Origin of the sequence: Flexivirga meconopsidis (assembly GCF_026162425.1) — a bacterium.
Lineage (GTDB): Bacteria > Actinomycetota > Actinomycetes > Actinomycetales > Dermatophilaceae > Flexivirga > Flexivirga meconopsidis.
Genome location: NZ_JAOBQJ010000002.1, coordinates 115,104 through 169,937, shown reverse-complemented (window position 1 = coordinate 169,937; position 54,834 = coordinate 115,104). Strand labels below are relative to the sequence as shown.

The window sequence follows — 54,834 nt, the reverse complement described above, 5'->3', positions numbered from 1 at the left end:
GGATCTGCCGGATCAGCAGACCGCCCTTGACGTCCATCGAGATCTTGACGGTGGAGGCGAACGCCTCGCTCATTTGCACGCCCTGCAACGGCACATAGGAGCCGTTGTAGGTCGTCTCGCCCATCGACGGGACGAACCAGAAGGTCAGGAAGGTGCCGGTGATGAGCAGGACGACGAGGGAGTACATCGCCATCTCGCCGAACATGAACGACCAGTGGTCGGGGAAGACCTTCTTGAGCAGGAAGCGCACGCCCTTGGCTGCGCCGGTGCGCTCGTCGACCCAGTTGGCCACCGCGCCGACCGGTCCGCCGTTGCCCGCGGGTGCTTCCTTCTTGTCGTCGGCGCGCAACGCGTCAGCGGTGCTGCGTGCGGTTGTCGTGTCGCTCATCGGTCACGCTCCCAGAAGCTCGGACCGACCGGCTCTTCGAAGCCGTGCGGTGCGTAGAGGTAGCCGGCGTCGTCGACCTTGATCTCCAACTGCGGCAGCGGCCGCTTGGCCGGACCGAAGACGACCTTGCAGTCCTCGGTCAGGTCGAAGGTCGACTGATGGCATGGGCACAGCAGGTGGTGCGTGGTCTGTTCGTACAGGCCGACCGGGCAACCGACGTGAGTGCAGATCTTGGAGAACGCGACCACGCCGTTGAGACCCCAGTTGCGCTCGCGGGCGCTCTTGATCTTGTCCTCCTCGAGGGAGATCAGGATCACCGACGCCTTGACCTTCTGGTTGAGCGGGTCGGCGGTGTCGTTGATGCCCTCGGGCAACACGTGGAAGACCGAGCCGAGCGTCACGTCGGACAGGCGGATCGCGGTGCCCTCGGGGTCGCGCATCAGACGACGGGGGCGGGTGACCGGCTTGCCGTCCTTCATCTCGGGCTTGCCGTCCGGGCCGAGCACGGGGACCTCGCTGTCCCACAGCGTCGTCTTCAAGTCGTCGGCCACATCCTTGGCGGGGCCGAGGCCGCCAACCAGCTGCAGGCCGAGTGGCAGCGCGAACAAACCGAGCGCGCCACCGAGGGTGTACTTGATCAACGGGCGACGCTTGAACTGCGAGGACTCCACGCCGTCCATGACGACCTTGACCGCGCCGTCGCGTGCCTCGTCGTCCGAACGCTGCACATGGCGTTCCTCGACGACCTCGGTGTCGGACATCAGGGTCTTGGCCCAGTGAATGGCGCCGAGGCCGATGCCGAGCAATGACACCGCCAGGGTCACCCCGAGGGCGGCGTGCAAGGCACCCACCTTGCCGGAGATCGGCAGGGTCACCGAGGTCTTTTCGCCGATCGTGAAATAGGCCACGATGAACAGCACGGTGGCGATCATCGACAGGGTGAACAACCCGGCCACCTGCCGCTCGCTGCGGCGGGCTGCCTTCTCGTCACTGTCGCCGAGACGGTGGACGTGCGGCGCCAGACCAGGGTTGCTGAAGCGGGCCGGCAGCGACTGCTCGTCGTCGCGGGTGGCGACGACTCCGCCGGACTCCTCGTTGGCCACTGCGCCCTCCTGCGGGGAGTGTTCGTTGCTCATCAGGCGGCCTTCTTACCGAGCCACACCGCGATGACGATGAGCATGCCGATGCCGATCGTCCACGCGAACAGGCCCTCGGGCACCGGGCCGAGGCTGCCGAGAGTCCAGCCACCGGGGCTGGTCTCGGTCTTGACGTTCATCAGGAAGGAGATGATGTCCTTCTTGTCCTGCGGCGACAGGTTGGAGTTGTTGAACACCGGCATCGACTGCGGACCGGTCTCCATCGCCTCGTAGATCTGCTGGCCGCTGACGTCCATCAGGTTGGGCGCGAACTTGCCGCGCGTCAACGCACCGCCGGAGCCGGCGAAGTTGTGGCACATCGCGCAGTTGACGCGGAACAACTCGCCACCCTTGGCGATGTCTCCGCCGCCGCTGGTCAGGTCCTTGGACGGGATGCCCGGACCGGGGCCGAGTGAGGCGACGTATGCCGCCAGCTGCGAGATCTCCTCGTTGCTGAACTGCACCGGGCCGCGCTGGGCCTGGATGCCGGGGTTGGCCAGCGGCATACGGCCGGTGCTGACCTGGAAGTCGACGGCTGCGGCGCCGACGCCGACCAGGGACGGGCCACCGTCACCGCCGGCCGCGTCCAGCCCGTGACAGGAGGCGCAGTTGGACTGGAACAGCTTCTGGCCGGCAGCGACCGTCTTGCTGTTGTCAGGCGCCGCGTCGGCGTTCTTGGGAGCCAGTGCGGCGTACAGGCCACCGGTGATGACCAGACCCAGCAGCAGGACCAGCAGGATCGCTGCGGGGTGCCGGCGGCGGGCGGCGAGGGAACTCACGAAGTCGTCCTGTCGTCGTCGGAGGGATGGAAGATGGGCATGGCGCTCGGACCGATCACTTCAGCAGGTAGATGGTCGCGAACAGGGCGATCCAGACGACGTCGACGAAGTGCCAGTAATAGGACACGACGATCGAGCCGGTGATCTGGTGATGGGTGAACTTCTTGGCGGTGAACGTGCGGCCGATGATCATCAGGAAGGCCAGCAGACCGCCGGTGACGTGCAGCGCGTGGAAGCCGGTGGTCAGGTAGAACATCGAGCCGTACGCGTCGGAGTCGAGCGAGATGCCCTCGCCGAACATGTTGGAGTACTCGAAGACCTGGCCGGACACGAAGACTGCGCCGAAGAGGTAGGCCAGCACGTACCACTCGCGCATGCCCCAGCTGCCGACCTGCCACAGCTTGCCGTCCCGGGACGGCTTGCCCTGCTCAGCCTTGAACACACCGAACTGGCACCAGATCGACGAGATCACCAGGATCACCGTGTTGGCGAACGCGAAACCGACCTCAAGGTGGCCGGTCCGCTCGTTCCACAGATCGCCGGCGACGGACCGGATCGTGAAGTACATCGCGAACAGTCCCGCGAAGAACATCAACTCGCTGGCCAGCCACACCATGGTGCCGACGGCGGTCATGTTCGGTCGGGTCACGGGGCCGTGACCGGCCGGGATGCTGGAGTTGCTCGAGTGAGCTGTCGTTGCGGTCGCCACGGGCGCCATTATGGCCCCATTGGGGCGCGCGGGCACGCGCGACCCCCCGAGAAATGACCGCAGCGCCGCTCGGCTACCCGCTGGTTCGCGGGATGCTGCGGATCGGTGCGGTGCTTCTCGGTGATCTGAACGACCGGTTGCCGCAAATGGTGCCCGCCTGCGACGCACCGACCCGCGCCGCTTCGCCCCCGCACCTGGTCCGTTCCGGACCCGAGGCGGCCAGTAGCATCGAAACCATGAGCGCTTCCTCCGCAGTCGTGCCGGCCGGCGACAGCACCGACACCGGATACCAGTTGACCGTCCTGCTCTACAGCGACGACATCGCAACTCGTGACGCGGTGCGGCTGGGTGTTGGTCGGCGTCCCGCCAAGGACGTCGAGATCGTCAGCTGGCGCGAGTGCGCCACCCCGGCCGCCGTGGTCGACGCGGTGGACAACGAGAAGTACGACCTGCTGGTGCTCGACGGGGAGGCAGGCAAGCTCGGTGGCCTCGGCCTGTCGAAGCAGCTGAAGAACGAGATTTTCGACTGCCCGCCGATCCTCGTGCTCACCGGACGCCCGGCGGACGGCTGGCTCGCGGCCTGGTCGCAGTGCGACGCCGCGGTGCCGCATCCCATTGACCCGCTGACGATCGGGGCGGCCATCGCCGACCTCGCGCGTCGCGGCCCCGTGGCCTGAGCAGCGGCCTGATGGCCGCCGAAACGACGTGGCCGGGCCTGCTCGGCGCGTTGCTGGACGGGCACGATCTGAGCGCCGAGGAGACGTCCTGGGCAATGGACCGGATCATGTCCGGTGAGGCGACGGCGTCACAAATGGCCGGGTTGTTGGTGGCACTGCGAGCCAAAGGCGAGACGGCCGACGAGTTGCGCGGCCTGGCCGACGAGATGATCCGTCATGCGGTGCCGATCGAGGTGCCCGGCCGCACACTCGACATCGTCGGCACGGGAGGGGACGGCGCGCACACCGTCAACATCTCCACGATGTCCGCGATCGTTGCGGCCGGTGCCGGAGCAACCGTCGTCAAGCACGGCAACCGCGCCGCGTCCTCCAAGTCCGGCGCCGCCGACGTACTCGAGGCGCTTGGTGTGCGGCTGGACCTCGATCCGCGGCAGGTCGCCGACGTCGCAGGCACCGCCGGCATCACCTTCTGTTTCGCCCAGACCTTCCATCCGTCCTTCCGGCACACCGCACCAACCCGCAGCGAACTCGGCATCCGCACCGCGTTCAACGTGCTCGGACCACTCACCAACCCGGCATCGCCTCGTTACGCGTCAGTCGGTGCGGCCGATCCACGCATCGCGCCGCTGATGGCCGATGTGTTCGCCGAGCGCGACAAGTCCGCGGTCGTGTCCCGCGGGGACGACGGTTTGGACGAGGTCACGGTCACCACGACCTCGACGATCTACTGGGTGAGCGAGGGCACGGTCAGTAAGCACGTGATCGACCCGGTCGCGCACGGCATCGAGCTGGCACCGATCACCGCGTTGCGGGGCGGGGACGCCGCGCACAACGCGGCCGTCGTGCACGCGCTGCTGTCCGGGCGATCAGATGCCGTCCGTGATGCCGTCGTGCTCAACGCCGGACTTGCGCTCGCGGCCGTCGACGCAGGGGAGCAGCCGGGGAGATTGGGTCGACATGCGGGCGTCGACGACGCCCTCGATGCCGGTATGGCGAAAGCCCGCGAGTCGATCGACTCCGGCGCAGCCCGGGCGGCACTCGACCGCTGGGTGTCAGCGACCGCCGAACGCGCCTGAGCCGGAACGTTTTTCGGCTCAGGCGCCACGCGGATCAGTCGTCGAGGCCGATCGCGAATGCGGCGCCGAGGTCCTGGCTGGAGTAGGTGCGGAACGCGATGTGCGTCTGCGAGTCGCGCACGCCGTCGACCTTATTGAGCCGATCGGCGATGACATCGGCGAAGTCCTCGTGTTTGGCGACCTTGGCCACCGCGATCAGGTCGACGTCACCGGTGACGCTGTAGACCTCGGCGATGCCGTCGATCTCGCTGATGGCCTGCGCGACCTCGGGGATGCGGTGGACGTCGGCCTTGATCATCACGATCGCGGAAATCATGCTCGGAGCCTAATGCGGCGGCCGGGCGACTGCTCGATCGGCCGTGGTCAACCGGCGCGGCGGCGCAGCGCGGTGGACTCTTCGAAGCCGGTCACCTCGCGTGCAGCCGCGAGCATCGGCTCGAGCGCGTCGCGGGCACCGCCGGCGCCGCCGACCGGGCAGGTCCAACTCCCGTCGATCTCGACGATGCGCACGCCGGGCTGCTCCAGCCAGCGCAGGACCTTCTCGGTCTCCTCCGGGTGCGCGGCTGGCGCCGGGGCCGATGGGCGGGCCACGTGCTCCGCGCTCTCGCGCAGCGCTTCAATGTAGCTGCGTGGGTCGGCCCCGGGCGGGCTCACGGTGGCGCCGGCGAACCGGCCGTAGCGCACGCAGGTGAACTCCCAGCCCCCGGCCGGGGTCGGAGCCGCGGCCACCAGCTCCGGGCTGACCGCGAGCGGGTTGATGCGCTGCGCTCGCGCCGCCGCGCGGACCAGCGCGAGCATCCGGTCGCGCACCACCGCGGCGTCCTCGAAGCGCTCGCCGGCGGCGAGGCTCTGTAGCCGCCGGTCCAGTGCTTCGAGCACGACGTGGCCGTCACCGGCCAGCACGTCGGCCGCGGTGCGCGCGAGTCGGGCGTAGTCATCGACCGACTGCGAACCAGTGCACGGAGCACCGCAGCGGCCCATCTCGGCCAGCACACAGGCGGCACCGGTGCCCTTGCGCGACAGCTTCGTGGTGCACTGCCGCAGCGGGAGCACCTCGTGCACGGCGGCGACCGCCTGCTCGGCGACCGCGCGGGAGCCGAACGGGCCGGCGTAGGTCGCGCCGTCGTCGCGCACCTCGCGCACGACCGACAACCGCGGGAATGCCTCGACGGTGAGTTTGAGCCACATCGCCCGCTCCGGGTGCCGGGACCGCTTGTTGTAGCGCGGCTTGTGCTCGGCGATCAGCCGCAGCTCGCGCACCTGCGCCTCGAGCGTGGTGTGGCACACGATCGGCGTGACCGACGTTGCCAACCGGACCATTTCGGCCATCCGGCTGCGCTGCTCGCTGGCCGTGAAGTAGCTGCGGACCCGCCGCTTGATGTCGATGGAGGTGCCGATGTAGAGCGGCCGGCCGTGCTCGTCCTTGAAGACGTAGACACCCGGCGCCGACGGCAGCGACTCGGCGAGGAAGCGCTTGCGGCGCTGCTCGGGGTGGACGCGCCCGGTGTAGGAGCGCAACTCCTCGAGTGTGCGGACGCCGAGATTGCCGACCCGCTCGATCAGTCCGTGCAGCACGTCGACCGTGGCGCGTGCGTCGTGCAGGGCGCGGTGATCGGGGGTGGTCGTCGCACCGAAGAGGCGCGCGAGGGAGGAGAGCTTGTGGTTGGGTGCCTCGTCGCGGGTGACCAGCTGCCGGGCCAGGTGCACCGTGTCGAGCACCTGATTGCCAGGCCAATCGAGTTGCAAACGCTCGCAATTGACCTTCAGAAAGGTGATGTCGAAGCCGGCGTTGTGCGCGACCAGGACGGAGTCGCCGATGAACTCCAGAAACGCCGGCAGCGCGCTGTCGATGCGCGGTGAGCGGGCCACCATCTGGTCGGTGATCCCGGTGAGCACCGAGATGAATGCCGGGATCGGCTCGCCGGGATTGACCAAGGTCTGGAACTCGCCGAGCACCGCACCGGCGCGCACTTTGACCGCGCCGATCTCGGTGATGCGGCAGTCTGTCGCGCTGCCGCCGGTGGTCTCCAGGTCGAGCACGACGAACGTGACGTCGGCGAGGGAGGTGCCGAGATCGTCGAAGGTCGCCTGGATCGGCGCGGCCGGGTTCATGTCAAAAGACGTTAAGCGCCGGGTCTGACAACGCCGGTATGGCGCGCCGGTCAGCCGGTGACAAGGAGCACCGCGATAACGAGCATCGTCATACCGATGAGGACGTCGATGAGCTGCCACGTGCGCGGTCGGCGTATGACGTCGGAGAGCAGTCGCGCGCCGTAGCCGAGGGCGGTGAACCAGAGCACGCTGCCGAGCGATGCGCCGGCCGCGAACCACCAACGCCCTTGTGAGCCATGCTGATTGGCCACATTGCCGAGCATCAGCACGGTGTCAAGGTAGACGTGCGGGTTGAGGAAGGTCAGCGTCAGCGTGGTGGTCACCACCGACGTGCGGTGAGCCGGAGTCGAGGCTCGCAAGCCCTGCGGATGACGGGCGGCGAGCAGCGACCGCACCCCGAACCACACCAGGTATGCCGCGCCGAGCCACTTGAAGACGGTGAGCGCGGCCGGGTGGTCGCGCACGACCGCACCGAAACCCGCCACCCCGGCCAGGATCAGCGCGAGATCGGCGAAGGCACAGATCGCCACGACCACGCCGACGTGCTCGCGTGCGAGCCCCTGGCGCAGCACGAACGCGTTCTGCGCGCCGATGGCGACGATGAGGGACAGACCGGTCAGCAGGCCGGTGAGCAGTGTGAGGAACATCGACAGCGAAGGTAGGCCCGTCCAGGCTCTGAAAGCCAGCGAAGGTTTCTACGGGAACATTAGAATTTCTTCATGAATGACGAACAGCTCGGTGCGTTGGTCGCGGTGGTCGACGAGGGCACGTTCGAGGCCGCCGCCGGGCGACTGCAGATCACGCCGTCGGCGGTGAGTCAACGCATCAAGGCACTGGAACGTCGGGTGGGTTTGGTTGTGGTGCAACGTAGTTCGCCATGCAGGCCCACCGCGGCAGGTGACGTGCTGGTGCGGCTGGGCCGGCAGCGAGCGGCGCTCGACGCCGACGCGATGGACGCGCTCGGCCACGCTCCCGGTGTCGAGCGGTTGCCGGTCGCGGTGAACGCCGACTCCCTCGCGACGTGGTTTCCCGCGGTGTTCGGGACTGCCGCAGGCTGGTCTGACGTCGCGCTGTCGTTCCGGGTCGAAGGGCAGGACCACACGGGCGGCTTGTTGCGGTCCGGCGAGGTCGTGGCGGCGGTGACTGCCGATCCGGTTGCGGTGCAAGGATGTTCGGTAACCCGGCTGGGTGCGATGCGATATCTGCCGGTGGCGACCCCGGCGTTGCGGGAGGCGCACCGCAAGGGCAATGGCGTGGATTGGGCAGCTCTGCCGACGGTGCAGTTCAACGACCGGGACGACCTGCAGGCCGCCGTGCTGCGCCGGCACGGTGTCGAGGAGTCGGTCGCGACCCATCAGGTCCCGTCCTCGGAGGCGTTCGTGCAGGCGGTCACCGCCGGACTCGGCTGGGGCATGCTGCCGGTCGCCCAGGCCCGTGAGGCACTGGCCGCCGGCACTCTGGTGCGGCTGTCCAGCACCGACCAGGTCGACGTGCAGCTGCACTGGCAGTCGTGGCGGTTGCGCACAGCCCGTCTGGACCGGTTGTCCGCAGCCGTGGCCGAAGCTGCTCGGGTGCTGTGGAAGCGCTGAAAAGGAGGTTGTCGTACCTCACACCTAGCGTCGTCGGTGAAGGGCAAACCAGCCGCCCCACTGACCGAGACGATGGAGGTGACAGACATGCAGATCGACTGCGAAAGCTGTCCAGTGCGTGACCGACAGTGCGCGGAGTGCATGGTGACCGCGCTGCTCCAGCTCGCGCCGCTCGAGCAGCGACTCGATGACGACGAGCGCCATGCCGTTGACACCCTTGCCGCGGCAGGCCTGATCTCCGCGCAGGAAGCGACGTCGGCAACGGCCCGGATCGAACCGTGGGATCCGCTGCGGTCAACTGGGTGAGCTACGGTCCACCGAGTGATCGGTCGAAGCCTGCAGTGCGTTGTCGGAGTGTTACTCGCAGCATCGACCGTCTCGGCGTGTTCGTCGGCGGCCGTGCCTGACCCGGCAACCAGCGCGTCCAACCGCAGCGTCCAGGCTGCCGGGGTGCTGGTGACCGGCACCGGCCCGAACGACCGGTTGCAGACCGTGTCGCGCGACGCCACCAGGGCCATCGGCCAGGTCCGTGCCCTGTGGGGGACGAACGTGCTGCGTGGCACGGTGCGCATCGAGGTCCCCGCCGATGACAACGGCTTCCGATCGCTCGGCGGCGCGAACCGTCGCAACGGACCCGAGAGCGCACAGGTTGCGGCCACCACGACGCCGGACGGCCGTGTTGTGCTCAGTCCGCAAGTGTTCGACGACCTGACCGCCGAGGGCGTCGTGGTGGTGCTTGCTCATGAGCTCACCCATGTCGCACTCGGGCAGGCAACGCTGACCGGGGTGCCACGCTGGGTGATCGAAGGCTCCGCCGAGCTGACCGCCTTCAAACCGACCGGCTTGAGTCTGGCGCAGGCCGCGCCCAAGCTCGCCGGTCAGGTGCGCGCGGGACAGGTGCCGGCCGCGCCGCCCGCCGATCCCGATTTCGCCGAGAGCGCCGACGCGGCATACCAGGGTGCCTATGCGTGGAGCCGCTTCCTGCATGAGCGCTACGGCAGCGCGAAGTTCACCCGGTTCGTGCGTGCCGCCGACGCGCGACGACACGACGCCTTCTTCCAGGCATTCGGTGTCGAACCCAGCGAGCTCGGCGTCGACTACCAGCAGTTCCTCCGCGACGCGGTCGGCCCAGCCGATCCTTCCAGCGCTTCGTCGTCCGGCCGGTAGGGTCACCGTCATGGCTGACAGCACCCAATCCTCGGTGGTGATCAAGGCGAGCCCGGCGCAGGTGCTCGACGTGATCGCCGACTTCGACGCCTACCCGGAGTGGACCGGCCAGATCAAGAGCGCCGAGGTGCTCAGTGAGGATGCCGACGGCTGGCCCGAACAAGTGCAACTGACCCTCGACGCCGGGGTGATCAAGGACACCTACACCCTCGACTACACCTGGGACGTCGTCGAAGACGGCACCGGCGTGGTGTCGTGGACCCTCGTGAAGTCGACGATCCTCAAAGAGCTGGACGGGGTCTACCGGCTGGTCGCCGACGGCGCCGGCACCCGCGTCACCTACGAACTCACCGTCGACGTCAGCATTCCGGTGATCGGGATGCTGCGCCGCAAGGCGGAGAAAACGATCATCGACACCGCGCTCAAGGGACTGAAGAAGCGCGTCGAGGGCTGATGAGTCCCAGCGTTCAGCTGGTCTGCGGGCCCGGTGGTGCCGGGGCGTCGACGGTCGCGGCCCGCCTCGCCGCGGCGGTGGCCGATGCCGGGCGCCCGGTCACCCTCCTCGCCCTCGACCCGTATGACGGGGCGACCGCCCACCTCGACGACCCGCGAGTGCGCACGGTCGCAGCAGACCTCGACCTGCCCGCGGACGGTGGCATGCCGGACTTGTTGTCGGCCCTCGGCTTGCCCGGTGATCTGCTCGACGACTTCCGCGCCACCAGCACAGCGGCGCAGCTGCGGCTGCTCTGGTCGGTGCCGACCGAGGCGGGAGGAGAGCACGTGGTCGTCGTGGACGCAGGTCATGCCGGGCCGGAGCTGGCGCGGCTGGTGCGCACCCTGCCGCGCACGCTGCGCAGACTGACGCCACTGGGCGGAGGACTGCTGCGCAGCAGGCGCCCACTCGTCGCAGCCGCCATCGGCGATCGCTGGCCGGGCGCCGCGATCACCGACGCCCTCGGCCAGGCTGCCGACCGGGCCGCTGCCGTGCGGCGGTCGCTCTGCGGGCCCACCGGTGGCGCGGTGATTGTCGGAGACGTCGACGACCCGAAGACCACCCGGCACGCCGTCGGCGTCGCGCTCAGCGGGGTCCGAGTCCGGCACACTGCGGTGGGCAGCGGCGCGCCCGACGTGGCGGCGCTGCTCGCGCCGGGGGAGCAGGTCATCGACATACAGGCGCGCGGTGATGGTTACCTGTGGCGGATGCCGTTGCCGTTGAACGACTTTCGCCAGTTGCGGCTGCGACTGGTCGACGATGCTCTGGAGCTCTCGGCGCTCGGTCACCGGACGGTCGTCGACCTGCCGACGGCACTGCGGCGATGCCACCCGTCCGGAGCCCAGTTGCGAGACGGCATGCTTGAGGTCGCATTCGACCCTTCGAGGCAGCAAGGAGCAGGCTCGTGAGATCCGGGGAACCGCCCCGTCCCGAAGACGGTGCCTCGTCGGTCGCCGACGAAGCGGCCCGACTGGCCGAGACGTTCGCCGCGTGGGCGCGGACCACGGGTGGCCGTAGCGGTGACCGGACGGCCGAGCCGCCTGCGGCCGACCCCGAGCCGACCCGACCGGCCGGGTGCGGCTGCGCGGCGGGCGGCGTCGAGACCGTCTGTCGAGTGTGCCCGGTGTGCCGGCTGGCCGGCCTGGTCGATGCGATCCAGCCGGAGCTGATCGACAAGGTCGCCGACCTGCTCGGCATGGTGGCGAGCAGCCTGCACGAGGTGGCGGCCGACCGCCGAGGGGCGCCGGGCCGCACCGACGACGCGGGGGAGGCATCTCCCGCCGACGTCACGCCGCCGGTGGGCGGCATCGAGATACCCGTGACGGACGGGGAGGACGACTAGATGGGCAAGTGGGGCATCGGGGTCGACATCGGCGGCACCAAGATCGCCGGCGGCGTCGTCGACGCGGCCGGCCGCATCGTGCGGCGCGCGCGACGCGACACTCCCGCGCACAGTCCGGACCAGATCGCCGCGGTCACCTCCGAGGTGATCCTTGAGCTCGCCCGCGCCGAAGACAGCGACCCGGCCGGCGTCGGCGTGGCGTGTGCTGGCTACATCGACAAGGTCGGGTCGACGGTGCTCTTCGCGCCCAACCTGGCGTGGCGTGACGAGCCGCTCAAGGCCCGGCTGTCCGCGGTCGTCCAGTTGCCCGTACTCATCGAGAACGACGCCAACGCAGCGGCCTACGGCGAATTCGTGCAAGGTGGCGGCCGCGACGTCGATGACATGATCATGCTGACGATCGGCACCGGGGTCGGTGGCGGGATCATCAGTGATGGCAACCTGATTCGCGGCGCCTATGGCATCGGCGGGGAGGTCGGCCACCTGCGCGTCGTGCCCGAGGGCATCCGATGCGGCTGCGGCAACCGCGGCTGTTTCGAGGCATATGCCAGCGGCACTGCGCTGGTGCGCGAGGCGCGTGATCTGGTGCGGTCCGGCAGCCCCCATGCCGGTCGGCTCGCCGAACTCTGCGGTGGCGACGCCGACCAGCTGAAGGGCAAACACGTCACGCAGGCCGCCGTTGCAGGGGACCCGGCGGCTGTCGAACTGCTCGCCGACCTCGGCCGCTGGATCGGTGAGGCAGCGGCGTCACTGGCGGCGCTGATGGACCCGCAGTTGTTCGTCATCGGCGGCGGGGTCGCCGACGCCGACGACCTGTTGCTCGACCCGATCCGGGTCGGCTACGAGCGGCAACTCACCGGACGCGGGCACCGGCCGGAGGCGACCTTCGTGCGTGCCGAGCTCGGCAACGATGCGGGCGTGATCGGCGCGGCCATGCTGGCGATGGAGCTCGAGGAGTGAACACTGCTGCGATGCACGACGCATCCGACTCACCGCTCGCCATCGGCATCGACATCGGCGGCACCAAAGTGGCCGGCGCGCTGGTCGACGCGGCGGGCCGGGTGACCACCCGGGTACGACGCGACACCCCGCACCGCTCGACCGAGCCGCGCGTGGTCGAAGACCTGATCGTCGAAGTCGTGCAGGAGGTGCAGGCCGCGGCCGACCGCGAGGTCGCGGCGGTCGGCATCGGAGCCGCGGGCTTCGTGGCCGCCGACCGGGCGACGGTCGTCTTCGCACCGCATCTGTCCTGGCGGCACGAGCCGCTGCAGGAGGCACTCAGTCGCCGCATCGAGGTGCCGGTCTTCGTCGACAACGATGCCAACGCCGCCTGCTGGGCGGAGTGGCGGTTCGGCAGCGTGCAGGGCGAATCCCATGTGGTGATGGTCAATCTCGGCACGGGCATCGGCGGAGCGATCCTGACCGAAGGCCGCATCGAACGCGGGCGCTTCGGGATCGCCGGCGAGTTCGGGCACATGCAGGTGATGCCCGGCGGGCACCGCTGCGAGTGCGGCAACCGGGGCTGTTGGGAGCAGTACGCCAGTGGCAATGCGCTGGTGCGAGAGGCGCGTTCGCTGCTGGCCGCCGGGTCGCCGCTCGCCCATGACCTGGCTGCCACCGTCGGGGGCGACCCGCAACGGCTCACCGGCCCGATGATCACCGAGGCCGCCCGCGCCGGTGACCCGACCGCCGAGGAGCTGCTGGCCGAGATCGGCACCTGGCTGGGCACTGGTCTGGCCAACCTCGCCGACGCCTTCGACCCGGGCGCCTTCGTCATCGGCGGAGGCGTCAGCGCCGCCGGCAGCATGTTGCTCGACCCGGCGCGGGACTCCTTCCGGCGACACCTCGCCGGCCGTGGCTACCGGCCGGAGGCGCAGATCGTGCAGGCGAGCCTCGGCAACGAGGCCGGCTTCATCGGTGCCGCCGATCTGGCCCGCACCGCCGTACACACCCAAGGAGAGGTATGACGCAGCAACCGCGCACGCCAGGCCGCGGCCAACACCAGGTGCGAGTGGCGTCATACAACGTGCGCGCGTGGAAGGACGACCGCGCGGCGTTGCACGAGGTGATCCGCGCGATCGACGCGGATATCCTTCTGCTGCAAGAGGTTCCGCGGCATCCGCTGTCGGGTCACCGGTTGGCCGGTTTCGCCGACGAGCTCGCACTCACCTGGTTCGGCGGGCGCCGCTACCGGATGAGCACGACCTTGATGACCAAGCTGCGGCTGGACGTGCTCGACGCCCACCACGGCAAGCTGACCGTGCGTCGCGGCGAGGAGCCGCGCGGCTACGGCATCGCCACGGTCCGGCTGCCGGGGCATCGGCCGCTGTGTGCGGTGAGCGTGCATCTGTCGTTGAAGAGCGCGAGGCGGCTGCCACAGGTCGAGGAGATCTTCGCCGAGCTCGGCGCCCCGACGCCGCCGACGGTGCTCGGCGGCGACCTCAACGAGGAACCGACCGGTGCGGTCTGGAAGTACCTCGGTGACAAGCTGCGGCTGGTCAGTCCGGACCGGCCGACCTTCTCCGCGCAACAGCCGGTCAAGCGGATCGACGGGATCTTCGCCTCGGCCGGTTTGCCCGCAACGGCACCCGATCTCGGGCTGGACCCGGCCTTGCTCGCGCGCGCGACCGACCACTTGCCGGTGGTGGTGGACCTGGATCTCAGCGCGCTCGCGGAGCCGGCGACGGGCGGCCGGACCGCCGGTTAGAGGACGGCTCCGTCGTCGTCCTCGTCGAGGTCGTCGCGGTTCTTGGGCTCACGCATGATCAGCTGCACGACGCCGGCGATGAACAGCGCACAGGCCAGCACCCACCACAGCGACTGCGCGTAGCGGTCGAACGCGAACAGGTAGAGCAGCCACGCCGGCCCGCCGACCAGGCAGCCGACCATCGTCCAGAAACCCAGGTCGTCGCCACTCGGCAGCGGCCGCGGCGGATCGGGCTCGAAACTGCCGTCGTCCTCGATGAACGACACGGTGTCATTCGTCGGCATCCGCCACTGCTGCGGCAGATCGGCGAGCGGCGACGCCTCCGGCGGGGCGTCGGGAGCGGTGTCGGCCGACTGCTGCGGCGTGGCCTCCGGCTCCTCCCAGACGGTGTGGTCCGGCTCGAACTGCGCGATGATCTCGGCAAACCGACGGTCGTAGTCGGTCTGCTCGTCAGGCTCGTCACGCCGCTCGAAGCTCATGACGCTCCGGTGACCCGTCTGATGAACTTCACCGTCTCATCCTCGATCAGCGGAGCATCGTTGTCGAGGGTCGCGACGTGATAGCTGTTGGTGAGCAGGAGTTCGGTCTTGTCGGTGCTCGAGGCGCGAGCCATGAACAGCTCCGAACACTCCGGCGGCACGATGTGGTCTTCTGGGGAGTGCATCAGCAGCACGGGTTGGGTGACCTGTGGCAGGTCCCGGGTGACCTGCGCCCACATCTGGCGCTGCGACTGCAACGCCTTCAACGGGGTGCGCTCGTAGGCGAGCTCCTGCACGCCCGGCTTCTTGATGTCGCCGCCGAGCGCCGCGATCGAGGGCACCACGTGTTGCAGCAGCGGAAGCGCCTTGAGCCGCAGGTCCTTCATCTCGAACGCCGGGTTGATCAGCACCAGGCCGTCGACACCGCGGCCGTGCGTCTCGGCGACCAGCGTCGCCAGCGTGCCGCCCATCGACATGCCGACCGCCACCACGTGCTGAGTGCGCGCGGCGAGTTCGCGGTATGCCGCGTCGACCGCCTGCCACCAGTCCTGCCAGGTGGTGCGGTTCAGGTCCTGCCAGGTGGTGCCGTGCCCGGGCAGTCGCGGGAGCCGGACGGTGAACCCCTCGTCGGCGCACCGCTTCGCGATCGGCCGCATGCTCTGCGGGGAGCCGGTGAACCCGTGGCAGACCAGGACGCCGACATCGTTACCGTCGTGACTGAAGGGCTCTGCTCCCGGCAGGACCTGCATCGTCATACATCCTCTGGGGCGTGATCGGTGAGGGGACGGCAGCATCCTCGCACGTCGCCCGCGACCGGGTCTTGCCTGTCGTATGGTTCACCCGGCAGGAGAATCGGCGAGGAGGCACGGTGTTCTACTGGTTGCTCAAATGGGTGCTGTTGGGGCCGCTGCTCCGGGGCATCTTCCGCCCTACCGTGGAGGGCGCCCAGAACGTCCCCGAGGAGGGCCCGGCGATCCTGGCGAGCAACCACCTGTCGATCGCCGACTGGCTGTTCATGCCGCTGGTGATTCCGCGCCGGGTCACGTTCGTGGCCAAGGCCGAGTACTTCACCACCCCCGGTGTGAAGGGACGCCTGCAGAAGTGGTTCTTCTCCGGCGCCGGGCAGGTGCCGATCGACCGGTCGAGCGGGAGCGCCGCGGCCGGGGCGCTCGCGACCGGCATGCGGATCCTTGGTGAGGGCGACCTTTTCGGTATTTACCCCGAGGGCACCCGCTCGCCGGACGGCCGGCTCTACAAGGGCAAGACCGGCATCGCGCGGGTCGCGCTCGAGGCGGGCGTGCCCGTCATACCGGTCGGAGTCATCGGCACCGACGTGATCGCCCCCCAGGGCAAGCTCTTCGGCCGGATCGTGCGCCCGCACGTGCGATTCGGCAAGCCGATGGACTTCTCCCGCTACGAGGGTATGGAGGACGACCGCTTCGTCCTGCGGTCGATCACCGACGAGGTGATGTACGAAATCATGCTGCTCACCGGCCAGGAGTACGTCGACGTTTACGCCTCCACGGTGAAGAACCGGATCACCCAGAAGGCCAAGGAGATCGGCGGCGGCGCCGCGGCGCTCGCGACCCAGGCCAAGGACCGGTTGCAGCACCACGGCGAGGACAAGGACGACAAGCCTGCCGACGACGCAGCGGGCACAGCGGACGCAGAGTCCGTGGAGCCGGCCGGGTCAGCCGAGGCTGATCGCTGAGACCGAGGGCAGGGCACCCATAAGCGGGCCTTACTCTTGATGGGTGAGCACCACCACCCCCACCTTCGCGACCGACCTGCCCAGCACGCTGACCGAGCAGGTCGAGTGGCCGCAGCTGCCCGCTCTGCAGCAGCCGCAGTGGCCGGACACCGAGGCCGTTCGTGCGGTACGCCGGGAGTTGGCTGCGGCACCGCCGCTTGTCTTCGCCGGTGAGTGCGACGTGCTGCGCACCCGGCTCGCCGACGCGGCCGAGGGCAAGGCATTCGTGCTGCAGGGCGGCGACTGCGCCGAGCGCTTCTCCGAGGCGACCGCCGACAACATCCGTGACCGGGTCAAGACGATCCTGCAGATGGCGGCGGTGCTGACGTATGGCGCAAGCACCCCGGTGGTCAAGATCGGCCGGCTGGCCGGGCAGTACGCTAAGCCCCGCAGCAAGGACACCGAGACCCGCGGCGACGTCACCCTGCCGGCCTTCCGGGGCGACATCATCAACGACTTCGACTTCGACCCGGCGGCGCGCACGCCCGACCCGCAGCGACTGCTGCGCGCCTACCACACCGCCTCCTCGACGCTGAACCTCGTGCGCGCCTTCACCACGGGTGGGTTCGCCGACCTGCGGCACGTGCACGAGTGGAACCGCGGCTTCATCGCCAACTCGGCATACGCCCGTTACGAGTCGATCGCGTTGGAGATCGACCGGGCGATGAAGTTCATGCTCGCCTGCGGTGTCGACTTCGAGTCGACCCCGATGAGCGCGGTGGAGTTCTTCGCCAGCCACGAGGCGCTGCTGCTGGACTACGAGCAGCCGCTGACCCGCATCGACTCGCGCACCGGCAACCCCTACGCGGTGTCCGGTCACTTCGTCTGGGTCGGCGAGCGCACCCGTCAGCTGGACGGTGCACACCTCGACTTCGCCTCCCGCATCCGCAACCCGATCGGGGTCAAGCTCGGCCCGACCGCCGACCCGGACGAGGTGCTGGCGATGATCGACAAGCTCGACCCGCACCGCGAGCCGGGCCGGCTGACCTTCATCACCCGGATGGGCGCCGGCAACGTGCGCGAGAAGCTGCCGCCGATCGTGCGCAAGGTCACCGAGTCCGGGGCGAAGGTCGTCTGGATCACCGACCCGATGCACGGCAACACCTTCGAGTCGTCCACCGGTTACAAGACCCGCGAGTTCGACGACATCATCCACGAGGTGCAGGGCTTCTTCGAGGTGCACCGCGACCTCGGCAGCGTGCCCGGCGGCATCCACGTGGAGCTGACCGGCAACGACGTGACCGAGTGCCTCGGCGGCAGTGAGAAGATCCTCGACGCCGACCTGGAGAAGCGCTACGAGACCGCCTGCGACCCGCGGCTCAACCACCAGCAGAGCCTGGAGCTGGCCTTCCTCGTCGCGGAGATGCTCAGCAAGCGCTGAGTGCCCGGACCGCTCAGACGACGTCGATCGTGATCGTGCTGCCCTTGGGCGCCTGCGAGCCGGCATTGACCGACTGGCCCTGCACCTGGAACAGCACCGGCACGAGCAGCGGGTAGCTCGTCTTCACCTGGAAGCCGAGCTTCTCCAACTCGTCCTTGGCATCGCTGGGGGACTTGCCGACGACCTTGGGCACGGTGACCATCACCGGGCCCTTGGAGATCACCAGCTGCACTGCGTCGCCCTTGAAAAGGGTGCCGTCCGAAGGGGATTGGCTGATCACGTCGCCCTTCGCGACGGTGTCGCTGTTCTGCTCCGCGCCGTAGGTGACCTTGAGGCCGGCGTCGGTCAGCTGCTGCTCCGCGTCGGCCTTGGGGCTGCCGGTCACCGACGGCACGGTGATCGGCTGCTTGCCCTTACTGATCACCAGATCGACCGTCGCGCCAGGCTTTTGTGACGTGCCGCCGGTGGGGCTGGTCGAGGAGACCTGACCCTTGGCGGTGCTGTCGTCATACGCCTGGGTGACCGTGCCGACCTTGAGGTGCGCGTCGGTGATCGCCTTCCGGGCGTCGGCCTCGGACTTGCCGACCAGCGAGGGTATGTCGTAACGCTCCGGCCCCTTGGACACCCGCAGCACCACCGCGTCGGTCTTGCGCTGGCCGTCGCCGGCGCCCGGGGTGGTGGACACGACCGTCCCGGAGGCGGCGGTCTCGCTGAAGACCTGCTGCACCTTGGTGTGCAAACCGGCGCGCTGGACGGCGTCGACCGCGGCGCCCTGCTGCTGGCCGACCACAGCGGGCACGTCGACCGAGCCGAGCGGGCCGGCGGTCAAGGCCCAGCCGCCGACACCGCCCACGACGAGCAGCAGCGCGGCGAGCAGGCCGGCGAGAAGCGGCCAGCGGCGACGACCGGTGCGGGCGACCGGAGGGGGCCCGGAGCGGGCGATCTGTCGGGTCGACCCAGGGCGCAGCGGGTCTGTGCGTTCGTGATCGTCGGGCAGAGCAGGTGCCGGCCGCGGCGCGGCGTCGAGTGCTTCGGGGACCAAACCCGCTCGCACCGAACGCAATTCGCGCAGGAACTCGCCGGCGTTCGCCGGGCGGTCGTCCGGGTCGCGGGACGTCGCCCGAGCGACCAGGGCATCGACGGCGGGCGCAATGCTCGGCACCGCATCGGACGGGGTCGGCATGGTGCCGTGCACGTGCTGGTAGGCCACGTGGATGGGGGAGTCACCGGGAAACGCCTTCTGCCCGGTAAGCATTTCGAAAAGCAGCAACCCGGCGGAGTAGACGTCGCTGCGCTCGTCGGCCCGGCCGCGTTCCACCTGCTCGGGGGACAGGTATGCCGCCGTGCCGAGCAGCACGTCGCTGTCCCCGGTGAGGGTGTCGGTGGTGACCGCGCGGGCCAGCCCGAAGTCGGTGACCTTCACCCCGGAGTCCCCGATCAGCACGTTCTCCGGCTTCACGTCCCGGTGCACCAGGCCGGCGCGATGGGCCGCCTGGAGAGCCTGCAGGATGCCGTCGGCGATGTCGAGTGCCTGCCGCGCAGGCAGCGGCGCGTCCTGGCGGATCACCTCGCGCAGCGTGCGCCCGCGCACCAGCTCCATCGCCAGGAAGACATACTGCTCGTCCTCGCCCTGGTCGGTCACCGCAACGACGTTCGGGTGGGTGAGCCGGGCCGCCGAACGCGCCTCACGGCGGAAACGGGCGACGAATTCGGTGTCCCGAGCCAGGTCGGGGCGCATGATCTTCAGCGCGACCTCACGGTCGAGGCGCTGGTCGAGTGCGACATACACCGAGCCCATGCCGCCGTCGGCGAGGTGCCCACGGACGACATACCGTCGATCGACCGTGCGACCGATCAGCGACGGTGCGGTGGTTGACACACTCACAAGCTTACGAACCTCGTGCTCGGCCACCCGTCAGGTCCGGCGGGTGGCGCCCCGAATTGTTGTCCTTCGTGGAGACGTACGGCGCGGGCCGCGCGTTCCGACCAGACGGCTACATGCGCTCCATGTGCGCCCGCACGTTGCGGATGTAGACCTTGGTGTCGTCGTACGGTCCGTGCTTGCGCATCGCGCCGAGCCCCTGGTAGTAGCTGCCGATCGCCTGATCCAGATCCTTGGCGTTCGCGGTGAGATAGCGCAGGATCGCGACCCCGGCGGTCACGTTGTCGTTCGCCTCGAGCAGGTCCAGATTGCGGCCCACCAAGTCCGATGCCCATTCGCCGGACTCGGGCATCACCTGCATCGTGCCGACCGCGTTCACCGACGACACCGCGCGCTGGTTCCAGCCGGACTCCTGCCAGCCGATGCCGAGCGCGAGTTTGCGGCTCACGCCATACCGCTGCGCGGTGTGCTCGATCAGCGCCTTGGTCTGGCTGCGGCTTGGCACCTCGGTCGCGGCCAGCGCGGCCTTGGTGGCCGAACGCCCCTTCTTCAGCACCTGTTTCGGGCTGAGACCGCCATAGGTGTGCGGTGCGCTCGGTGCCTTCCGGGCGCTGGTCCGCACCGCCGTCTTGCGGGCTGTGGTCCGGCCGTTCACCGCGACCGGCACGGCGATCCGGTCGCCGGACAACACCCGGTTGGGGTCGGCGAACTTGTTGGCCTTCAGCAGCGCCGCGAGCGACACCTTGTAGGTCTTGGCGATGGTGGTCAGGTTGTCGCCGGGCCGGATCGTGTATGACGCCTTCTTGCGCACCGGCGTCTTGGCCGCCTTGGTGGTGTGCCGTTTCGCGACGGCCGGCGCCTTGGACTTCTTCGGTGGCGTCGCGGCAGGCTTCTTGGTGCGCGCCTCGGCGTGTATGGCGTGCGCGGTCGCCGGCGGTGCACCTGCGGTGATGGGTGCCATGGGTCTCCTTCAGCTCAGCCGGCGCGACCCGAGGGCCGCCGGTTCCGGCTGTTACGGCTGGGACAGGTGTGACTCACCCGAAAAGTAGTCGGTTTGGTCGTCCGAGCGGGTGACCCGGCGCCCTGGGGCGTGTCGTGGCTCAGCGACCCCGTCGCGCGATGCCGCTGCGAGTCTGCGACGGAAGTTCGCCGAACTTGGTGCGGTAGGCCGCCGAAAACCGCCCCAGGTGCACCAGCCCGCTGGACCGCGCCGCCTCGGTCACGTCGGCGCGGCCTTCGCGCAACAGGTCGTGCGCGTGCTGCAGCCGGACATCGCGAAGGTAGGTCATCGGGGACATCCCGAACTGGTCCTGGAAGACCTCCTGCAAGCGCCGCACGCTCGTGCCGCCCGCGGCGGCGAGGTCGGCGACGGTCAGCGATCCGCCGAAGTGCTGCTCGATGTGGGCGACCACCCGTCGTACCGTGCGCGGGGTCGAGGGGTGACCGCCGTCGCGCAGCTGAGCCAGGTAGTTGTGCGGCTGCGCGTTGAGGGTCGCGACCACGAGCGTGCGGATGTACTGCTCCCGGATCCGCCGGTCCTCGAAGGCGGCCGGATCGTTGAACTCGGTGAGCAGCAAGCGCACCAGCCGCAGCCAGGACCGTCCCGAGGCTGTGTCCAGCCGGAACTGTGACTCGAAGACGAGCGGCTCCTCCAACGGCACCCCGAGCAACTGCTCCAACTCGTGCTCGACGAGCGTTCGCGACAGCTTGATCCCGACGACGCCGGTGTCCGGGTCCCAATGGTGCAGCGCGTGCTCGGCGCCGACGTTGTGCACCGACGCCGACGTGCCTTGCACCTCGACGTCGGTGTCACCACTGCGCGCATGCAGTCGGCCCTGCCACGCGAAATTGATGTGGTACGTGGTGTTTTCGAGCCGGGGCGTGATGCGCAGGTCCCGCCCCGGCTGGACGTAACCGATCGTCAGTTCCGGGGTCTGCGTCGCGAAGAGCATCCCCGTGCCGCGAAACGCCCCCGCCCCGGCGGCGAGCGCCGCCGGGTAGTAGACCGCGTTGAGCCGGGCCGCGAACTCGTCCAGGTCGGTGGTCCGGGTCAGCGGGTGATTGCTCAGCGGGGGCTCGATGGTGCTCAGCGGGGCAGATCCTTACAACTCCAGCCGCAGGCGTTCGCCGCGACTACGCGAGACACAGATGAACATCGTGTCCATCGCCTCCTGCTCCTGCGGGGTCAGCAGACTGTCCCGGTGCTCGACCGTGCCGGCCAGCACCCCGGTCTCGCAGGTGCCGCAGGTGCCTTCCTGGCACGAGGACGGTACGTCGACCCCGTGCTGGCGCAGCGCCTCCAGGACGGAGCACCCGGCCGGTACGTTCACGATATCGCCCGTCTCGGCCAATTCCACCTCGAACTCCACATCCTCGGTGTCGCCCAGGTCCTTGGGCGCGAAGCGTTCGACGTGCGGTGTCGGCATGCTCCGGTCGCTGCAGGTGCGTTCCAGTGCACCCAGCAGACCTTCCGGCCCGCAGCAGTAGACGACGCCGTCCGCCGGCACGCTCTCGACGATGCCCGGCAGATCCAGCACGCCGTGCTCGTCCTGCGGGTGCAGCACGACCTGCTCGTCATACCGGCTGGTGAGCTGGTCGTGGAAGGCCATCGACTCCAGGCAGCGCCCGCCGTAGAACAGCCGCCACGGTGTGCCGGTGCGCGTGGCCTGCGCGATCATCGGCAGCAGCGGCGTGATCCCGATGCCGCCGGCGATGAACGTGTAGTGCGGTGCCTCGACGAGCGCGAAGTGGTTGCGCGGTCCCTGCACCGTGATCTCGGTGCCCTCGTGCACCTGCTCGTGGACGTATGCCGAGCCGCCCCGCCCGTCGGGCTCGCGCAGGACGGCCACCTGCCAGCGGGTCGGGTCCGTGGGGTCGCCGCACAGGGAGTACTGCCGCGGCCCGATGTCGAGCATCAGGTCGACATGCGCACCGGGGGACCAGTGCGGCAACGGCACCCCGTCGGCGCGTTCCAGGGTGAGCAGCACTACCTCGGGGGTGAGTGATTCGCGCGCGGCGACCTGCAGGTGCAAGGTCTGCTCGGGGGCGGTGGTCGTCGGGATGTGTCCGGTCAGCATCGCGGTCATCACACTCACCACGCCACCGGCAGGCTGCGGACGGCCCGGAAGAACCAGCCGCTCGTCACCGCCTGCTCGCCGGTCTGCTCGCGCAGGTCGGGGAAGGTGGTCAGCAGTTCGTCGAGCGCGATCCGCTCGACCGCCTTGCCGAAGTGGCTTCCGGCGCAGGTGTGCGCGCCGGCGCTGAACGCCAGGTGTGGCTGCGCCGCACGGTCGATGTCGAAGGCATCCGGGTTGTCCCAGCGTGTCTCGTCGCGGTTGGCCGAGCCCATCGAGCAGAAGACGATGTCGCCGACTTCGATCGCCTGGCCGGCGACCTGCGTCGGGGCGGTCGCCCGGCGGGTGAAGATGCCGATCGGGGCGATCCAGCGCAGGCCCTCCTCGATCGCCTGCGGCAGCAACGCACGGTCGGCGCGCACCCGCTCGAGCTGGTCCGGGTTGCGCAGCAGGCCGAGCAGCGAATTGGCGGCACCGTGCCCCGGCTCCTGCATGGCGCCGAGCAGCACGACATACAGGGTCGGCCAGAGCACGTCCGCCGATCGGGGTGTGCCGTCGGTGGCATCGTGCACCCAGTGCGACAGGCTGGTGTCGTCCGGCTGCGCGGTGACCCGGTCGATGATCGGCAGCACGGTCTGCCGGATTTCTTCCTTGATCCGGTCGGCCTCCTCGAAGGCCGCCTTGTTCACCAGCTGCCCGGACTCGTCGATCGACTTGTTGACCAGCGCCTGGCTGAGCCCGTGGAACCACTTCTGCAGGGTCGGGCTGTCGACCGACTCCAGGCCGAGCAGGTCACCGAGCGCCCGGACGCTCACCGGTTCGAAGTATTCGGTGACGATCTCCGCCGAACCCTTCGGTCCCAGCTGCGCGAGCAGCTGTCGCGCGTAGGGACGCACCAGGTCGTCGATGTAGGTCGCAACCTTCCGCTTGCGCAGTTGCGGATCGATGAACGCCCGCTGCTCACGATGCGGATCGCCTTCTGCCGACAGCACATTGCCCTCACCGAACAGCGTCATGTGGGCCAGGTCGGAGGCGCCGTGGAAGGTCGCGTCGCTGCCGACCTGCTTGACGTCGTCATAGCGAGTCACGAACCAGACGTCGCCCATCTGCGGCACCTTCACGATGGGGTTGTCGCGGCGCAGTCGGGCGTAAATGTCGTACGGGCTGTCGGTCAGCTGCTGCTCGAGCTCGGTCTGGCTGAGGGCGGCCAGCCACGATGGCGTGTGGGTGAGCGTGCTCTCGGTCATGGTCTCTCCTTGTCTGGCGTCGCGATCACAACGGCGGTGTGGTCGGGATCGCGGAAACCTATTGCGCGGATCACACCCGTGCTATCCGGTTCGCGCGGACGCGATCCGCAAAGCGCCGTGGAGTGAGTTGGGACACCAGCTCGTCGCGGATTCCGGAGGGTGCTCGCGCGGGGAGGACAGCGACGACGGGTGCCCCGTCATACGGTCGGCAGAACCGAGCAAGGAGACATGTGGCGATGACCGACGATCTGACCAAACGGGTGCAGGCAAGCTTCACCGACCGGACCGACGAGCGGCTGATGGAGCTTCTCGTGCCGCTGGTGCAGCACCTGCACGACTACGCGCGTGAGGTCGACCTGAAGTTCGACGAGTGGGAGTACGCGATCGACTTCCTCACCCGCACCGGGCAGCAGTGCGACGATGTGCGTCAGGAGTTCGTGCTGTTGTCGGACGTGCTCGGCCTGTCGACACTGATCGAACAGCTGGACTCCGCGAGCCACCCCGAGGCAACCGCGTCCACCGTGCTCGGGCCGTTCCATCTGGTGGCCTCGCCGGCACGACGGATGCGTGAGGACATCAGCGCCGCGGTCCCCGGGTCGAGGGCGCTCGTGCGCGGGCGCGTTATCGACACGCAGGGCCGTCCGGTCGCCGGTGCCCAGGTGGACGTGTGGCAGTCCGACGCGGACGGCAACTACGACGTGCAGCGGGAGCCCGACCAGATCGGAGTCGGCCGCGGCCTGTTCACCGCGGGCGAGGACGGCAGCTTCGAGTTCGTCACGGTGCGGCCGAGCAAGTATCCGGTGCCGACCGACGGCCCGGTCGGTCAGTTGCTCGGTGCGACCGGCCGGCACCCTTATCGTCCGGCGCACATCCACTTCCAGGTCACCGCGCCAGGTCACCTCAGCCTGACGACGCATGTCTTCGACGCGGACAGCGAATACCTCGACACGGACACGGTTTTCGCGGCAACGCCGGAGCTGGAGGAGTCGTTCGTGCCGGTCGACGACCCGCAGCTTGCCGGGCAACTGGGCATTGCGAACCCGTTCCAGAGCGTCGAGGTCGAGCTCGTGCTCGCGGTCGAGGGCGACGCGTGAGCCGTCGACGCTTCACGGTGACCGAACACGGTCGGCGGGTGCGGTTCGGGCCCAGCGCGCTCGCCGAGCTGCCCGACGCGCTCGCCGAGCTCGACAGCACCCGAGCGCTGGTGGTCTGCACGGCAGGCCAGCGTGACCTGGCGCAGGCTGCGGTTGCGGTTGCGTCCGATCGGGTCGCCGGCGTCTTCGACGGCGCGGTGATGCACGTGCCCGCCGAGTGCGCCGATCTGGCGGTGGCGCACTTTCGAGACCGAGCCGCGGATGCGGTGGTAGCCGTCGGCGGGAGTTCGAGCACCGGCCTGGCCAAGGCGATCGCACTGCGTTGCGACGCGCCGATCGTCGCCGTGCCGACCACCTACGCCGGGTCGGAGATGACGCCGGTGTGGGGGTTGACCGAGTCGGGCGTCAAACGCACCGGCCGGGAGGAGCGGGTCCGGCCGGCCGCGGTGCTCTACGACCCCAAACTGACGGTGTCGCTGCCGGTGCCGATCTCGGTGACCAGCGGTTTCAACGCGATCGCGCACGCGGTCGAGGCGTCCTACGCGCCGGACGGCAACCGGTTCATCGACCTGCTGGCCGACGAAGGAGTCCGCTCCCTTCTTTCCGGTATGCCGAAAATAGTTGCCGATCCTGCAGATTCGGTGGCGCGGTCGGACGCGCTCTACGGCGCCTGGATGTGCGGGGCGACGCTGGGTGAGACGACGATGGGGCTGCATCACGCCCTCTGCCACCGGCTGGGAGGCGCGCTCAACCTGCCGCACGCTGACACCCACACGGTCCTGCTGCCCTACGTGCTGGCCTTCAACGCCGAGGCCGCCGACCGGATCGCGGGGGTGATCGCAGCCGCGCTCGACACCCGCGACCCGGCCCCCGTGGCGCTGCAGGATGCGGCGCGCGCGTGGGGCGCGCCCACTTCGCTCGCCGAGTTGGGGGTCAGCCAGGCCGATCTGTCCCGGGTCAGCGGCGCACTGGCGGGGGACTACGTCAACCCGCGGCCGGTGACCGGTGCGGAGGTGACGCAACTGCTGCGCCGAGCGCTCGCGGGGGAGGCGCCAACCGCTCATTAGACTGGCCGACCGTGACGGACGATGCGAATGACCTGGAGACACTCGTCGGCGAGTGGCTGTCCATCCCGGAGTTCGGTGATGCGCTCGGGATCCCCCAACGGCAGGCCCGACGGCTGGTCGACGACAAGGTGGTGCTCGGCCACCGCGTCGGTCCGAACAACGCGCTCAGCGTGCCGGCGGCCTTCGTCGAAGAGGACCACCTGCTGACCGGGCTGGAGGGCACGATCACCGTGCTGCGGGACGCGCGGCTGGGTGACGCCGAAGCGCTGGAATGGCTCTTCACGACCGATCCGACGCTGCCGATCGACGGCTCGCCGATCACCATGCTCCAGGCGCACCGCAAGGCAGAGGTGCGCAAGCGGGCCTCCGAGCTCGCCTTCTAGGACCCGCGGTGCGGCACCTGGCCTACGCGGCGGCGCTGGTCTGCTGCCTGGCAGGGACGGTGCCTTTGGTGCCTGCCTTCGGCCTGCGCCGGATCCGGCGCGTCGGTCTGTTGCTGCTCGCGATCGCTTGTGCTGCAACGCCTTTCGTGGTCTGGGACCTGCTTGCGACCCGTGCCGGCCAATGGCACTTCGACGCAGCGCAGACGCTGCCGCCGCGGTTGCTCGGGCTGCCGCTGGAGGAGTGGGCGTTCTTCCTGGTGATCCCGTTTGCCGCGATCGCCTCCTACGAGGCGGTCGGCGTCGTGCTGCGACGGCGCCGGTGAGTTATACGCAGCTTGCGATCATCGCGGTGCCGGTGGCGCTCGCGGTGGACTTGTGGGTGTTGCGCACCCGCCTGGTGCTGACCCTGCGATGGTGGATCACCTACGCAATAGTGCTGATCGGGCAGTTCGCCACCAACGGCTGGCTCACCGGCCGACGGATCGTGACCTACGATCCGTCGGCGATCATCGGCTCGGAGCGGTCGCCGTTCATCGGGGACGGTCGGCTGTTCTGGGCGCCGGTGGAGGACCTCGGTTTCGGGTTCGCGCTGGTGCTGCTCACGCTCGTGTCGTGGACGTGGTGGAACGCCAGGGCTGCCCGCCGGACACCGCCTGACTGACCACCTGCGCCCGACGCCACGCAGGCACCACGACCCGGCCGCGGCACACCTCGAACTCGCGCCGCTCGACCTCGTGCAGGATCTCGCCGTAGAGCGCGAAAGCCGCGCGCAGACAAGGCTGCACGACCAGGTCGACGTGCTTGAGCCCGGGCGCCGCCCCGTCATACAGCTCGCGGGCGCGAGCGGTCTCGAGCGCGACGAGCCGTCGCAGTGCGGGTCCGGATCGGCCGGTCGCGACGGCGTCGCCGAGCTCGTCCTCGCTGACCCCGCAGCGCTGAAAATCCTCCAGTGGCAGGTAGATTCGGCCCAGTTGCCAGTCCTCGGCGAGGTCCCGCACGAAGTTGGTCAATTGGAACGCTTCGCCGAGCAGCGCGGCGTATGGCCCGCTCCCCGCATCGCCGCCGAGGATCGGCACGGTCATCTCGCCGATCACCGCCGCGCTGCCGCGCATGTAACGCCGCAGCTGCTCCCAGGTGGGGTAGCGGCGGGTGACCAGGTCGGCTGCCATCGAGTCGAAGAACTCCTCGAACAGCCCCGCCTCGATGCCGTATGACGAGACAGTGCGCTGCACCGCGCGCAGCACGGGATGCTGCGGCCGCGCCTCCGGCGCCAACGCCGCCAGCACCTGCGCTCGCCAGGCGGCGAGAGCGTCGGCGGCGTCCTGCCCGGGAGCCGGCCGATCGACCAGATCGTCGCTGCAGCGCGTGACGGCATACAACGCCCAGATGTGTGGGCGGCGATCGCGCGGCAGGAGACTGGTTGCCCGATAGAACGACTTGCCGTGGTGGGCGTTGATCGCCCGGCAGACCGCGTAGTCGGCAGCGAGCCGGCTCACGGCTGGGTCCGCAAGAGTCGCTCGGCGGCCAGCCGGCCGCTGATCAGCACCATCGGCACGCCGACCCCGGGCGTCGTGCCGGAGCCGGCGAGCACCACGCCCGGGCGCACCAGGTTGGGCTGGCGGAACGGCCCGCTCTGGCCGAAGGTGTGCGCCGCCGAGAACGGCGTGCCCCAGGGCAGCCCGCGTGCCGCCCAGTCGGCGGGGGTGATCAGCTGCTCGCCGACCAAACGGTCGATGGGATATCCCGCTGCGGTCAGCCGCCGGAGAAGGTGGTCGCGATAGACGGGTCGTAAACGTTGCCAGTCGATTTCGGCTCCACGACCATGCTGGGCGGGCGCGGGGAAGAGGGCGTAGAGCACGTCGCCGCCGGCCGGCGCCATACCCGGGTCGGTGCGGGTTGGCACCGACACCAGGAAGGAGGGGTCGCGCATGAGTCGACCGCTGGTGATGTCGTCGAGGGCGCCGCGAAAGCTCCCGCCGAAGTGGATGTGGTGGTGCCCGGTGCCTGGCAACCCGTCTGGCACCCCCGCGGCGAGGAGCACGCAACTCGGCGCCGGCGTGCTGTTGCGCGGTGCGCGGTGGTCTCCGAGAAGCGCCGCGGCAGAAGGCGGTTCGCAGGTGAGCACCACTGCGTCGGCGTCGAGGACACCGGTCGCGGTGGTGATCCGCTGCGTCGGACCGGCGGTGCGCACAGCAGTCACGCGTTCGCCCAGCCGGAGTTGCACACCGTGCGCCACCGCGACCTGCGCCATCGTTCGTGCCAGCGCGTGCATGCCGCCCACCAGATAGCTCACGCCGTGCACCAGGTCCATGGCGCTCACCACCGCGAACATGCCGCGCGCCCGGTGCGGTGGCACCCCGACATACAACGCCTGGAAGCTGAACGCCTGCTGCAGCCGGGGGTCGGTGAAGAACGACGCGACCAGTCGGTCCAGCCGGCCGAACCCGCGCAGTGCGGTGAGACGAAGCAAGGCCGGGCTGATCAGCGAGCCCACGCCGTCCAGGTTGCGGTCGATGAAGTGCGGGAACTCCACATCGTAGAGCCGCTCCACGTGCCGCACGAACCGCTCGTAGCCGCGGGCCTCCCGCGGGCCGGCGAAGTCCCCGATCACCTGCCGCATCCGAGCCGGATCGGCGTACATCGGCAGGCAGGTGCCGTCCGGGAAGTGTGCGATGTATGCCGGATCGACCGGTCGGAGCTCCAGATGATCGGCCAGGTTTTCGCCGACGGCGGCGAAAGCCGCTGCCACGTGGGCAGTTTCGGTGAGCACCGTCGGACCGGTGTCGAGGGTGAACCCGTCGGCCACCACCTCAGGGCTTCTGCCGCCCACCTGGTCGGCCGCCTCGACCAGCGTGACCTCGACACCCCTTCCGCGCAGGTGCAATGCGGCCGACAGCCCGGCCAGGCCGGCACCGACAACGACCGTATGACGCGGCGTGCGGTGCCCGGCGGCGTGCCTCACGACGAACGGGCGGTGGAGATCTCGATCAGGTCCAGCAGCGCGTCCCTGCCCTCGTCGGTGAGTTGCGCGTCGTCCAGGGCACGGCGAGCGGCATCCGCCTGGCTGGTGATGAGCTTCTCCGTCTGGTCGACCGCGCCGGTCCGGACGCACAGGTCACGCATCCACTGCACGTCCTCGGCGGACACGTCCGGCCGTCCGAAAACCGTTGCAAATCGCCGGAGTTGATCGTCGGTCGCGGCCTCCAACGCGTAGGCGACCAGTACGGTGCGCTTGCCTTCGCGCAGGTCGTCCCCCGCGGGCTTGCCGGTCTCCTCCGGGTCGCCGAAAACGCCGAGCAGGTCGTCACGCAGCTGAAACGCCTCACCGAGCGCCAGCCCGTAGGCGGACAGCGCGTCGAGCGTGCGCTCGTCGGCGCCGGCGCAGGATGCGCCGATCAACAGCGGCTGCTCCACCGTGTACTTCGCGCTCTTGAAGCGGATCACCTTGCGGGCCCTGGCGATTCGCTGATCGGTGGGCACTCCCTGCCAGGTCTGCGCGGCTTCGACCACGTCGAGGTATTGGCCGCCCATGAGCTGGGTGCGCATGGTGTCGAAGACCGCGCGCCCACGCAGCAGCTCCGCCTGAGGCAGGCCGCTGGTCGTGTAGATCTCGTCGGTCCAGTTGAGGCACAGATCGCCGGCCAGGATCGCACCGGCCTCCCCGAAGCGGCCGGAGTCCCCGGCGAGCGAGCGCTGTTGGTGCGCGGCGGCGAGACGTCGATGGGCTGCCGGCATACCGCGCCGGACATCCGAGTCGTCCATGACGTCGTCGTGCAGCAACGCAGCGGCCTGGAAGACCTCGAGCGAGGTGGCCGCCCGGACGAGGGCGTCGCTGTCGGATCCGCCCGCCGCGCGGTAGCCCCAGTAAAGGAACCCCGCGCGCAACCGTTTGCCGCCGCTCAGCAGGTCGAAGACCGCATCGAGCAGGTCGGTCATGTCCGGGCCGAGGGGAGCGAGCACGTCGTGCTGGTGCTGTCTCTCACGGTCGAGTGCGTGTTGCACCCGCGCTCGCAGGTCGGCGAGATCGGCGGAGGGCAAAGGGGTCGGTCCTTCCGAAGGGTGGTCGGGATGAGCCTAATTGGCCCAGCTGTCCTTACAATCACCGGCATGACGCCGCGCCCCGACGGTCCGTCCTTCGGCCGCAACTCCATCCCGCAACTGCTGGCCGACGACGGCCCCAGCTTCAGCTTTGAGTTCATGCCGCCGCGCACGGAGAAGGCCGAGGCACTGCTGTGGAATTCGGTGCGCCGGATCGAGCAGGTGAACCCGACCTTCATCTCCGTCACGTATGGCGCAGGCGGCTCCACCCGTGACCGCACCGTGCGGATCACCGGTCGCATCGAGCAGGAGACAACGCTCACCACGATGGCGCACCTGACCTGCGTCGGCTCCTCGGTCGCCGAGCTGCGGCAGATCGTGGGGGAGTACGCCTCGGTCGGCGTCACCAACGTGCTGGCGCTGCGGGGCGACCCACCCGGCGGGCCGGCCGGCGAATGGGTGGCTCACCCCGAAGGTCTCGACCATGCCGACAAGCTGGTGTCGTTGGTGCGGTCACTCGGCGACTTCACCGTCGGCGTCGCCGCCTTCCCGGACAAGCACCCGGAGTCCAACGACCTGACGGCCGACGCCGACACCCTGGTCCGCAAGGCAGAGGCCGGCGCCTCGTTCGCGATCACCCAGATGATCACCGATGTCGATGCCTACCTGCGTCTGCGTGACCTGGTGGCGGCGCGCGGTTGCGACCTGCCGATCATTCCGGGCCTGCTGCCGGTGACGGCTGCCGGACAACTGCAGCGGCTCACCGAGCTCAACGGGCAACCGCTCGCGGCCGACGTCGTCGCCCGCATCGACGCGGTCAGCGACGACGCGGACGCCGTCCGCCGCGAGGGCATCGCGATCTGCACCGAGCACTCCGAGCGGCTGTTGCGCGAAGGTGCCCCGGGCCTGCACTTCATCACGATGAACAAGTCGACCGCGACGCTCGAGGTCTTCGACAACCTGCGGCAGCACAGCCTGGTCTGAGCGACCGGGCCGCCGTGGCCGTGCCTGCCGTGGCCGGGCCTGCCGTGGTTGGGCGCGCCGTCATACCTGCCCGGTGTCGGTGCGGTCGGCTACCTTCTCGAATCGAACAAATGTTCGTGAGAATTGTCGTCCCGGCAAGGACTTTCGAGGAGACCAGCATGCGCCGTTCCGCCCGTCCCACCGCTCCGACCGCCGTCGCAGGTGCCGTGCTCGATCTGGTCGAGCGCACTCGCACCGGCTTGCTGCAGGCCTGCCACGCGACCCGCGCCGACGAACGCTACCGGCTCGCGCACCTGGCGGCGTTGCGTGCCGCCGCGGCCGTGCTGGCGGCCGATGCGCGCCGTTCCGCCGGCTCGCGGCCGCGCAACGTGTGGTCGGTGCTGCCGGCCGTGGCACCGGAGCTGTCCGAGTGGGCGGCCTTCTTCGAGGGCAGCGCGGCACGGCGACAATTGCTCGAACGCGGTGCCGCAGAGGTCAGCACCCGCGAGGCCGACGACCTGGTGCGTCAGGTCGAGACCTTCTTGGAGTTGGTCCTCACGCACCTCGGCCTGCCGATGATGGAGTCCTTCACCGCCTGCGTGGCGCCGGTGCCAAATGTTTCCGGCGTTGGCTACCCACGGGTGTCCGAAGCTGTTTAGGCTTTGCCCAATCGGTGGGTGACTACCGCTTGGTAGCAGGGCGAACTATCCTTGGAAAGAAGAACTGCCGGATCGATCCGACAGACCGGTCGCCGCGTGGCGGTGATCGCGCGACATTGGGAGGTCAACGTGCCGCTCTCGGAGCACGAGCAACGGCTGCTCGATCAAATGGAGCAGGCGCTCAAGGTGGAGGACCCCAAATTCGCCTCGCACATGGTGGCTCATCCGGGCCGCAGCAAGCTGCGACGTCGCATCGCCATCGGTGTGGTGGGTGTGCTGGCGGGGCTCGCACTGGTGCTCGTCGGCGTCACCATCACCCAGATCTGGCTGGGTGTCGTCGGCTTCGCAGTGATGGTCGCCGCCGGCGCTTACGCCTTCGCCCCGGGCAAGAGCCGCGAATTCGGCACGGTGCAGGACGACGGCTCGATCGTCGCCGCCTCCGGCAACAAGTCCCGCGGGCGCGGGACCACCGCTGCCCACGGCGGCAGTTTCATGGAACGCCTTGAGCAGCGCTGGGACAAGCGCAAGGGTGAGGGCTGGTAAGCCAAGTTCACTCACCGGGTGAGTAGCAACCCCGCCACCCAGATCCACGACACCAACACCGCAGCGGCCAGTTCGATGCCGATGCTGGTCAGCACCGCCTTCACCGCGGCCTTGGTGGCCGCCCAGGCCCGGCCCGGGTTGCGCAGTCGCACCTGCTCGGCCAGGTAGACCCCGACCACGAAGCCGACGAACAGCCCGACATACGGGATCACGAAGAAGCCGACCACGGCACCGACCAGGCCCGCGAGCTTGGCCAGCCCGGGCACGCCGGCCTCCTTCAGCCGCCGGTTCGGCACGGTGTATTGCACCACCCAGCCGACCGCCGCCACCGCCACACACACCCCGAAGACCGTCCACGAGGTGGCGCTGCCCACGTGCCAGGCCCACAGCAGCACGCCGGCGAGGCACAGCAGCAGACCCGGCAGCACCGGCACGATCAGGCCGAGGATGCCGACGACGATCATGGCGCCGGCGACGACGGTGACGGGATCCATGGCCGTCAGAGTATGCCGAAGGCGGCGCACCCAGCTGGGTGCGCCGCCTTCGGCGTGGTCGGGAAAAGTCGGTCAGGCGTCGACGACCGTCGGCTCCGCCTGGAGTCGGTCGGTCTCGTCGATGACCTCTTCGGCGATCTCACGCAGCTTGTCGATGTGCTCGCGGCCGTGGTGGGCGCAGAAGAGCAGGTCCTGGTCGGAGCTGAGTCGCGCACGGATGAAGGCCTGCGCACCGCAGCGGTCGCAGCGATCGGATGTGGTCAATGTCGGGGCAAGGGCTGTGGTCACGGTAATCATCCTCTCGTTGCGGTTTCGGGCTCGCACCCGATCCCGTCGTCGAAGTGGTCAACAGTCAATCATGCGAAGGGATTCCCGTCGTGCACATTCTCGCTGTGTGGCCTGCTTCACAGGGTTTCACCCCCTACGACGACCGGGTATGACGGGACGTTCCCGCCATACGGTGGCGCCTGCGGGCAGTTGTCCGACGCGCCGGTTACCCTTCGATCGAGCCAAGCGTGAGGCGGGCCGCTCACCCGCGCGATGAGGAGTTCCATCTGTGACCGCCAGCCCGTCGACGACGACCGAGAGCGAATACACCGCCCGGCACCTGCAGGTTCTCGAAGGTCTCGAGGCCGTCCGCAAGCGACCGGGCATGTATATCGGCTCCACGGACTCCCGAGGGCTGATGCATTGCGTCTGGGAGATCATCGACAACGCGGTCGACGAGGCACTCGCCGACCGCGGCGACCACGTCCTGGTCACCCTGCACGCCGACGGATCGGTCTCGATCGCCGACCGCGGCGCCGGCATCCCCGTCGACATCGAGCCGCGCACCGGCCTGACCGGTGTCGAGGTGGTCTTCACCAAGCTGCACGCCGGCGGCAAGTTCGGCGGCGGGTCCTATGCCGCCTCCGGCGGACTGCACGGCGTCGGCGCATCGGTCGTCAACGCCGTCTCCAGCCGACTCGATGTCGAGGTCGACCGCGGCGGCAAGACCTATGCGATGAGCTTCCGTCGTGGTGAGCCCGGCATCTTCGACGACGGCTCGGCCGGGCCGTCGCCCGACTCGCCGTTCCAGCCGTTCACCGCGGGCAGCGAGCTGCGTGTGGTCGGCAAGGCCAAGCGCGGCGTCACCGGCACCCGCATCCGGTTCTGGACCGACCCGCAGATCTTCCTGCGCGATGCCCGGCTCGACTACGACAGCCTGATCGCCCGCGCCCGGCAGACGTCTTTCCTGATCCCCGGCCTGACGATCGTGGTGCGCGACGAGCGAGGTCTGCCGGACACGCCCGGCGCCGACGGCCCGGTCGAGGAGGTCTTCCGGCACGACGGCGGCATCTCGGAGTTCACCGAGTTCCTGGCGCCCGACCCGGCACTGACCGACGTATGGCGCCTCCAGGGTGAGGCCACCTTCACCGAGACCGTGCCCGTGCTGGACGCACAAGGGCACATGACACCGACGGAGGTGGAGCGCCTTTGCGGCGTCGACGTCGCGGTGCGCTGGGGGACCGGCTACGACACCAGGCTCAAGTCGTTCGTCAACGTCATCGACACCCCCAAGGGCGGCACGCACGTCGCCGGCTTCGAGCAGTCGCTGCTCAAGGTCTTCCGCAAGCAGCTCGAGGTCAACTCGCGCCGCCTCAAGGTGGGTAACGACAAGGTCGAGAAGGACGACATCCTCGCCGGCCTGACCGCGGTGGTCACTGTGCGGCTGGCCGAGCCGCAGTTCGAGGGCCAGACCAAGGAGGTGCTCGGCACCTCGGCGGTCCGGCAGATCGTCAGCAAGGTGATCGAGCGCGAGCTGACGGCGCGGCTGACCTCGACCAAGCGCGACGACAAGGCGCAGTCCGCGCTGGTGCAGGAGAAGGTCGTCGCCGAGATGAAGTCGCGCATCAGCGCGCGGCTGCACAAGGAGACCCAGCGCCGCAAGACCGCCCTGGAGTCGTCGTCGCTGCCCGGCAAGCTCAAGGACTGCCGGTCCACCGACACCGGCCGCTCCGAGTTGTTCATCGTCGAGGGCGACAGCGCCCTCGGCACCGGCATGGCGGCGCGCAACTCCGAGTATCAGGCGTTGCTGCCGATCCGCGGCAAGATCCTCAACGTGCAGAAGGCGTCGGTCGGCGACATGCTCAAGAACGCCGAGTGCGCCGCGATCATCCAGGTGGTCGGCGCGGGGTCGGGTCGTTCGTTCGACGTCGATGCCGCTCGCTACGGCAAGGTCATCCTGATGACCGACGCCGACGTGGACGGCGCGCACATCCGCACCCTGCTGCTGACGCTGTTCTTCCGCTACATGCGGCCGCTGGTCGAGGCCGGCCGCGTCTACGCCGCAGTGCCGCCGCTGCACCGGATCGAGACCAGTGCGCAGGGCAAGGCCAAGGGTGAGGTGGTCTACACCTACTCCGAGCAGGAGATGCGTGAGGTGACCGCGCGATTCGAGCGCAAGGGCAAACATCTCAAGCAGCCACAGCGCTACAAGGGCCTCGGCGAGATGGACGCCGGTCAGCTGGCCGAGACCACGATGGACCCGGCCCGCCGGATGCTGCGACGGGTGACCCTCAAGGACGCCGAGAACGCCGAGCGGGTCTTCGACCTGCTGATGGGCAGCGAGGTGGCTCCCCGTAAGGACTTCATCGTCGACTCCGCGCAGGCGCTCGACCGCGAACGCATCGACGCCTGATCGAACACTCACCCACGAAGGGACCCGGCACATGGCGCAGCAACAGGAGACGATCTTCACCTGGGGAGCCCCGCCGTTGAAGTTCGGCCTCGGCGCGTGCGACGAGATCGGCTTCGATCTCGCGCAGTACGGCGTCTCCCGGGTGCTGATCATCACCGACGCCGGCGTCGCGGGGAGCGGGGTGCCGCACCGCATCGCCGACGCGATGCGCCGCTACGACATCGTGGCAGAGATCTTCGACGGCGTGCACGTCGAACCGACCGACGACTCGATGAACAAGGCCATTGAGTATGCCGCCGCGCAGGGCCCGTGGGACGGCTTCGTCGCGGTCGGCGGCGGGTCCGCGATCGACACCGCCAAGGCGGTCAACCTGCTGACCACCTTCCCGGGCGAGCTGACCGACTACCTCAACGCGCCGGTCGGCCGGGCACAGGTGCCGCCGGGCGCGCTGAAGCCACTGATCGCGGTGCCGACGACCGCGGGCACCGGCTCGGAGAGCACCGCGATGTGCGTGCTCGACGTGCTGTCGATGAAGGTCAAGACCGGCATCAGCCACTGGCGGCTGCGGCCGACGATGGCGGTCGTCGACCCGGCGCTGACGATGACCCTGCCGCCGGAGGTGACCGCGGCCGCGGGCATGGACATCGTCTGCCACGCAGCCGAGTCCTACACCGCGAAGGTCTTTTCGTCATACGAGAAGAAGAAGCCGGAGCAGCGGGTCACCTACTGCGGCGCCAACCCCGTCTCGGACGTGTGGTGCGAGCAGGCGCTGACGCTGCTCGCCCGGGCATTCCGGCGGGCCGTCGCGGACGGCGCCGACGACCAGCAGGCGCGGGTCGACATGATGCAGGCGGCGACGTTCGCGGGCATGGGTTTCGGCAATGCCGGCGTGCACATCCCGCACGCCAACGCCTACCCGATAGCCGGGCGGGTCAAGGACTTCCGTCCGTCCGGCTATCCCGGCGACGAGCCGATCGTGCCGCACGGCATGGCGGTCTCGCTGACCGCGCCCGAGGCGTTCCGCTTCTCCTTCGAGGCTGCCCCGGAACGCCACCTGCGGGTCGCGGAGTTGCTCGGGCCGGACGATGCGAAGCAGAGCGATCCGCGCGAGCAGCTGCCGGCGGTGCTGACCCGGTTGATGCGAGACATCGGCATCCCCAACGGCATTGGCGCGGTGGGCTTCTCGGAGGCCGACGTGCCCGACCTGGTGCCCGGCACCATGAAGCAGCAGCGGTTGCTCAGCACGTGCGCCAAGACGCCCACCGAGGACGACATCGCCGGCATCCTGACCCGGTCGATCAACAACTGGTGATCCAGCCGCAAGTGTACGCGTACACTTGCCTGGTATGGCGACCTGGGATGACGTGCGGGAGATCGTGGGCGGGCTGCCCGAGGTGGAGCAACGTCCGGCCTGGGGCAACACCATGTGGCGGGTCAGGGGCAAGGGCTTCGTGTGGGAGCGCCCGTTAGGCAAGAAGGACCGCGCCGACCTCGGCGACCACGCACCCGACGGTCAGATCCTTGGGGTGCGCGTCGCGGACGAAGGCGTGAAACACGCTCTCATCGCTGACGATCCGGCAATCTACTTCACCATCCCGCACTTTAACGGTTACAACGCCGTCCTGGTGCAACTGGACCGCATCGAAGTCGACGAGCTCACCGAGCTGATCACCGACGCCTGGTTGCTCAAGGCTCCCCGACGACTGGCCGCGGCATACCTGGCCGAGCACGGGCCGGCCGACTGACGTCAGCCCGCTCGTTGCAGGTCGATCGAGGCACCGTCGATCCAGACCTGATGCACGTCGGCCGACGTGCCGAGCGCGAAGATCTTGGCCAGTGCGTCATCGGCGTCTGCCGCGTTGCGCAGTGCGGTGTCGAGTGTGGTGCCTTCGGCCGGGCGGACCCAGACCGCGTCGAACCGTTTGCCGACGGTGAAGTCGCCGACGTCGGGCAAGCCGAGCAGGTCCGCACCGGCCGCGGTCGCCAGATGCAGCAGGTGTGCCGAGGTCAGTGGCACCCCGTCCGTACCCAGCAGTTGCTGGGCGAAGTAGGCCTGCAAACCCTCCTTGAACAACGCGAAACCGGTGCCGGCGCCGACGTCGGTGCCGAGCGCCACCCGGACGTCGTGCGTGAGGTGCCGGCGCAACGGGAAGAGCCCGCTGCCGAGCGCGGCATTGCTGGTCGGGCAGTGTGCGACTCCGGCGCGGGCCCGGCCGAGTCCGGCGAGCTCGGAGTCGCTGACGTGCACGTTGTGCGCGAACACGCTCCGTGGGCCGACCAGCCCGTGCCGGGCGTAGCTGCCGAGATAATCGGTCTCGAAAAGCCCTGTCACCTGGGCAATTTCGGCGACGTTCTCGTTGATGTGCGAGGTGAACAGCACGCTGTCGAGGTCGGCGAGTATCCGGCCGCACACGGCGAGCAGCTCGTCGGTGCAGGACAACGAGAAGCGTGGCGTCACGGCATACCTCATGCGGCCATTGCCGTGCCACCGCTTCGCTAGTGCCCGCGAGTCGCGGTCGGCCTGCTCGGGGGTGGTCAGCAGGTCGTCACGCAGGATCCGGTCGCTGAGCACCAGGCCCGCGGTGACGCGCGGCCCGACACGCGCGGCTTCGGCGAAGAGTGCGTCGACCGCCGCCGGGAAGTGCGAGCCAAACACCAGCGCACTGGTCGTGCCCGCCTGGGTGAGTGAGCGGACGAAGTCGTGCGCGACCCCTTCGGCGTACGACGGGTCGGCAAGGCGGGCTTCTTCCGGGAGGGCGCAGTGCTCCAGCCAGTCCAGGAGCGGCATGCCGAGACCGCCGATGACGCGCACCTGTGGGTAATGCACGTGGGTGTCGATGAGCCCGGGGATGAGCACTCCCGAGTCGAGCGTGACCACGTCGTCGTCCGGGTGCGCCGAGCGCACCTGGGCGTATGGCCCAAAACCATCGATGCGGCCGTCGCGCACGAGCACCGCCCCGTCGGCCTCCACCCGCAGTGCACCGCCGGTGAATGGGTTCTTCGGAGTGTCCAGGATCTGTCCCTGATAGATCGTCATCGGACCCGCCCTTCGGCGGGGTTCTTCGCCAGGATGTGCACGAGCAGCTCTGAGGCAACCGAAAACGCAACGATGGCAGGTGCTTTGCCGGCAATCTGTGGATCGCCGATGGGAGTGCGGATCCGGTCGATCTGCTGCTCGGAGTGCCCCTCCTCGCGAAGCCGCTGCTGGAAGCGCCGATGCTTGGCGCTCGAGCCGATCATGCCGATGCTGGCCAGGTGCCCGCACCGCAGGGCGGCATCGCAGAGCGCGGCGTCCTCGGCGTGGTCGTGCGTCATGATCAGCACGTGACAGCCGTGCGGCAGCTCGCCTAGAGTCACCTCGGGCACGGGGGAGTGGTGCCATACGAGGTCGGCGACCGGTGGGTCCCGCAGCTCGGCGCCGGCGTCCTGCAGCAGTTGCTCACGAGAGTCGATCAGGTGCAACCGCAACGGATGCCGACTGAGCAGCCGCGCCAGCTCCACGCCGACGTGCCCCATGCCGAAGATCGCAACGGCGGCGGGTGCCGGCAGGACCTCCAGCAACAGGTCGACGGTGCCGCCGCAGCACTGCGTGCCATGGGTGTTCTCGGCGTGCTCGTTGAGTTCGGCGTGCAGCGAGCTCACCTGCGCTGCCGGGTCCGCGTCGAGCAACAGCTCACGCGCCCGGTCGATCGCCGTCGCCTCGAGGTTTCCTCCGCCCACAGTGCCCCACGTCGTGCTGCGCGAGACCACGAGTTTTGCCCCGGGCGCCTGTGGTGCGTGTCCCCGCACAGCGGTCACCGTGACGAGCACAACGGGTTCACCACGACGATGTGAGTCTTCGATCGCGTGTGTCCACAACATGATTCAGACACCCGCGTCAGCTGCGAGTCGCTCGGACTCGGGGTGCATGTGCGGTGCGTCGGCCGGCGGCTGCGGTGGGAGGGTCGTCTCGCCGACAAGCAGGTCGTCGCCGAACGCGCCGGTCCGCGCCGCCTCGATGGCCCAGAAGACCGCCTCCGGTGTCGCCGGCATCGCGAGCGGCACGCTGGTGCCGGGCCGCCCGAACTCCGCTGCCGCCTGACGCAGGGCCTCGCGCACCGAGAACGCCAGCATCAGCGGCGGCTCGCCAACTGCCTTGGACCCGTAGACCGCGCCCTCCTCCTCGGCCTGCTCCAGCAGGGCGACCCGGAAGTCCGGCGGCATCTCCGAAAAGCTCGGCAGCTTGTAGGTGCTCGCCGCCTGGGTCTGCAACCGGCCGCGGGTGGGCCGGTCGCTCTCGTCCCAGACGAGCTCCTCGAGCGTCAGCCAGCCCGCCCCCTGGACGAACCCGCCCTCGATCTGCCCGATGTCGACCAGCGGCGAGAGGCTGTCACCGACGTCGTGCACGATGTCGACGCGCCGGGTCCGATAGGCCCCGGTGAAGCCGTCCACCTCGACCTCGGTCGCGGCGACGCCGTGCGCGAAGTATTTGAACGGACAACCCCGCATCGCAGCGGAGTCCCAGTGCAGGCCCTCTGTGCGGTAGTAACCGGCCGCGGACAGCTGGACCCGCTGGAAGTAGGCGCGCTGCACCAGATCGGTCCAGGCCAGCGGGTCCGCATTGCTCCCGATGGCGCTCACCCGCCCGGCCTCGATGCGCACGTCGGACGGGTGCACGCCGAAGTGCTGCGAGGCGACGGTCGCCAGCCGCTCACGCAGCTGCTCGCAGGCGTTCTTGACTGCGCCGCCATTGAGGTCGGCACCCGAACTCGCAGCGGTGGCAGAGGTGTTCGGCACCTTGTCGGTGCGGGTGGGGGCAAGCCGGACGGTTGACAGTGGCACGCCGAGCGCGGTTGCCGCGACTTGCAACATCTTGGTGTGCAGGCCTTGGCCCATCTCTGTGCCGCCGTGGTTGATCAGCACCGAGCCGTCCTTGTAGATCAGCACGAGCGCCCCGCCCTGGTTGAAGGCGGTGAGGTTGAAGGAGATGCCGAACTTCACCGGCGTGATCGCCAGCGCACGTTTGCGGTCCGAATGGGTGCGGTTGAACTCCGCGATCTCCGCACGGCGCCGCTCCAGGTCGCCGGACTCGGTGAGTTGACCCCATGCGCGGTGCAGCCGGTCGGCCTGCTCGACCGGCTGACCGTATGGCGTCTCCTGGTCCTTCTGGTAGAGGTTGCGGTGCCGCAGCTCGGCGGCGTCGATGCCGAGCAGCGGAGCGCAACGGCCGAGAATGTCCTCGATCACCGCCATGCCCTGTGGTCCGCCGAAGCCGCGGAACGCAGTCTGAGAAGTCTTGTTGGACTTGGCGATCCGGCCGTTCACCCGCACGTTCGGGATGTAGTAGGAGTTCTCGATGTGACACAGGGCGCGGGCCAGCACCGGCTCGGACAGGTCAAGACTCCAGCCGCCGTCGGCGGTGATCGTCGTGTCGAGAGCCACCAGCCGGTTGTCGTCGTCGAAGGCAACTCGCCAGTCGGAGTGGAACCCGTGCCGCTTTCCGGTCATCGTCATGTCGAGCGTCCGGTTGAGCCGCAGCCGCACCGGTCGGCCGGTGAGTGTCGCGCCGAGCGCAGCGATCGCGGCGAGGCCGTGCGGTTGCATCTCCTTGCCGCCGAAGCCGCCGCCCATCCGCAGGCACTGCACGGTCACCTCGTGCGAGGCGAGACCGAGCACGTGAGCGACGATCTCCTGGGTCTCGCTGGGGTGCTGGGTGCTGCTCTGCACGAAGATCTGCTGATTCTCGTCGACCAGCGCGAGGGCGCAGTGTGTTTCCAGGTAAAAGTGCTCCTGGCCCTTGAACTCGAACTCGCCACTGAAAACCATGGTGGCAGAGTCGAACCCGGCCTCGATGTCACCGCGTTCGAGGGTCGGTTGAGCGCCCTGGAAGCTGCCGGCGGCAATCGCTTCGCGCACGGTCACGAGTGCGGGCAACGGCGCGTAGTCGACCTCGACAGCCGCAGCGCCGGCTCGTGCGGCCTCCAGGGTCTCGGCGAGCACCCAGCAGATCGCGTGCCCGACATACATCGCCTCGGTCGGGAACAACGGCTCGTCGTGCTTCACCCCGGCGTCGTTCACCCCGGGCACGTCGTCGGCGGTCAGGACGCGCACCACACCGGGTGTCGCGAGGGCGTCGTCCAGCCGTAGGCCGGTGACATGTGCGTGCGCGTGCGGCGACTGCACCGGCCACGCGTGCAGCACGTCGCGGGTGCGTTGGACGAGATCGTCGGTATACAGCGCACGGCCAGTCACGTGCAGGCTGGCCGCCTCATGCGGAATTGCTTGGCCGACAACGGGATTGGCCGGGCGCTGGGACAGGTTGCTCATCGGGCCGTCTCCTCCTGCTCGAACTGCGCGAAGAACTTCGGCAGGCTGGTGGCGAGCATCGCTCGCCGGTAGTCACTGCTCGCCCGGTGATCGGCCATCGGTGTCCCCTCAGCCGCGAGGGTGCGGGCAGCGGTTTGCACGGTCTCTGCGGTCCAGGGTGCGCCGACCAGGGCAGCTTCGGTAGTGCGCGCGCGCAGGGGCGTGGCGGCCACTCCGCCGAGCCCGATCGCCGCCCGCGAGACGACTCCGTCCTCGATGTCGATGGCGAAGGCGACGGCGACGCTGGAGATGTCGTCGAAGCGGCGTTTGGCGATCTTGTGGAACGCGGTGTGTGGTGCGAGCGGCAGCGGGACACGCAGCGCGGTGATGATCTCGTCGGCTGCGCGCACCGACTGCCGGTAGCCGGTGAAGTAATCGGCCAACGGAACGGCCCGCTCGCCGTTCTGTCCGGTCAGCACCACCTCGGCCTCCAGCGCGAGCAGGACAGGCGGGCTGTCACCGATGGGGGATCCCGTGCCGAGGTTGCCACCGAGGGTTGCGCCGTTGCGGATGAGGCGGGAGGCGAACTGCGGAAACAGCTTGGCCAGCAACGGGATCCGACCGTCGAGGCCACGCTCGATCTCGGACAGCGTCAGCGCGGCACCGATCGTCACGACCTGGTCGCCCACCGTGAGGCCGCGCAGCTCCGCCAATCGGTCGATCGCAATGAGGCGCGGTGCACGGGCCCGCATCAGGTTGACGCTGACACCCCAGTCGGTGGCGCCGGCGACCAGCTGTGCGTCGGGGGTCTCGCCGAGCAGTTTGACCGCTTCGCCGAGCGACTGCGGGCGGACGAACTCGGCGCCTGCGGCCGTGACCCGGGTCGCGACGGCGGGCGGTGTCGGCTCTGCCTGGCGGGCGGCGAACTCGTCGTCGGCTGCGGGGGAGTCGAGTGCGTAGGCCGCGTCGCGGATGGGCCGGTAGCCGGTGCACCGGCAGAGGTTGCCGCTGAGCGCGTGCAGGTCGAAGCCGTTGGGCCCGTGCTCGCCGTCGTCCCCCGCGGCCGGTGCCGGGTCGGCGTGACGGTCCTCGCGGTAATACTCTGCCGCCATACTGCACACGAAACCCGGTGTGCAGTAACCGCATTGGGATCCGCCGCGGACAGCCATCTCCTGCTGCACCGGGTGCAGGTCGTCCGGCGTGCCGAGACCCTCGGAGGTCACCACGTCCTGGCCGTCGAGTGACAGCGCCGGGATCAGGCACGCGTTGATCGCCGTCCAGGTCGAGCGGTTGCCGCTCGGGCGTCGTACCAGGACCGAGCACGCGCCGCACTCACCTTCGGCGCAGCCCTCCTTCGCGCCGGTGAGGCCGCGTGAGCGCAACCAGTCGAGCGCATTGGTGTGCGGGTCGGCATCGTCGAGCGGGGCGGGGACGCCGTTGAGGTTCACCGGCATGCGGGGTCCACCTTCCAGCTGTCGTGCGGTGTCGCCACCGCGTTCGTCAATCGTATTGCGCACTATGGGTCTCCTCACTGCAAGCGAAGGTGGGTCGTCTTGGCCGACAGATAGGGGTTGGCGTCCGCCACGAGCGTGTCGAAGCGGTAGCCGGCGATCTTGCCGATCTCGACCATTGCCCGGTAGTGCTCTTGCGCGGGGGAGTTGCCGAGCCGGTGTCGGCCGTGTGCGAGCAGGTCGTCGAGCGAACCCTCTTCACGGACACAGACGACCAGCGGGATGCCGAATCGCTCCTGATAGGCCGTGGTGAGTTCGTCCAGTTCGTCGCGGTCGCTGCCGCCGAGCGAGCTCAGGTGGTGGGTGTCCTGGTCCTCGACCGACTGCGCCTGCAGGTCCGGCGCGTCGGCGCCGAGGCGCGGGTAGGCGTTGATGAGCTCGTTCTGCTGGGCCTCGGTGCCGCTGAAGAGCGCTTCCTGGAAGGCCTGCCGAAGCTCGAGGGTGTCGCGGAAGGGACGGTGCTCGTAGGCACGCTCGACGATCCAGGTCGGGCCCTGGAAGAGCGGGCCGAACGTCGTCACGAACTCGTCGCGGTCCATCCGGTTGACCTGCTCCAACCGCACCAGGTTGCCCGGGGTGCCGGCGACCGCTGGGCCGAGCCCACTGCCGAGGTGGAAGAACACCAGGTAGAGCACGAAGGCGCTGATGCTGCCGATCGTGATGCCGCTGCCGAGCAGCACCTGCAGGTCGGTCGGGAGCACCTTGGCGACGTCGGGCTGCGCGGTGACGAACATGGCCAGGCCGAGGCTGGTGGCAACGATGATCACGTTGCGGTGGTCGTGGAAGTCGACCTTGGTCAGGGTCTGGATGCCGACCACGGCGACCGTGGCGAACATCGCCAGGCCGGCGCCGCCGAGCACCGGCGCGGGTATGCCGGCGACGATCGCGCCGGCCTTGGGGATGAGGCCGAGGACGATCATGAAGACCCCGGCGGCGGCCACGACATACCGGCTCTTGATCCGGGTGAGCCGGACCAGGCCGACATTCTCGGCGAAACAGGTGTAGGGGAAGGAGTTGAACACGCCGCCGATGACGGTCGCGAGACCATCGGCTCGAAGCGCGCGCGTGACGTCCTGCGAGCCCACTCGCTTCTGCACGATCTCGCCGGTCGCGAAGACGTCACCGGTTGTCTCGACGGCCGTGATGAGCATGACGATGACCATCGAAATGATCGCTGCCACAGCGAATTTCGGCGCACCGAAGTAGAACGGCGTCGTCACCCCGGCCCAATTGGAGCTGCCGACATCGGTGAACGAGGCATCGCCGAGCAGCCAGGCAACGGCGGTGCCGGCGACCAGGCCGATCAGCACGGCGATGGTGGCGATGAAGCCACGGAACACCCGCTGGATGAGCACGATCAGCAGCACGGTGCCGAGCGCGTAGGCGAGGTTGCGCGCGCTGGTCGGGTCCTGCTTGCCGTCCAGCCCGGTCACCGCGTCGCCGGCAGCGACGGGGAGCAGGGCGAGGCCGATCACGGTGATCACCGAGCCGGTCACCACCGGAGGGAAGAAGCGGACCAGCTTGCCGAAGAACGGTGCGATCGCGAAGGTGACCAGTCCCGCGACCAGCACCGAGCCGTAGATGGTGAGTAGCCCGTCGGTGCCTCCGCCCGCGGCGACACCGATGGAGATCATCGGGGAGACGGCAGTGAAGGTGACGCCTTGCAGCAGCGGCAGCCGCACGCCGATCTTCCAGAAGCCGACCGACTGGATGATCGAGGCGATGCCGCAGGTGAACAGGTCGGCGTTGATCAGATGGATCAGCTGCTGGTTGGTGAGCCCGATGCTCCGGGCCAGCAGAATCGGCACGATCACCGCGCCGGCGTAGAAGGCCAGCACATGCTGGAAGCCGTAGACCGCGAGCTTGCCGGGCGGTAGCACCTCGTCGACCGGGTGGACCCGGCTCTTCACCGGTTGCATCGTCTCGCTCATCGGCACGCTCCTTGTCGATCCCTGCGCGTGGCAGTCGGAGCATGGTTGAGCGGGTGGTGCAGGCCGTCTGGTTATCCATGCCGAACAGGCAGCCCGGCAGTGATGCTAGTCACGTTCGGCGGTCGATGTGAAGGTTTTCGGAAATTAGATTTCTTATCGTGGAATCTCAAGGTGAACGGACGGTGCCCCTTGACCTCAAGCTCGCTTGAGGTCGGAGGCTGGTCGTATGACGATCTTCACGCCCGCCGAGCGGGACTACCTGCGCAGCCATCCCCTAGGGCGACTGGCGACACTGCAGCCGTCCGGCACCCTGCAGAACAACCCGGTCGGTTTCCAGCTCAACGACGACGACACGATCGACGTCTTCGGGCGCGCCATGGCGCAGAGTCAGAAGTACCAGAACGTCGCGAGCCACGACCGCGTCGCGTTCGTGGTCGACGACCTGGCCGCGACCGATCCGTGGACGCCGCGCTGTCTGGAGATCCGTGGACGCGCCGGGCACATCCGTGGTGAGGCGGCGTTCGGCGGCGACGGGCACGGCATCCGGATCCACCCGTCGCGGCTGCTGTCCTTCGGGATCAACGAGTCGGGGCTCACGCCGACCGTGCGTTCGGTGGCGTGAGGCGAACGCGAGGCAGGACCGTCGGACATCCCCGGCGATACGCTGCCGGAATGGTGACGTTGCAGATCGCGCAGGACCCCGAAGCCGACGAGTTGCTGTCGAACGAGCCGTTCGCGTTGCTGGTGGGCATGCTGCTGGACCAGCAGTTCCCGATGGAGCGCGCATTCATGGGACCGGCCAAGATCGTCGACCGCTTCGGCACGATCGACCCGGTGGCGATCGCCGGTGCCGACGAGGAGAGCTTCGTCGAGCTGTGCGTGCGACCGCCTGCGATCCACCGCTACGGCGGGTCGATGGCGCGCCGGATTCTCGCGCTCGCCGCGGTTGTGCGCGACGACTACGACGGCGACACCACGAAGATCTGGACCACCGCGGCCGACACCTCAGAGCTGCTGCGCCGGTTGAAGAACCTGCCCGGCTTCGGTGACCAGAAGGCACGCATCTTCGCGGCGCTGCTCGGCAAGCGGCTCGGGGTGCAGCCGGACGGCTGGCGCAGCACCATCGGCCCGTATGCCGAGGAAGGCTCCTACCGCTCGGTTGCGGATGTGGTCGACCCCGAATCCCTGCAGAAGGTAAGGGATTTCAAGAAGCAGGCGAAAGCGGCGGCCAAGGCGAAGGCGTAGCAGCCGAAAATCGCTGGGCGGGTGCGTCGCGGCGCCATACGGTGATCGGTATGACGACACCCGCGTTCGACCTGTCCGCCCGCGTCGACCCGCCGCTGCAGGCGGACGAGGCACAGACCCTGCGGGCCTACCTCGACTATCACCGCGACACCTTCCGGGCGAAGACCGGCGGGCTGACCGCCGAGCAGCTGAACACCGCACTCGCGCCGAGCGACATGACGCTCGGCGGGATGGTGAAGCATCTCGCGCTCGTCGAAACCAGTTGGCTCGTGGAGCGTTTCGCCGGTCAACCGGCTCCTGAGCCGTGGGCGTCGGTCGACTGGGAGGCGGACGTCGACTGGGATTGGCATTCGGCCGCCGACGACACACCGGAGCAGTTGACCGCCCTCTACGAGGAGTCGGTGCGGTTGGCCGACGAGGTGCTGCAGCCGGCGTTGCGGAACGGAGGCCTCGGCGCGTTGTCCGCGCAGCGCAGCCGTCGCGAGAACGAGGAGTTCTCGCTGCGCTGGATCGTGGTGCACCTGATCGAGGAGTATGCGCGGCACAACGGCCACGCCGACCTGATCCGGCAGTCCGTCGACGGGGCGACCGGCGAATGACGTTGGGAGGCACGACAATCCGTGAGGCGACCGACGCGGACTGGCCACAGATCTGGCCGATCGTGCGCGATGTCGTCGCCGCGGGCGACACCTACACCTATCCGGCCGACCTCGACTCCGAGCTGGCACGTGGCCTGTGGCTGGAGCGACCGCCGGGCCGGACCGTCGTCGCGGTCGACGACGACGGCACGGTCCTCGGGACGGCCAAGATGGGGCCCAACCGGCCCGGTCCGGGCGACCACGTCGGCACCGCGAGTTTCATGGTGGCGCAGGCCGGACGGGGCCGTGGGCTCGGCCGGGCGCTGGGTGAGTACGTCGTGCAGTGGCACCGCGAAAACGGTTACCGCGCAATCCAGTTCAACGCCGTGGTCGAGAGCAACACCGCGGCCGTGCGGCTGTGGAAGTCACTCGGCTTCACGATCGTCGGCACGGTGCCGGAGGCCTTCCGGCATCCGCACGACGGCTACGTCGGGCTGCATGTGATGCACCTGCGGCTCGACGGGTAGCTCAGTCGATCGCCGCCAGCTGGCCATTCACCGGCACGCCGCTGCCGTCGCGCTTGCCGTCGGCGGACGGCAGGTCGACCGCGGCGCCGGTCGGACTTGCACCTCGTGCGGGCGCGGGCCCCGCCCAGGCGATGACGAGCTGGTCCTCACCGCGCAGGAAACGATGGCATCGCACGCCGCCGGTGGCCCGGCCCTTGCCCGGATACTCCTCGAACGGCGTGACTTTCACCGTCTCCGGACCCGAACCGGGTAGCGCTCCGGACGCGCCCGCACCGGTCACCACGACGGCAGGCAGACCGGTGTCGACCGCGCCGAACCAGATCGTCCGCGCGTCTGCGCCCAGCTTGATGCCGGCCATGCCGCCACCCGAACGGCCTTGCGGTCGCACGAGACTCGCGGCATAGCGGAGCAGCTGGGCCTGGCTGCTGATGAAGACCAGGTCCTCCTCGCCGGTCTGCAACTCGACCGCGCCCACCACGCTGTCGCCATCGCGCAACGAGATCACCTCGAACGAATCCTTCGACGGGTAGTCGGGATTCACCCGCTTGACGATGCCCTGTGCGGTGCCGAGGGCCAGGCCCTTCGAATCGGGGGACAACCTCGCGAGCGCGAGAGGCTGCTCGCCGCTCGGCAGGTCGACGTATGCCGCAAGCGGCGCACCGCCGGTGAGCACCGGCGCGTCGTTGGTCGGCGGCAGGGTCGGCAGATCGAGCGCGCTGAGGCGCACCATCCGCCCCGCGGAGGTGACGACCGCGAACTCCCCGCGCGCGGTGGTCAGCACCTTCGAGATAACCAGGTCGTGCTTGCGGCGTGAGCCCTCGGTGGACACCGCTGATGCATCCGTCGTGCGGGCGAGCAGTCCGGTCGAGGACAGCAGCACCCAGCACGGGTCGTCACTGACCTCGAGCGGAGTCGCGGACGCAGTCTTGGCGGTTGCACCCGGGCCTTCGAGCAGCACCGTCCGGCGCGGGGTGCCGAGTGTCTTGACGACGTCGGCCAGCTCGGTGGAAACCGTTTTGCGCAAAAGCTTTTCGTCGTCCAGGATCGCCTGGAGCTGCTCGATCTGCTCGCGCAGCTCCTGCTGCTCCTTCTCGAGCTCGATGCGCGAGAACTTCGTGAGGCGGCGCAGACGCAGCTCGAGGATGTAGTCGGCCTGCACCTCGTCCAGGTCGAAGACCTGCATCAGCCGGCCACGAGCGGTCTCCGCATCGTCCGAGGTGCGGATGACCTGGATGACCTCGTCGATGTCCAGGATCGCGATCAGCAGACCGTCGACCAGGTGCAGGCGGTCCTTGGCCTTGTCCAGCCGGAACTGCGTGCGCCGTCGTACGACGTCGATGCGGAAGTCGACATAGACGCTGAGCAGCTCCTTCAGGCCCAGCGTGCGCGGCTGCCCCTCGACGAGCGCGACGTTGTTGATGCCGAAGGATTCCTCCATCGGGGTGTGCTTGTAGAGCGCTTCCAGCACTGCCTCGGGGTTGAAGCCGTTCTTGACGTCGATGACCAGCCGCATGCCATTCATGTCGGACAGGTCGTTGACGTCGGCGATGCCCTGCAGCTTCTTGGCCTGGACCAGGTCCTTCATCCGCTCGATGACCTTCTCGGCACCCACCATGTAGGGCAGCTCGGTCACGACGATGGATTTCCTGCGGGGAGTGAGGTTTTCGATGCTTGCCGTGGCACGAGTGCGGAAGCTTCCGCGACCGGTCAGGTAGGCGTCACGGATGCCGTCCAGTCCGACGATCTGGCCGCCGCACGGCAGGTCGGGGCCGGGGACGAACTTCATCAGGTCGTCCAGTGAGCAGTCGGGGTGACCGATCAGGTGACGGGCGGCGGCGACCACTTCGCCGAGATTGTGCGGCGCCATGTTGGTCGCCATGCCGACCGCGATGCCGCTGGCGCCGTTGACCAGCAGGTTGGGGAAGGCCGCCGGCAGCACGTCAGGCTGCAGCTCACTGTCGTCGTAGTTGGGCACGTAGTCGACGGTGTTCTCGTCGAGCGAGCGGGTCATCGACAGCGCGGCCGACGCGAGCCGTGCCTCGGTGTATCGCGATGCGGCGGGCCCGTTGTCGAGTGAGCCGAAGTTGCCGTGTCCATCGACCAGCGGCAGTCGCATGGTGAAGTCCTGCGCCATACGGACGAGCGCGTCGTAGATCGCCTGGTCGCCGTGCGGGTGGTACTTGCCCATGACCTCGCCGATCACCCGCGAGGACTTCACGTGGTTGCGGTCGGGGTAGAGGCGCAGCTCGTCCATCGCGTAGAGGATGCGGCGTTGCACAGGTTTCAGGCCGTCGCGCGCATCGGGGATGGCGCGTGAGTAGATGACCGAATAGGCGTACTCGAGGTACGCCGCTTCCATCTCCTGCTCGACATCGATGTCGACGATGTTCTGGACTGAATCGTCGGGGTAGTCGGCCTCGTCACGCCTCTTGCGCGCCATCGTCGCCCTTCGTGAATCTGTTCTGCTCGGTTGTGCGGCGCTCATCTTCCCGCATCGGGGCGCTCGAGTCGGCAGCGACACCCCTTCCCGGTCGGCCGAGACCGACCAGTTTTGCGATATCAGCAAGGAAAGTTGCCGGTTCGTCATACCGCGTCCAGGGTGGGCGTATGACGACGCACGCGCACCAGGAATCGCTCACCCCAGCCGAACACCGCGCCTACTGGGAGGACCGTTACTCCGGCGAACACATGTGGAGCGGCAACCCGAACGGCCCGCTCGTCGAGGCACTGACCGTGCGGCCCGTGGTCGGCGAGACGGCACTCGACCTCGGTTGCGGCACCGGCGCGGACGCGATCTGGCTGGCGCAGCACGGGCTGCGGGTGACCGGCGTCGACATCGCAGATGCGGCATTGCGGCAGGCGGCGGAGGCGGCCTCGTCGGCGGGCGTCGCCGATCGGATCGAGTGGGCGCGCGCCGACCTCGACGACTGGGAGCCGGATCGCACCTGGGACCTGGTGCTGGCGAGTTTCCTGCATTCACCGGCGGTTTCGGACCGGGCGCCGTTGCTCGATCGGGTGCGGGAATGGGTCGCGCCCGGTGGTGAGTTGATCGTGCTCAGTCACCTGCGTGCGCCCGAGTGGCGCGAACCGCACGACATGCACCTGCCGTCGCTGCGGGAGATCGAGAAGTGCCTGGGCCGGCCGGGCTGGTCGGTGGAGAGCGCGGGGGAGACCGTGACGGACATGCCCTCGCCCGAGGGCGCCCCCGGCACACGCGTCGACACACTCGTGCGAGTGCGTCGCGCAGCGAGCTGAGGTCAGACTTTAGCGGCCCGCCAGCCGGCGGCTTCGGCCTCGGCTCCGGTGCAGAACCAGCGCTCGCCCTTTCCGGGGCTGATCTTGGTTTCGTCGTAGTAGCGCTGCCCCGGCACGTGGTAGATCCGCTCGCCCTTGCTACTGATGTTGCCCTTCACGTCGCAGCCCGCCGGGTGGTCGCCCGCCGCGGCGAGCGGTGCCGGTGCGGTGGCCTGCGTGGTCGGCGCGGTGGCAGTCGCGGTGGTGCGAGTGGTGGTCGCGCGCCGTGTCGTCGGGGTTGCCCGCGGGGTCGTGGTGTGAGTCGTCGGTGCTGGCGCCACCTGTGCCTGTGTCGAGGTCACGGTGGGCGTTGCCGTGGTTGCGGGAGTGGTGGTCGCGGACGTCGTGGACATCTCGGTGCGGGTCGCGGTCACCGTGACGGTGTCTGTCTGCGTGCGGGTCGTCAATGTCGTGGCCGGCGAAGGCGATTCGGCAGACTTTGTGGTGCTGCTCGCGCACCCAGCGATCGCGACCACCGTCATACCCACGAGGGCGGAAGCCGCCCACCTCCCCGTGTCCATGGCCGAAGCCTAGGACTGCTGGTGCACCGGCGTACGCCGTTTGCGCGATGCCCGCTGGACGGATCGTGCGCCATAGCGCACGTTTCGTCCAGCATCGACGGCGAGTGCACGGGGAGTGTCGGTCGTTGACTCAGCCGTTGACCTTGTCGCGCCAGGCGATCCACTGCTCGACGGTGGACAGGTCGTAGTCGGGGCCGTTCACGCCAATGGTGAAGAGTCGCGCGCCGGCCGCGTGCAGTTGCGGACCCTCGTCGCTCGGTGCGGGCGGCGGGTTGCCGTCGCGGCCGCGACCGCCGACACCGACCGACACCTCGATCTCGTCGACCGGCCGGCCGATCGCGTCGCAGTGGCCACGCAGCACCTCGAGCTTGTGTTGCAGCACCTCGACGTCGGCGAAGGTGTGCCAGATGTTCGCGTACTGCGCGACGAGGCGCAGCGTCTTCTTCTCGCCACCGCCACCGATCAGCACCGGGATGTCGCGCACCGGCGGCGGGTTGAGCTTTGCCAGGCGTGACTCGATGCGCGGCAGCGCCTCGGCGAGGTCGTCGAGCCGGCCGCCGGCCGTGCCGAACTCGTATCCGTAGTTGTCGTAGTCCTTTTCGAACCAACCGGAGCCGATCCCGAGGATCAACCGCCCGTCGGCGATGTTGTCGACGGTGCGCGCCATGTCGGCGAGCAGGTCGGGGTTGCGATAGCTGTTGCAGGTGACCAGGGCGCCGATCTCGATGCGGGAGGTCTGCTCGGCCCACGCGGCGAGCATCGTCCAGCACTCGAAGTGCAGGCCGTCCGGGTCTCCGGTCAGCGGGTAGAAGTGATCCCAGTTGAAGGCGACGTCGACACCGATGTCCTCGGCGCGGCGCACCGCGTCACGGATCTTGTCGTATGACGCGTGCTGCGGCTGGATCTGGACTCCGATGCGAACAGGACGATCAGTCATGGTGCGACGGTATGACATCCGGCACCGCCCTCGTGGCTTTGTGACAGGGTGCGGATGTGCGCGACCGACTTGCCGAGATCCACGACCGGGCGGCGCAGGCCGTCGACCCAGACGCCTGGCACTACCTCAGCCGGGGTGCCGCCGACGGGCTGAGCGTCAGCGAGGCCGAAGCCGCCTGGGCCCACTGGCGATTGCGGCCCCGGGTGCTGCGCGACGTCAGCCGGGTCGACACGAGTGTCGAACTGTTCGGGTCGTGGGCGACTCCGATCGGCGTCGCACCGACCGCCTTCCACGGCCTGCTCACCGCCGAGGGCGAAGTGGCCACGGCGGCAGCGGCGCAGCGCGTCGGTGCACCCATGGTGCTGTCGAGCCGGTCCACCCGGCTGATCGAGGACGTCGCGGCGCAGATCGACGGCCCCTGGTGGTTCCAGGTCTACCTGATGCGCGACCGCAGCATCACCGACCGGCTGATCGAGCGCGCGGCGGCTGCCGGTGCCAGCGCGATGGTGCTCACCGGCGACACTCCGTATGTCGGCTACCGCGCGCCGAATCCCGCTGCGGCACGGCCGATCCCGCTGACCGCCGAGCAGAGCCTGGTCAACGTCGCCGGCTACCTGCCCGACGACGGCAGCGACCCCTGGGAGTCGATCGACCAGCGACCGGACCAGACGCTCGCCGACATCGACCGCATCGCGCGGATCGCCGATCTGCCGGTGATCGTCAAGGGCGTGCTGCGCGGTGACGACGCACTCGCCTGCCTCGACGCCGGAGCCGAGGCCGTCTGGGTGAGTAACCACGGTGGACGCCAGCTCGACCGAGCACTGCCGACGGCAGTCGCGCTGCCCGACGTGGTGCGGACCGTCGGTGGCGCCGCTCCGGTGCTGGTCGACGGCGGCGTCCGCAGCGGGATCGACGCGCTGACCGCGCTCGCGCTGGGTGCTCGCGCGGTGTTCGTCGGGCGCCCCGTGATGTGGGGGCTGGCGGCCTACGGTGCCGACGGGGCAGCGGAGGTGCTCGGCGGACTCACCGGCGAGCTGCAGCACGCAATGGGCCTCGCCGGTGCGAATTCGCTTGCGGCGCTTGATCGTTCGCTGGTAGCACCCGCCTAGGTCAGTGCCAGGGGTCCCCGAAGCGCCCCGCGTGCACGACCTCGGACAGCGGTCGCCGCCGCACCTTTCGGGTGCTGCCGGACGGCGCGACGCTCTCGGCATACCCCAGTGCGATGACCCCGACCACCCCTCGATCCTGCGGTATGGCGAGCGCCTCGCGCACCGCGGTGAGCCGTTCGACCGGCACCCCGAAGAAGAGCGCCCCCAAACCTTCGTCAACCGCGCCGAGCAGCATCAGCATCGCCGCCATGCCGGTGTCGACGTCCCAATACGGTGCCGGCCAATGGGATTCGGACCGGTCCGGCCACGGTTTGTCCGGCTCGGCATACCGGTCGAGGTAGGCGCCCCGGTCGGAGCAGCAGACGATCAGCACCGGTGCGGAGCTGACCCCGCGCAACCACGCGTCGGGCGCGCCGCCGTCGGTGCTCGCCGCCCAGAAGGCATCGCGCTCCGTGCCGCGCAGGACCACGAAGTCCCAGCCCTGACTGAAGCCCGCGCTCGGCGCGCGGGGGCCGAGCTCGACGATTCGCTGCAGGACCTCCCCGGCGACCTCGCGCTCGGCATCGAAGCGCCGCACCATCCGTCGTGTCGTGATCGCATCCCGCAACTGCATGCGCACATTCTGCGCAGATAGGATCGCCGGAACATTTTTCGCGGGCAGCCAACCGCGGGACCCGCGACGTCGTCTTCTTGGACATGACCGCCGCTGCCGGATCCCGTGGGCGTTGTCCGATGTCCACGGGAAGGTGGCGCGGGAGTGGCTTCGGGGGAAGCAACTGTCGAACGCGCCGTCCGCGAGGTGTACGACGCACACTTCGGGCGGCTCGTCGGCTGGACGACGACGCTGATCGGTGATCGCGATCTGGCGCATGATGTCGCGACGGAGGCATTCGTGAAGCTGATGACGCACTGGCACTCGGTGCAGGATCCGCGTGCGTGGCTCTACACGGCGGCGGCCAACCAGGTCCGCGACCACTGGCGCAAACG

At 69.0% G+C, this 54,834-nt stretch carries 59 protein-coding genes (2 of these 59 running past the window's edge); 31 read left to right on the top strand and 28 right to left on the bottom strand.

All coding sequences use genetic code 11. From position 1 onward, the window contains the following. The 4 genes in view from qcrB to ctaE are tightly spaced (at most 55 nt apart) and all read right to left on the bottom strand, a layout consistent with a single transcriptional unit that may run on beyond the window. On the bottom strand, positions 1–388 hold the start of the coding sequence (qcrB, locus tag N2M23_RS06200) for a cytochrome bc1 complex cytochrome b subunit (protein WP_265444099.1). 1,406 nt of this gene lie to the left of the window's left edge; 388 of the gene's 1,794 nt are visible here — the first part of the coding sequence; its start codon is at positions 386–388; its stop codon lies off the left edge, out of view. Beyond that, positions 385–1,524, bottom strand: a complete 1,140-nt coding sequence (qcrA, locus tag N2M23_RS06195) for a cytochrome bc1 complex Rieske iron-sulfur subunit (RefSeq protein ID WP_265444097.1) — start codon at positions 1,522–1,524, stop codon at positions 385–387. The genes qcrB and qcrA overlap by 4 nt, the downstream gene beginning before the upstream one ends. Then, the gene (gene qcrC / locus N2M23_RS06190; RefSeq protein WP_265444096.1) at positions 1,524–2,303 is read right to left on the bottom strand and encodes a cytochrome bc1 complex diheme cytochrome c subunit; all 780 of its coding nucleotides are present in this window, start codon (positions 2,301–2,303) and stop codon (positions 1,524–1,526) included. Before qcrC ends, qcrA begins: the two co-directional genes overlap by 1 nt. Positions 2,304–2,358: 55 nt before the next feature. After that, positions 2,359–3,021, bottom strand: coding sequence for an aa3-type cytochrome oxidase subunit III (gene ctaE / locus N2M23_RS06185; protein ID WP_265444095.1), 663 nt, complete (start codon positions 3,019–3,021; stop codon positions 2,359–2,361). Between the two features lie 227 nt (positions 3,022–3,248). Here ctaE and N2M23_RS06180 point away from each other — a divergent pair, with 227 nt between their 5' ends. Both N2M23_RS06180 and trpD read left to right on the top strand, forming a co-directional pair. Further along, positions 3,249–3,689 carry a response regulator transcription factor gene (locus N2M23_RS06180; protein WP_265444093.1) on the top strand — a complete coding sequence of 147 codons (441 nt, stop codon included), beginning with the start codon at positions 3,249–3,251 and terminating at the stop codon, positions 3,687–3,689. A gap of 11 nt (positions 3,690–3,700) precedes the next feature. Then, positions 3,701–4,765 carry an anthranilate phosphoribosyltransferase gene (gene trpD / locus N2M23_RS06175; protein ID WP_265444091.1) on the top strand — a complete coding sequence of 355 codons (1,065 nt, stop codon included), beginning with the start codon at positions 3,701–3,703 and terminating at the stop codon, positions 4,763–4,765. 34 nt (positions 4,766–4,799) lie between these two features. On the opposite strand, the gene N2M23_RS06170 is transcribed toward trpD, so the two are convergent. The 3 genes from N2M23_RS06170 to N2M23_RS06160 are packed head-to-tail and all read right to left on the bottom strand — an operon-like array spanning position 4,800 to position 7,524. After that, the gene (locus tag N2M23_RS06170; RefSeq protein WP_265444090.1) at positions 4,800–5,081 is read right to left on the bottom strand and encodes an Lrp/AsnC family transcriptional regulator; all 282 of its coding nucleotides are present in this window, start codon (positions 5,079–5,081) and stop codon (positions 4,800–4,802) included. 47 nt (positions 5,082–5,128) lie between these two features. Then, a complete protein-coding gene (locus N2M23_RS06165) occupies positions 5,129–6,877 on the bottom strand; it encodes a DEDD exonuclease domain-containing protein (RefSeq protein WP_265444089.1) in 1,749 nt (582 codons plus the stop codon). A gap of 50 nt (positions 6,878–6,927) precedes the next feature. Further along, entirely contained in the window at positions 6,928–7,524 is a 597-nt protein-coding gene (locus tag N2M23_RS06160) for a LysE/ArgO family amino acid transporter (protein ID WP_265444088.1), read from the bottom strand. Between the two features lie 72 nt (positions 7,525–7,596). Between N2M23_RS06160 and N2M23_RS06155 the strand changes: the two genes are divergently transcribed. From N2M23_RS06155 to N2M23_RS06115, 9 genes are all read left to right on the top strand, one after another. Beyond that, a complete protein-coding gene (locus N2M23_RS06155; protein WP_265444087.1) occupies positions 7,597–8,466 on the top strand; it encodes a LysR family transcriptional regulator ArgP in 870 nt (289 codons plus the stop codon). Positions 8,467–8,610: 144 nt separating this feature from the next. Then, entirely contained in the window at positions 8,611–8,772 is a 162-nt protein-coding gene (locus N2M23_RS06150) for a hypothetical protein (protein ID WP_265444086.1), read from the top strand. 15 nt (positions 8,773–8,787) lie between these two features. Further along, positions 8,788–9,633, top strand: a complete 846-nt coding sequence (locus tag N2M23_RS06145; protein ID WP_265444085.1) for a M48 family metalloprotease — start codon at positions 8,788–8,790, stop codon at positions 9,631–9,633. A gap of 10 nt (positions 9,634–9,643) precedes the next feature. Then, positions 9,644–10,087 carry an SRPBCC family protein gene (locus tag N2M23_RS06140; protein WP_265444083.1) on the top strand — a complete coding sequence of 148 codons (444 nt, stop codon included), beginning with the start codon at positions 9,644–9,646 and terminating at the stop codon, positions 10,085–10,087. Then, positions 10,087–11,034 (top strand): ArsA family ATPase, encoded by a 948-nt coding sequence (locus N2M23_RS06135; RefSeq protein ID WP_265444082.1) that lies wholly within the window; start codon positions 10,087–10,089, stop codon positions 11,032–11,034. The genes N2M23_RS06140 and N2M23_RS06135 overlap by 1 nt, the downstream gene beginning before the upstream one ends. Then, entirely contained in the window at positions 11,031–11,468 is a 438-nt protein-coding gene (locus tag N2M23_RS06130) for a hypothetical protein (protein WP_265444081.1), read from the top strand. Before N2M23_RS06135 ends, N2M23_RS06130 begins: the two co-directional genes overlap by 4 nt. After that, complete coding sequence (locus N2M23_RS06125) at positions 11,469–12,428, top strand: ROK family glucokinase (RefSeq protein WP_265444080.1); 960 nt, start codon at positions 11,469–11,471, stop codon at positions 12,426–12,428. A gap of 11 nt (positions 12,429–12,439) precedes the next feature. Further along, the gene (locus tag N2M23_RS06120) at positions 12,440–13,435 is read left to right on the top strand and encodes an ROK family glucokinase (protein WP_265444078.1); all 996 of its coding nucleotides are present in this window, start codon (positions 12,440–12,442) and stop codon (positions 13,433–13,435) included. Continuing rightward, on the top strand, positions 13,432–14,175 hold the full coding sequence (locus N2M23_RS06115; protein WP_265444076.1) for an endonuclease/exonuclease/phosphatase family protein: 744 nt from the start codon (positions 13,432–13,434) through the stop codon (positions 14,173–14,175). The genes N2M23_RS06120 and N2M23_RS06115 overlap by 4 nt, the downstream gene beginning before the upstream one ends. Here N2M23_RS06115 and N2M23_RS06110 read toward each other — a convergent pair. Both N2M23_RS06110 and N2M23_RS06105 read right to left on the bottom strand, forming a co-directional pair. Continuing rightward, positions 14,172–14,654: a hypothetical protein gene (locus tag N2M23_RS06110; RefSeq protein WP_265444075.1), complete on the bottom strand. Its 483-nt coding sequence runs from the start codon at positions 14,652–14,654 to the stop codon at positions 14,172–14,174. The genes N2M23_RS06115 and N2M23_RS06110 overlap by 4 nt on opposite strands. After that, positions 14,651–15,409 (bottom strand): alpha/beta hydrolase, encoded by a 759-nt coding sequence (locus tag N2M23_RS06105; RefSeq protein WP_265444073.1) that lies wholly within the window; start codon positions 15,407–15,409, stop codon positions 14,651–14,653. The genes N2M23_RS06110 and N2M23_RS06105 overlap by 4 nt, the downstream gene beginning before the upstream one ends. 14 nt (positions 15,410–15,423) lie before the next feature. On the opposite strand from N2M23_RS06105, the gene N2M23_RS06100 reads away from it, so the two are divergent. Then, positions 15,424–16,365 carry a lysophospholipid acyltransferase family protein gene (locus tag N2M23_RS06100; protein ID WP_341870582.1) on the top strand — a complete coding sequence of 314 codons (942 nt, stop codon included), beginning with the start codon at positions 15,424–15,426 and terminating at the stop codon, positions 16,363–16,365. A gap of 76 nt (positions 16,366–16,441) precedes the next feature. Further along, on the top strand, positions 16,442–17,785 hold the full coding sequence (locus N2M23_RS06095) for a class II 3-deoxy-7-phosphoheptulonate synthase (RefSeq protein WP_265445088.1): 1,344 nt from the start codon (positions 16,442–16,444) through the stop codon (positions 17,783–17,785). Positions 17,786–17,798: 13 nt separating this feature from the next. Here the strand turns inward: N2M23_RS06095 and pknB are convergent, their stop codons facing one another. From pknB to N2M23_RS06070, 5 genes are all read right to left on the bottom strand, one after another. Next, positions 17,799–19,664: a Stk1 family PASTA domain-containing Ser/Thr kinase gene (gene pknB, locus N2M23_RS06090; RefSeq protein ID WP_265444071.1), complete on the bottom strand. Its 1,866-nt coding sequence runs from the start codon at positions 19,662–19,664 to the stop codon at positions 17,799–17,801. A 115-nt stretch (positions 19,665–19,779) separates the two neighbouring features. Then, entirely contained in the window at positions 19,780–20,628 is an 849-nt protein-coding gene (locus N2M23_RS06085; RefSeq protein WP_265444070.1) for a lytic transglycosylase, read from the bottom strand. Between the two features lie 139 nt (positions 20,629–20,767). Then, positions 20,768–21,703: a helix-turn-helix transcriptional regulator gene (locus N2M23_RS06080; RefSeq protein WP_265445086.1), complete on the bottom strand. Its 936-nt coding sequence runs from the start codon at positions 21,701–21,703 to the stop codon at positions 20,768–20,770. Between the two features lie 66 nt (positions 21,704–21,769). After that, positions 21,770–22,753: a PDR/VanB family oxidoreductase gene (locus N2M23_RS06075; RefSeq protein WP_265444069.1), complete on the bottom strand. Its 984-nt coding sequence runs from the start codon at positions 22,751–22,753 to the stop codon at positions 21,770–21,772. A gap of 5 nt (positions 22,754–22,758) precedes the next feature. Beyond that, a complete protein-coding gene (locus N2M23_RS06070; RefSeq protein WP_265444067.1) occupies positions 22,759–23,988 on the bottom strand; it encodes a cytochrome P450 in 1,230 nt (409 codons plus the stop codon). A gap of 236 nt (positions 23,989–24,224) precedes the next feature. Here N2M23_RS06070 and N2M23_RS06065 point away from each other — a divergent pair, with 236 nt between their 5' ends. The 5 genes from N2M23_RS06065 to N2M23_RS06045 are packed head-to-tail and all read left to right on the top strand — an operon-like array spanning position 24,225 to position 27,193. Further along, positions 24,225–25,082, top strand: coding sequence for a dioxygenase family protein (locus N2M23_RS06065; RefSeq protein ID WP_265444066.1), 858 nt, complete (start codon positions 24,225–24,227; stop codon positions 25,080–25,082). Next, positions 25,079–26,149, top strand: a complete 1,071-nt coding sequence (locus tag N2M23_RS06060) for a maleylacetate reductase (protein WP_265444065.1) — start codon at positions 25,079–25,081, stop codon at positions 26,147–26,149. Before N2M23_RS06065 ends, N2M23_RS06060 begins: the two co-directional genes overlap by 4 nt. 11 nt (positions 26,150–26,160) lie before the next feature. Then, positions 26,161–26,532 (top strand): Rv2175c family DNA-binding protein, encoded by a 372-nt coding sequence (locus tag N2M23_RS06055; RefSeq protein WP_265444064.1) that lies wholly within the window; start codon positions 26,161–26,163, stop codon positions 26,530–26,532. Positions 26,533–26,540: 8 nt separating this feature from the next. Continuing rightward, positions 26,541–26,855: a lycopene cyclase domain-containing protein gene (locus N2M23_RS06050; RefSeq protein WP_265444063.1), complete on the top strand. Its 315-nt coding sequence runs from the start codon at positions 26,541–26,543 to the stop codon at positions 26,853–26,855. Next, complete coding sequence (locus N2M23_RS06045) at positions 26,852–27,193, top strand: lycopene cyclase domain-containing protein (protein ID WP_265444062.1); 342 nt, start codon at positions 26,852–26,854, stop codon at positions 27,191–27,193. Before N2M23_RS06050 ends, N2M23_RS06045 begins: the two co-directional genes overlap by 4 nt. Here the strand turns inward: N2M23_RS06045 and N2M23_RS06040 are convergent. The 3 genes from N2M23_RS06040 to N2M23_RS06030 are packed head-to-tail and all read right to left on the bottom strand — an operon-like array spanning position 27,132 to position 30,570. Continuing rightward, positions 27,132–28,028 (bottom strand): phytoene/squalene synthase family protein, encoded by an 897-nt coding sequence (locus N2M23_RS06040; protein WP_265444061.1) that lies wholly within the window; start codon positions 28,026–28,028, stop codon positions 27,132–27,134. The genes N2M23_RS06045 and N2M23_RS06040 overlap by 62 nt on opposite strands. Then, positions 28,025–29,494 (bottom strand): phytoene desaturase family protein, encoded by a 1,470-nt coding sequence (locus N2M23_RS06035; RefSeq protein ID WP_265444059.1) that lies wholly within the window; start codon positions 29,492–29,494, stop codon positions 28,025–28,027. The genes N2M23_RS06040 and N2M23_RS06035 overlap by 4 nt, the downstream gene beginning before the upstream one ends. Next, on the bottom strand, positions 29,491–30,570 hold the full coding sequence (locus tag N2M23_RS06030; protein WP_265444057.1) for a polyprenyl synthetase family protein: 1,080 nt from the start codon (positions 30,568–30,570) through the stop codon (positions 29,491–29,493). Before N2M23_RS06030 ends, N2M23_RS06035 begins: the two co-directional genes overlap by 4 nt. 69 nt (positions 30,571–30,639) lie before the next feature. Between N2M23_RS06030 and metF the strand changes: the two genes are divergently transcribed. From metF to N2M23_RS06015, 3 genes are all read left to right on the top strand, one after another. Beyond that, positions 30,640–31,554, top strand: a complete 915-nt coding sequence (metF, locus tag N2M23_RS06025; protein ID WP_265444055.1) for a methylenetetrahydrofolate reductase [NAD(P)H] — start codon at positions 30,640–30,642, stop codon at positions 31,552–31,554. A gap of 158 nt (positions 31,555–31,712) precedes the next feature. Then, positions 31,713–32,192 (top strand): SAV_6107 family HEPN domain-containing protein, encoded by a 480-nt coding sequence (locus N2M23_RS06020; protein WP_265444053.1) that lies wholly within the window; start codon positions 31,713–31,715, stop codon positions 32,190–32,192. A 96-nt stretch (positions 32,193–32,288) separates the two neighbouring features. Further along, complete coding sequence (locus N2M23_RS06015; RefSeq protein WP_265444052.1) at positions 32,289–32,735, top strand: DUF3040 domain-containing protein; 447 nt, start codon at positions 32,289–32,291, stop codon at positions 32,733–32,735. An 11-nt stretch (positions 32,736–32,746) separates the two neighbouring features. On the opposite strand, the gene N2M23_RS06010 is transcribed toward N2M23_RS06015, so the two are convergent. Both N2M23_RS06010 and N2M23_RS06005 read right to left on the bottom strand, forming a co-directional pair. Further along, positions 32,747–33,229 carry a DUF456 domain-containing protein gene (locus N2M23_RS06010; RefSeq protein ID WP_265444050.1) on the bottom strand — a complete coding sequence of 161 codons (483 nt, stop codon included), beginning with the start codon at positions 33,227–33,229 and terminating at the stop codon, positions 32,747–32,749. Between the two features lie 72 nt (positions 33,230–33,301). Then, the gene (locus N2M23_RS06005; RefSeq protein ID WP_212755426.1) at positions 33,302–33,526 is read right to left on the bottom strand and encodes a DUF7455 domain-containing protein; all 225 of its coding nucleotides are present in this window, start codon (positions 33,524–33,526) and stop codon (positions 33,302–33,304) included. Positions 33,527–33,785: 259 nt separating this feature from the next. Between N2M23_RS06005 and N2M23_RS06000 the strand changes: the two genes are divergently transcribed. Genes N2M23_RS06000 through N2M23_RS05990 form a run of 3 tightly spaced genes read left to right on the top strand, consistent with a single transcriptional unit; the run spans position 33,786 to position 37,654 of the window. Further along, a complete protein-coding gene (locus N2M23_RS06000) occupies positions 33,786–35,909 on the top strand; it encodes a DNA gyrase/topoisomerase IV subunit B (RefSeq protein WP_265444048.1) in 2,124 nt (707 codons plus the stop codon). Positions 35,910–35,940: 31 nt separating this feature from the next. After that, positions 35,941–37,221, top strand: a complete 1,281-nt coding sequence (locus N2M23_RS05995; RefSeq protein ID WP_265444046.1) for a hydroxyacid-oxoacid transhydrogenase — start codon at positions 35,941–35,943, stop codon at positions 37,219–37,221. Positions 37,222–37,255: 34 nt separating this feature from the next. Beyond that, complete coding sequence (locus N2M23_RS05990; RefSeq protein ID WP_265444044.1) at positions 37,256–37,654, top strand: MmcQ/YjbR family DNA-binding protein; 399 nt, start codon at positions 37,256–37,258, stop codon at positions 37,652–37,654. Positions 37,655–37,656: 2 nt separating this feature from the next. Here N2M23_RS05990 and N2M23_RS05985 read toward each other — a convergent pair whose 3' ends face one another. From N2M23_RS05985 to uraD, 5 genes are all read right to left on the bottom strand, one after another. Continuing rightward, complete coding sequence (locus N2M23_RS05985) at positions 37,657–38,946, bottom strand: guanine deaminase (RefSeq protein ID WP_265444043.1); 1,290 nt, start codon at positions 38,944–38,946, stop codon at positions 37,657–37,659. Then, positions 38,943–39,770, bottom strand: a complete 828-nt coding sequence (gene xdhC / locus N2M23_RS05980; protein WP_265444042.1) for a xanthine dehydrogenase accessory protein XdhC — start codon at positions 39,768–39,770, stop codon at positions 38,943–38,945. Before xdhC ends, N2M23_RS05985 begins: the two co-directional genes overlap by 4 nt. Before the next feature lie 3 nt (positions 39,771–39,773). Beyond that, the gene (gene xdhB, locus N2M23_RS05975; RefSeq protein ID WP_265444041.1) at positions 39,774–42,215 is read right to left on the bottom strand and encodes a xanthine dehydrogenase molybdopterin binding subunit; all 2,442 of its coding nucleotides are present in this window, start codon (positions 42,213–42,215) and stop codon (positions 39,774–39,776) included. Continuing rightward, positions 42,212–43,648 carry a xanthine dehydrogenase small subunit gene (locus N2M23_RS05970; RefSeq protein ID WP_265444040.1) on the bottom strand — a complete coding sequence of 479 codons (1,437 nt, stop codon included), beginning with the start codon at positions 43,646–43,648 and terminating at the stop codon, positions 42,212–42,214. The genes xdhB and N2M23_RS05970 overlap by 4 nt, the downstream gene beginning before the upstream one ends. A gap of 74 nt (positions 43,649–43,722) precedes the next feature. Then, positions 43,723–45,636 carry a 2-oxo-4-hydroxy-4-carboxy-5-ureidoimidazoline decarboxylase gene (gene uraD, locus N2M23_RS05965; protein WP_265444038.1) on the bottom strand — a complete coding sequence of 638 codons (1,914 nt, stop codon included), beginning with the start codon at positions 45,634–45,636 and terminating at the stop codon, positions 43,723–43,725. Positions 45,637–45,862: 226 nt separating this feature from the next. On the opposite strand from uraD, the gene N2M23_RS05960 reads away from it, so the two are divergent. From N2M23_RS05960 to N2M23_RS05945, 4 genes are read left to right on the top strand one after another with little or no spacing between them, the layout of a single operon-like run. After that, on the top strand, positions 45,863–46,258 hold the full coding sequence (locus N2M23_RS05960; protein WP_265444037.1) for a PPOX class F420-dependent oxidoreductase: 396 nt from the start codon (positions 45,863–45,865) through the stop codon (positions 46,256–46,258). A 50-nt stretch (positions 46,259–46,308) separates the two neighbouring features. Next, positions 46,309–46,881: an HhH-GPD-type base excision DNA repair protein gene (locus tag N2M23_RS05955; protein ID WP_265444036.1), complete on the top strand. Its 573-nt coding sequence runs from the start codon at positions 46,309–46,311 to the stop codon at positions 46,879–46,881. Between the two features lie 50 nt (positions 46,882–46,931). Beyond that, on the top strand, positions 46,932–47,480 hold the full coding sequence (locus N2M23_RS05950) for a DinB family protein (RefSeq protein ID WP_265444034.1): 549 nt from the start codon (positions 46,932–46,934) through the stop codon (positions 47,478–47,480). Continuing rightward, the gene (locus N2M23_RS05945; protein ID WP_265444032.1) at positions 47,477–47,986 is read left to right on the top strand and encodes a GNAT family N-acetyltransferase; all 510 of its coding nucleotides are present in this window, start codon (positions 47,477–47,479) and stop codon (positions 47,984–47,986) included. The genes N2M23_RS05950 and N2M23_RS05945 overlap by 4 nt, the downstream gene beginning before the upstream one ends. 1 nt (position 47,987) lies before the next feature. Here N2M23_RS05945 and N2M23_RS05940 read toward each other — a convergent pair whose 3' ends face one another. Continuing rightward, on the bottom strand, positions 47,988–50,426 hold the full coding sequence (locus N2M23_RS05940) for a DNA gyrase/topoisomerase IV subunit A (protein ID WP_265444031.1): 2,439 nt from the start codon (positions 50,424–50,426) through the stop codon (positions 47,988–47,990). Positions 50,427–50,593: 167 nt separating this feature from the next. On the opposite strand from N2M23_RS05940, the gene N2M23_RS05935 reads away from it, so the two are divergent. Then, on the top strand, positions 50,594–51,241 hold the full coding sequence (locus N2M23_RS05935) for an SAM-dependent methyltransferase (protein WP_265444030.1): 648 nt from the start codon (positions 50,594–50,596) through the stop codon (positions 51,239–51,241). Positions 51,242–51,243: 2 nt separating this feature from the next. On the opposite strand, the gene N2M23_RS05930 is transcribed toward N2M23_RS05935, so the two are convergent. Together N2M23_RS05930 and N2M23_RS05925 are read right to left on the bottom strand one after the other, a co-directional pair. Further along, positions 51,244–51,801, bottom strand: a complete 558-nt coding sequence (locus tag N2M23_RS05930) for a sunset domain-containing protein (RefSeq protein ID WP_265444029.1) — start codon at positions 51,799–51,801, stop codon at positions 51,244–51,246. A gap of 130 nt (positions 51,802–51,931) precedes the next feature. Then, complete coding sequence (locus N2M23_RS05925) at positions 51,932–52,738, bottom strand: LLM class F420-dependent oxidoreductase (RefSeq protein WP_265444027.1); 807 nt, start codon at positions 52,736–52,738, stop codon at positions 51,932–51,934. A gap of 56 nt (positions 52,739–52,794) precedes the next feature. Between N2M23_RS05925 and N2M23_RS05920 the strand changes: the two genes are divergently transcribed. Continuing rightward, positions 52,795–53,847, top strand: a complete 1,053-nt coding sequence (locus tag N2M23_RS05920) for an alpha-hydroxy acid oxidase (RefSeq protein WP_265444025.1) — start codon at positions 52,795–52,797, stop codon at positions 53,845–53,847. A 1-nt stretch (position 53,848) separates the two neighbouring features. Here the strand turns inward: N2M23_RS05920 and N2M23_RS05915 are convergent, their stop codons facing one another. Continuing rightward, complete coding sequence (locus tag N2M23_RS05915) at positions 53,849–54,460, bottom strand: nitroreductase family protein (protein ID WP_265444023.1); 612 nt, start codon at positions 54,458–54,460, stop codon at positions 53,849–53,851. A 144-nt stretch (positions 54,461–54,604) separates the two neighbouring features. Here N2M23_RS05915 and N2M23_RS05910 point away from each other — a divergent pair, with 144 nt between their 5' ends. Further along, positions 54,605–54,834: the beginning of an RNA polymerase sigma factor gene (locus tag N2M23_RS05910; RefSeq protein WP_265444021.1), read on the top strand. Its footprint extends 277 nt past the window's final position; the window shows 230 of its 507 coding nt (coding positions 1–230); it begins with the start codon at positions 54,605–54,607; the stop codon falls past the right edge of the window.

Coding starts and splice junctions, on each gene's coding strand:
- qcrA (WP_265444097.1), bottom strand. CDS start 1,524: ATGAGCAACGAACACTCCCCGCAGGAGGGCGCAGTGGCCAACGAGGAG.
- ctaE (WP_265444095.1), bottom strand. CDS start 3,021: ATGGCGCCCGTGGCGACCGCAACGACAGCTCACTCGAGCAACTCCAGC.
- N2M23_RS06180 (WP_265444093.1), top strand. CDS start 3,249: ATGAGCGCTTCCTCCGCAGTCGTGCCGGCCGGCGACAGCACCGACACC.
- trpD (WP_265444091.1), top strand. CDS start 3,701: ATGGCCGCCGAAACGACGTGGCCGGGCCTGCTCGGCGCGTTGCTGGAC.
- N2M23_RS06170 (WP_265444090.1), bottom strand. CDS start 5,081: ATGATTTCCGCGATCGTGATGATCAAGGCCGACGTCCACCGCATCCCC.
- N2M23_RS06165 (WP_265444089.1), bottom strand. CDS start 6,877: ATGAACCCGGCCGCGCCGATCCAGGCGACCTTCGACGATCTCGGCACC.
- N2M23_RS06160 (WP_265444088.1), bottom strand. CDS start 7,524: ATGTTCCTCACACTGCTCACCGGCCTGCTGACCGGTCTGTCCCTCATC.
- N2M23_RS06155 (WP_265444087.1), top strand. CDS start 7,597: ATGAATGACGAACAGCTCGGTGCGTTGGTCGCGGTGGTCGACGAGGGC.
- N2M23_RS06140 (WP_265444083.1), top strand. CDS start 9,644: ATGGCTGACAGCACCCAATCCTCGGTGGTGATCAAGGCGAGCCCGGCG.
- N2M23_RS06135 (WP_265444082.1), top strand. CDS start 10,087: ATGAGTCCCAGCGTTCAGCTGGTCTGCGGGCCCGGTGGTGCCGGGGCG.
- N2M23_RS06125 (WP_265444080.1), top strand. CDS start 11,469: ATGGGCAAGTGGGGCATCGGGGTCGACATCGGCGGCACCAAGATCGCC.
- N2M23_RS06120 (WP_265444078.1), top strand. CDS start 12,440: ATGCACGACGCATCCGACTCACCGCTCGCCATCGGCATCGACATCGGC.
- N2M23_RS06115 (WP_265444076.1), top strand. CDS start 13,432: ATGACGCAGCAACCGCGCACGCCAGGCCGCGGCCAACACCAGGTGCGA.
- N2M23_RS06110 (WP_265444075.1), bottom strand. CDS start 14,654: ATGAGCTTCGAGCGGCGTGACGAGCCTGACGAGCAGACCGACTACGAC.
- N2M23_RS06105 (WP_265444073.1), bottom strand. CDS start 15,409: ATGACGATGCAGGTCCTGCCGGGAGCAGAGCCCTTCAGTCACGACGGT.
- N2M23_RS06085 (WP_265444070.1), bottom strand. CDS start 20,628: ATGGCACCCATCACCGCAGGTGCACCGCCGGCGACCGCGCACGCCATA.
- N2M23_RS06075 (WP_265444069.1), bottom strand. CDS start 22,753: ATGACCGCGATGCTGACCGGACACATCCCGACGACCACCGCCCCCGAG.
- N2M23_RS06070 (WP_265444067.1), bottom strand. CDS start 23,988: ATGACCGAGAGCACGCTCACCCACACGCCATCGTGGCTGGCCGCCCTC.
- N2M23_RS06065 (WP_265444066.1), top strand. CDS start 24,225: ATGACCGACGATCTGACCAAACGGGTGCAGGCAAGCTTCACCGACCGG.
- metF (WP_265444055.1), top strand. CDS start 30,640: ATGACGCCGCGCCCCGACGGTCCGTCCTTCGGCCGCAACTCCATCCCG.
- N2M23_RS06020 (WP_265444053.1), top strand. CDS start 31,713: ATGCGCCGTTCCGCCCGTCCCACCGCTCCGACCGCCGTCGCAGGTGCC.
- N2M23_RS06010 (WP_265444050.1), bottom strand. CDS start 33,229: ATGGATCCCGTCACCGTCGTCGCCGGCGCCATGATCGTCGTCGGCATC.
- N2M23_RS06005 (WP_212755426.1), bottom strand. CDS start 33,526: ATGATTACCGTGACCACAGCCCTTGCCCCGACATTGACCACATCCGAT.
- N2M23_RS05995 (WP_265444046.1), top strand. CDS start 35,941: ATGGCGCAGCAACAGGAGACGATCTTCACCTGGGGAGCCCCGCCGTTG.
- N2M23_RS05990 (WP_265444044.1), top strand. CDS start 37,256: ATGGCGACCTGGGATGACGTGCGGGAGATCGTGGGCGGGCTGCCCGAG.
- N2M23_RS05985 (WP_265444043.1), bottom strand. CDS start 38,946: ATGACGATCTATCAGGGACAGATCCTGGACACTCCGAAGAACCCATTC.
- xdhC (WP_265444042.1), bottom strand. CDS start 39,770: ATGTTGTGGACACACGCGATCGAAGACTCACATCGTCGTGGTGAACCC.
- xdhB (WP_265444041.1), bottom strand. CDS start 42,215: ATGAGCAACCTGTCCCAGCGCCCGGCCAATCCCGTTGTCGGCCAAGCA.
- N2M23_RS05970 (WP_265444040.1), bottom strand. CDS start 43,648: ATGCCGGTGAACCTCAACGGCGTCCCCGCCCCGCTCGACGATGCCGAC.
- uraD (WP_265444038.1), bottom strand. CDS start 45,636: ATGAGCGAGACGATGCAACCGGTGAAGAGCCGGGTCCACCCGGTCGAC.
- N2M23_RS05960 (WP_265444037.1), top strand. CDS start 45,863: ATGACGATCTTCACGCCCGCCGAGCGGGACTACCTGCGCAGCCATCCC.
- N2M23_RS05955 (WP_265444036.1), top strand. CDS start 46,309: ATGGTGACGTTGCAGATCGCGCAGGACCCCGAAGCCGACGAGTTGCTG.
- N2M23_RS05950 (WP_265444034.1), top strand. CDS start 46,932: ATGACGACACCCGCGTTCGACCTGTCCGCCCGCGTCGACCCGCCGCTG.
- N2M23_RS05945 (WP_265444032.1), top strand. CDS start 47,477: ATGACGTTGGGAGGCACGACAATCCGTGAGGCGACCGACGCGGACTGG.
- N2M23_RS05940 (WP_265444031.1), bottom strand. CDS start 50,426: ATGGCGCGCAAGAGGCGTGACGAGGCCGACTACCCCGACGATTCAGTC.
- N2M23_RS05935 (WP_265444030.1), top strand. CDS start 50,594: ATGACGACGCACGCGCACCAGGAATCGCTCACCCCAGCCGAACACCGC.
- N2M23_RS05930 (WP_265444029.1), bottom strand. CDS start 51,801: ATGGACACGGGGAGGTGGGCGGCTTCCGCCCTCGTGGGTATGACGGTG.
- N2M23_RS05925 (WP_265444027.1), bottom strand. CDS start 52,738: ATGACTGATCGTCCTGTTCGCATCGGAGTCCAGATCCAGCCGCAGCAC.
- N2M23_RS05915 (WP_265444023.1), bottom strand. CDS start 54,460: ATGCAGTTGCGGGATGCGATCACGACACGACGGATGGTGCGGCGCTTC.